This is a genomic window from Pseudomonas sp. FP2335 (assembly GCF_030687535.1).
In the GTDB taxonomy this organism is placed as follows: domain Bacteria; phylum Pseudomonadota; class Gammaproteobacteria; order Pseudomonadales; family Pseudomonadaceae; genus Aquipseudomonas.
Genome location: NZ_CP117437.1, coordinates 5,245,000 through 5,300,535, shown reverse-complemented (window position 1 = coordinate 5,300,535; position 55,536 = coordinate 5,245,000). Strand labels below are relative to the sequence as shown.

General features: G+C 61.7%; 53 protein-coding genes (2 of these 53 cut by a window edge). 29 read left to right on the top strand and 24 right to left on the bottom strand.

Annotated features, from left to right (window positions below):
* Together eat and PSH81_RS23810 are read right to left on the bottom strand one after the other, a co-directional pair.
* A protein-coding gene (gene eat, locus PSH81_RS23815) for an ethanolamine permease (protein ID WP_305391593.1) crosses the window boundary here: on the bottom strand, positions 1-1,242 show its 5' portion. 192 nt of this gene lie to the left of the window's left edge; only the first 1,242 of its 1,434 coding nucleotides appear in the window; the start codon lies at positions 1,240-1,242; its stop codon lies off the left edge, out of view.
* A 211-nt stretch (positions 1,243-1,453) separates the two neighbouring features.
* The gene (locus PSH81_RS23810; RefSeq protein WP_305391592.1) at positions 1,454-2,974 is read right to left on the bottom strand and encodes an aldehyde dehydrogenase family protein; all 1,521 of its coding nucleotides are present in this window, start codon (positions 2,972-2,974) and stop codon (positions 1,454-1,456) included.
* 271 nt (positions 2,975-3,245) lie between these two features.
* Between PSH81_RS23810 and PSH81_RS23805 the strand changes: the two genes are divergently transcribed.
* The 5 genes from PSH81_RS23805 to PSH81_RS23785 all read left to right on the top strand — a co-directional run bounded on the left by PSH81_RS23805 (position 3,246) and on the right by PSH81_RS23785 (position 8,727).
* Complete coding sequence (locus PSH81_RS23805) at positions 3,246-5,147, top strand: sigma-54-dependent Fis family transcriptional regulator (RefSeq protein WP_226455816.1); 1,902 nt, start codon at positions 3,246-3,248, stop codon at positions 5,145-5,147.
* 185 nt (positions 5,148-5,332) lie between these two features.
* A complete protein-coding gene (locus PSH81_RS23800; RefSeq protein ID WP_305391591.1) occupies positions 5,333-6,370 on the top strand; it encodes a hypothetical protein in 1,038 nt (345 codons plus the stop codon).
* 104 nt (positions 6,371-6,474) lie between these two features.
* Positions 6,475-7,824 (top strand): UDP-N-acetylmuramate:L-alanyl-gamma-D-glutamyl-meso-diaminopimelate ligase, encoded by a 1,350-nt coding sequence (mpl, locus tag PSH81_RS23795; protein ID WP_226455814.1) that lies wholly within the window; start codon positions 6,475-6,477, stop codon positions 7,822-7,824.
* Complete coding sequence (ubiX, locus tag PSH81_RS23790; RefSeq protein WP_017735613.1) at positions 7,821-8,450, top strand: flavin prenyltransferase UbiX; 630 nt, start codon at positions 7,821-7,823, stop codon at positions 8,448-8,450. Before mpl ends, ubiX begins: the two co-directional genes overlap by 4 nt.
* The gene (locus tag PSH81_RS23785) at positions 8,443-8,727 is read left to right on the top strand and encodes a YceK/YidQ family lipoprotein (RefSeq protein ID WP_226455813.1); all 285 of its coding nucleotides are present in this window, start codon (positions 8,443-8,445) and stop codon (positions 8,725-8,727) included. Before ubiX ends, PSH81_RS23785 begins: the two co-directional genes overlap by 8 nt.
* Before the next feature lie 123 nt (positions 8,728-8,850).
* Here PSH81_RS23785 and PSH81_RS23780 read toward each other — a convergent pair whose 3' ends face one another.
* The 3 genes from PSH81_RS23780 to PSH81_RS23770 all read right to left on the bottom strand — a co-directional run bounded on the left by PSH81_RS23780 (position 8,851) and on the right by PSH81_RS23770 (position 11,800).
* Positions 8,851-9,492, bottom strand: coding sequence for an oxidoreductase (locus tag PSH81_RS23780; protein WP_226455812.1), 642 nt, complete (start codon positions 9,490-9,492; stop codon positions 8,851-8,853).
* A gap of 28 nt (positions 9,493-9,520) precedes the next feature.
* Positions 9,521-11,239 carry a C13 family peptidase gene (locus tag PSH81_RS23775; protein ID WP_192299044.1) on the bottom strand — a complete coding sequence of 573 codons (1,719 nt, stop codon included), beginning with the start codon at positions 11,237-11,239 and terminating at the stop codon, positions 9,521-9,523.
* A gap of 105 nt (positions 11,240-11,344) precedes the next feature.
* Complete coding sequence (locus tag PSH81_RS23770) at positions 11,345-11,800, bottom strand: MaoC family dehydratase (protein ID WP_003194496.1); 456 nt, start codon at positions 11,798-11,800, stop codon at positions 11,345-11,347.
* A 160-nt stretch (positions 11,801-11,960) separates the two neighbouring features.
* On the opposite strand from PSH81_RS23770, the gene PSH81_RS23765 reads away from it, so the two are divergent.
* From PSH81_RS23765 to PSH81_RS23755, 3 genes are read left to right on the top strand one after another with little or no spacing between them, the layout of a single operon-like run.
* Complete coding sequence (locus PSH81_RS23765) at positions 11,961-12,314, top strand: CidA/LrgA family protein (protein WP_226455811.1); 354 nt, start codon at positions 11,961-11,963, stop codon at positions 12,312-12,314.
* Positions 12,311-13,027 carry an LrgB family protein gene (locus tag PSH81_RS23760; protein ID WP_226455810.1) on the top strand — a complete coding sequence of 239 codons (717 nt, stop codon included), beginning with the start codon at positions 12,311-12,313 and terminating at the stop codon, positions 13,025-13,027. Before PSH81_RS23765 ends, PSH81_RS23760 begins: the two co-directional genes overlap by 4 nt.
* 21 nt (positions 13,028-13,048) lie before the next feature.
* Positions 13,049-13,642 (top strand): LON peptidase substrate-binding domain-containing protein, encoded by a 594-nt coding sequence (locus PSH81_RS23755; protein ID WP_226455809.1) that lies wholly within the window; start codon positions 13,049-13,051, stop codon positions 13,640-13,642.
* On the opposite strand, the gene PSH81_RS23750 is transcribed toward PSH81_RS23755, so the two are convergent.
* Both PSH81_RS23750 and PSH81_RS23745 read right to left on the bottom strand, forming a co-directional pair.
* A complete protein-coding gene (locus PSH81_RS23750; protein ID WP_226455808.1) occupies positions 13,636-14,952 on the bottom strand; it encodes a bifunctional DedA family/phosphatase PAP2 family protein in 1,317 nt (438 codons plus the stop codon). The two genes, PSH81_RS23755 and PSH81_RS23750, sit on opposite strands and share 7 nt — an antisense overlap.
* Positions 14,953-15,170: 218 nt before the next feature.
* On the bottom strand, positions 15,171-15,854 hold the full coding sequence (locus PSH81_RS23745) for a DNA-3-methyladenine glycosylase (RefSeq protein ID WP_226455807.1): 684 nt from the start codon (positions 15,852-15,854) through the stop codon (positions 15,171-15,173).
* A gap of 175 nt (positions 15,855-16,029) precedes the next feature.
* On the opposite strand from PSH81_RS23745, the gene PSH81_RS23740 reads away from it, so the two are divergent.
* The 13 genes from PSH81_RS23740 to PSH81_RS23680 all read left to right on the top strand — a co-directional run bounded on the left by PSH81_RS23740 (position 16,030) and on the right by PSH81_RS23680 (position 28,494).
* Entirely contained in the window at positions 16,030-17,295 is a 1,266-nt protein-coding gene (locus tag PSH81_RS23740; RefSeq protein WP_192299038.1) for a glutamate-5-semialdehyde dehydrogenase, read from the top strand.
* Positions 17,295-17,939: a nicotinate-nucleotide adenylyltransferase gene (gene nadD, locus PSH81_RS23735; protein WP_120450098.1), complete on the top strand. Its 645-nt coding sequence runs from the start codon at positions 17,295-17,297 to the stop codon at positions 17,937-17,939. The genes PSH81_RS23740 and nadD overlap by 1 nt, the downstream gene beginning before the upstream one ends.
* Before the next feature lie 69 nt (positions 17,940-18,008).
* Positions 18,009-18,503 (top strand): ribosome silencing factor, encoded by a 495-nt coding sequence (gene rsfS / locus PSH81_RS23730; RefSeq protein WP_003176298.1) that lies wholly within the window; start codon positions 18,009-18,011, stop codon positions 18,501-18,503.
* 9 nt (positions 18,504-18,512) lie between these two features.
* On the top strand, positions 18,513-18,980 hold the full coding sequence (gene rlmH, locus PSH81_RS23725; RefSeq protein WP_003176297.1) for a 23S rRNA (pseudouridine(1915)-N(3))-methyltransferase RlmH: 468 nt from the start codon (positions 18,513-18,515) through the stop codon (positions 18,978-18,980).
* A 15-nt stretch (positions 18,981-18,995) separates the two neighbouring features.
* A complete protein-coding gene (gene mrdA, locus PSH81_RS23720) occupies positions 18,996-20,894 on the top strand; it encodes a penicillin-binding protein 2 (protein ID WP_192299036.1) in 1,899 nt (632 codons plus the stop codon).
* A gap of 31 nt (positions 20,895-20,925) precedes the next feature.
* Complete coding sequence (rodA, locus tag PSH81_RS23715; protein ID WP_305392803.1) at positions 20,926-22,029, top strand: rod shape-determining protein RodA; 1,104 nt, start codon at positions 20,926-20,928, stop codon at positions 22,027-22,029.
* A 17-nt stretch (positions 22,030-22,046) separates the two neighbouring features.
* Positions 22,047-23,057 carry a lytic murein transglycosylase B gene (gene mltB, locus PSH81_RS23710; RefSeq protein ID WP_192299035.1) on the top strand — a complete coding sequence of 337 codons (1,011 nt, stop codon included), beginning with the start codon at positions 22,047-22,049 and terminating at the stop codon, positions 23,055-23,057.
* Positions 23,057-24,055, top strand: a complete 999-nt coding sequence (locus PSH81_RS23705; RefSeq protein WP_192299034.1) for a septal ring lytic transglycosylase RlpA family protein — start codon at positions 23,057-23,059, stop codon at positions 24,053-24,055. The genes mltB and PSH81_RS23705 overlap by 1 nt, the downstream gene beginning before the upstream one ends.
* Positions 24,056-24,234: 179 nt before the next feature.
* Entirely contained in the window at positions 24,235-25,392 is a 1,158-nt protein-coding gene (locus PSH81_RS23700) for a D-alanyl-D-alanine carboxypeptidase family protein (RefSeq protein ID WP_192299033.1), read from the top strand.
* A gap of 83 nt (positions 25,393-25,475) precedes the next feature.
* On the top strand, positions 25,476-25,751 hold the full coding sequence (locus PSH81_RS23695) for a DUF493 domain-containing protein (RefSeq protein WP_192299032.1): 276 nt from the start codon (positions 25,476-25,478) through the stop codon (positions 25,749-25,751).
* Positions 25,751-26,398 (top strand): lipoyl(octanoyl) transferase LipB, encoded by a 648-nt coding sequence (gene lipB / locus PSH81_RS23690; RefSeq protein WP_226455805.1) that lies wholly within the window; start codon positions 25,751-25,753, stop codon positions 26,396-26,398. Before PSH81_RS23695 ends, lipB begins: the two co-directional genes overlap by 1 nt.
* Positions 26,399-26,424: 26 nt before the next feature.
* Positions 26,425-27,426 carry a lipoyl synthase gene (lipA, locus tag PSH81_RS23685; RefSeq protein WP_305392802.1) on the top strand — a complete coding sequence of 334 codons (1,002 nt, stop codon included), beginning with the start codon at positions 26,425-26,427 and terminating at the stop codon, positions 27,424-27,426.
* A gap of 150 nt (positions 27,427-27,576) precedes the next feature.
* Complete coding sequence (locus PSH81_RS23680) at positions 27,577-28,494, top strand: LD-carboxypeptidase (protein ID WP_305391590.1); 918 nt, start codon at positions 27,577-27,579, stop codon at positions 28,492-28,494.
* A 121-nt stretch (positions 28,495-28,615) separates the two neighbouring features.
* Here the strand turns inward: PSH81_RS23680 and PSH81_RS23675 are convergent, their stop codons facing one another.
* The 5 genes from PSH81_RS23675 to leuS all read right to left on the bottom strand — a co-directional run bounded on the left by PSH81_RS23675 (position 28,616) and on the right by leuS (position 34,765).
* The gene (locus PSH81_RS23675) at positions 28,616-29,941 is read right to left on the bottom strand and encodes a lytic murein transglycosylase (RefSeq protein ID WP_305391589.1); all 1,326 of its coding nucleotides are present in this window, start codon (positions 29,939-29,941) and stop codon (positions 28,616-28,618) included.
* A gap of 61 nt (positions 29,942-30,002) precedes the next feature.
* Positions 30,003-30,167, bottom strand: coding sequence for an alternative ribosome rescue factor ArfA (arfA, locus tag PSH81_RS23670; RefSeq protein WP_003176285.1), 165 nt, complete (start codon positions 30,165-30,167; stop codon positions 30,003-30,005).
* A gap of 220 nt (positions 30,168-30,387) precedes the next feature.
* Positions 30,388-31,425 carry a DNA polymerase III subunit delta gene (holA, locus tag PSH81_RS23665; protein ID WP_305391588.1) on the bottom strand — a complete coding sequence of 346 codons (1,038 nt, stop codon included), beginning with the start codon at positions 31,423-31,425 and terminating at the stop codon, positions 30,388-30,390.
* Positions 31,426-31,464: 39 nt separating this feature from the next.
* A complete protein-coding gene (gene lptE, locus PSH81_RS23660; protein ID WP_192299027.1) occupies positions 31,465-32,070 on the bottom strand; it encodes an LPS assembly lipoprotein LptE in 606 nt (201 codons plus the stop codon).
* An 88-nt stretch (positions 32,071-32,158) separates the two neighbouring features.
* Positions 32,159-34,765: a leucine--tRNA ligase gene (gene leuS, locus PSH81_RS23655; protein WP_305391587.1), complete on the bottom strand. Its 2,607-nt coding sequence runs from the start codon at positions 34,763-34,765 to the stop codon at positions 32,159-32,161.
* Positions 34,766-35,027: 262 nt separating this feature from the next.
* Here leuS and PSH81_RS23650 point away from each other — a divergent pair, with 262 nt between their 5' ends.
* On the top strand, positions 35,028-35,345 hold the full coding sequence (locus tag PSH81_RS23650) for a hypothetical protein (RefSeq protein ID WP_305391586.1): 318 nt from the start codon (positions 35,028-35,030) through the stop codon (positions 35,343-35,345).
* Between the two features lie 97 nt (positions 35,346-35,442).
* Positions 35,443-36,204, top strand: coding sequence for a YdcF family protein (locus PSH81_RS23645; protein ID WP_192299024.1), 762 nt, complete (start codon positions 35,443-35,445; stop codon positions 36,202-36,204).
* Positions 36,205-36,356: 152 nt separating this feature from the next.
* Here PSH81_RS23645 and lnt read toward each other — a convergent pair whose 3' ends face one another.
* The 5 genes from lnt to miaB form a co-directional block, all read right to left on the bottom strand.
* Positions 36,357-37,880, bottom strand: a complete 1,524-nt coding sequence (gene lnt, locus PSH81_RS23640) for an apolipoprotein N-acyltransferase (RefSeq protein ID WP_305391585.1) — start codon at positions 37,878-37,880, stop codon at positions 36,357-36,359.
* Between the two features lie 8 nt (positions 37,881-37,888).
* Positions 37,889-38,728, bottom strand: coding sequence for an HlyC/CorC family transporter (locus PSH81_RS23635; RefSeq protein ID WP_017528925.1), 840 nt, complete (start codon positions 38,726-38,728; stop codon positions 37,889-37,891).
* Positions 38,729-38,770: 42 nt separating this feature from the next.
* Positions 38,771-39,229 carry an rRNA maturation RNase YbeY gene (gene ybeY / locus PSH81_RS23630; protein WP_305391584.1) on the bottom strand — a complete coding sequence of 153 codons (459 nt, stop codon included), beginning with the start codon at positions 39,227-39,229 and terminating at the stop codon, positions 38,771-38,773.
* Complete coding sequence (locus tag PSH81_RS23625) at positions 39,222-40,226, bottom strand: PhoH family protein (protein WP_305391583.1); 1,005 nt, start codon at positions 40,224-40,226, stop codon at positions 39,222-39,224. The genes ybeY and PSH81_RS23625 overlap by 8 nt, the downstream gene beginning before the upstream one ends.
* A gap of 237 nt (positions 40,227-40,463) precedes the next feature.
* Positions 40,464-41,792, bottom strand: coding sequence for a tRNA (N6-isopentenyl adenosine(37)-C2)-methylthiotransferase MiaB (gene miaB / locus PSH81_RS23620; protein ID WP_192299021.1), 1,329 nt, complete (start codon positions 41,790-41,792; stop codon positions 40,464-40,466).
* A gap of 131 nt (positions 41,793-41,923) precedes the next feature.
* On the opposite strand from miaB, the gene PSH81_RS23615 reads away from it, so the two are divergent.
* Positions 41,924-42,250 (top strand): DUF1820 family protein, encoded by a 327-nt coding sequence (locus PSH81_RS23615; protein ID WP_017735645.1) that lies wholly within the window; start codon positions 41,924-41,926, stop codon positions 42,248-42,250.
* Between the two features lie 128 nt (positions 42,251-42,378).
* Here the strand turns inward: PSH81_RS23615 and PSH81_RS23610 are convergent, their stop codons facing one another.
* From PSH81_RS23610 to PSH81_RS23595, 4 genes are all read right to left on the bottom strand, one after another.
* Positions 42,379-42,933 carry a tetratricopeptide repeat protein gene (locus PSH81_RS23610; protein ID WP_305391582.1) on the bottom strand — a complete coding sequence of 185 codons (555 nt, stop codon included), beginning with the start codon at positions 42,931-42,933 and terminating at the stop codon, positions 42,379-42,381.
* Between the two features lie 225 nt (positions 42,934-43,158).
* Positions 43,159-44,442, bottom strand: a complete 1,284-nt coding sequence (gene hemL / locus PSH81_RS23605; protein WP_192299019.1) for a glutamate-1-semialdehyde 2,1-aminomutase — start codon at positions 44,440-44,442, stop codon at positions 43,159-43,161.
* A 29-nt stretch (positions 44,443-44,471) separates the two neighbouring features.
* Positions 44,472-45,098 carry a thiamine phosphate synthase gene (thiE, locus tag PSH81_RS23600; RefSeq protein WP_305391581.1) on the bottom strand — a complete coding sequence of 209 codons (627 nt, stop codon included), beginning with the start codon at positions 45,096-45,098 and terminating at the stop codon, positions 44,472-44,474.
* A gap of 18 nt (positions 45,099-45,116) precedes the next feature.
* Positions 45,117-45,914 carry a hydroxymethylpyrimidine/phosphomethylpyrimidine kinase gene (locus PSH81_RS23595; RefSeq protein ID WP_192299017.1) on the bottom strand — a complete coding sequence of 266 codons (798 nt, stop codon included), beginning with the start codon at positions 45,912-45,914 and terminating at the stop codon, positions 45,117-45,119.
* Positions 45,915-46,189: 275 nt separating this feature from the next.
* Between PSH81_RS23595 and PSH81_RS23590 the strand changes: the two genes are divergently transcribed.
* From PSH81_RS23590 to PSH81_RS23575, 4 genes are all read left to right on the top strand, one after another.
* On the top strand, positions 46,190-48,559 hold the full coding sequence (locus PSH81_RS23590; protein WP_305391580.1) for a hybrid sensor histidine kinase/response regulator: 2,370 nt from the start codon (positions 46,190-46,192) through the stop codon (positions 48,557-48,559).
* Between the two features lie 90 nt (positions 48,560-48,649).
* Positions 48,650-50,302: an acyl-CoA dehydrogenase family protein gene (locus tag PSH81_RS23585; protein WP_305391579.1), complete on the top strand. Its 1,653-nt coding sequence runs from the start codon at positions 48,650-48,652 to the stop codon at positions 50,300-50,302.
* A gap of 182 nt (positions 50,303-50,484) precedes the next feature.
* Positions 50,485-51,957: an AMP nucleosidase gene (amn, locus tag PSH81_RS23580; RefSeq protein ID WP_305391578.1), complete on the top strand. Its 1,473-nt coding sequence runs from the start codon at positions 50,485-50,487 to the stop codon at positions 51,955-51,957.
* Positions 51,958-52,027: 70 nt separating this feature from the next.
* Positions 52,028-52,663 carry a pseudouridine synthase gene (locus PSH81_RS23575; RefSeq protein ID WP_305391577.1) on the top strand — a complete coding sequence of 212 codons (636 nt, stop codon included), beginning with the start codon at positions 52,028-52,030 and terminating at the stop codon, positions 52,661-52,663.
* On the opposite strand, the gene PSH81_RS23570 is transcribed toward PSH81_RS23575, so the two are convergent.
* Together PSH81_RS23570 and PSH81_RS23565 are read right to left on the bottom strand one after the other, a co-directional pair.
* Entirely contained in the window at positions 52,658-52,867 is a 210-nt protein-coding gene (locus PSH81_RS23570) for a DUF2788 domain-containing protein (RefSeq protein ID WP_025999909.1), read from the bottom strand. The genes PSH81_RS23575 and PSH81_RS23570 overlap by 6 nt on opposite strands.
* Before the next feature lie 197 nt (positions 52,868-53,064).
* On the bottom strand, positions 53,065-53,544 hold the full coding sequence (locus tag PSH81_RS23565) for an Lrp/AsnC family transcriptional regulator (protein ID WP_017735654.1): 480 nt from the start codon (positions 53,542-53,544) through the stop codon (positions 53,065-53,067).
* Positions 53,545-53,959: 415 nt separating this feature from the next.
* On the opposite strand from PSH81_RS23565, the gene PSH81_RS23560 reads away from it, so the two are divergent.
* Positions 53,960-55,045: a DUF6515 family protein gene (locus PSH81_RS23560; RefSeq protein WP_305391576.1), complete on the top strand. Its 1,086-nt coding sequence runs from the start codon at positions 53,960-53,962 to the stop codon at positions 55,043-55,045.
* Here the strand turns inward: PSH81_RS23560 and PSH81_RS23555 are convergent.
* A protein-coding gene (locus tag PSH81_RS23555; protein WP_305391575.1) for a cation diffusion facilitator family transporter crosses the window boundary here: on the bottom strand, positions 55,042-55,536 show its 3' portion. It continues 399 nt past the right edge of the window; the window shows 495 of its 894 coding nt (coding positions 400-894); its start codon lies off the right edge, out of view; its stop codon occupies positions 55,042-55,044. The two genes, PSH81_RS23560 and PSH81_RS23555, sit on opposite strands and share 4 nt — an antisense overlap.

Below are 55,536 nucleotides of genomic sequence, written 5' to 3'. Positions count from 1 at the left end.
GCCGGAGGTGAAGATGCCCCCAGGTGTGCGGTACGGACGGTCCATTTTGGGGCGACGAATGCGCAGGGTGATGTGCGCGGCCATCATCAGCACGTAGGAAATCGTTGCGCCAAACACCGCCACCAGGATCAGCAAATCACCCTGGCCGGTCAAAGACAGGCCAAAACCGATGATGCCGGGGATGACCAATGCCAGCACCGGCGCTTTGCTTTTATTGGTCTGGGACAGTTTGCGCGGCAGGTAGCCCGCACGGGAAAGCGCGAAGATCTGCCGCGAATAGGCGTAGATGATCGAGAAAAAACTCGCAATCAAGCCGGCCAGGCCGACGAGGTTGACGAAGCTGCCCATCCACGTCGAACCACCGTAGGACAGCGCCAGCGCTTCAACCAATGGGTTGCCCGATTTGATCAGCGCATAGGTGCCCGCACCGCCCGGCGCAATCACCAGGATCAGCAGGGCAAAACTGGTCAGCACCACAATGGCGCCAATCAGGCCGCGAGGGAGGTCGCGTTTCGGATTCTTGGTTTCTTCGGCAGCCAGCGGTACGCCTTCGACGGCGAGGAAAAACCAGATCGCATAAGGAATCGCCGCCCACACACCGACGTAGCCGAACGGCAGGAACGTGCTGGCGCCCTTGGCTTCGGTCACGGGAATGTCGAGCAGGTTGGCGACGTTGAAGTGCGGCACCATCGACACCAGGAACACACTCAGGGCAATCGCGGCGATAGCGGTGATCACAAACATCAACTTCAGGGCTTCACCGACACCAAAGATGTGGATGCCGATAAAGATGATGTAGAACGCCAGGTAGATCATCCAGCCGCCAACCCCGAAGAGCGACTCGCAATAGGCGCCGATGAACACCGCGATGGCTGCCGGTGCAATGGCATATTCGATCAGGATCGCGGTGCCTGTGAGGAACCCGCCCCACGGGCCAAACGCACTGCGGGCAAACCCGTAGCCGCCGCCGGCGGTCGGGATCATCGAAGACAGTTCGGCCAGGGAAAAACACATGCACAGGTACATGGTGGCCATCAGCAAAGTGGCGAGGAACATGCCACCCCAGCCACCCTGGGCCAGGCCGAAGTTCCAGCCGGCGTAGTCGCCGGAAATAACATAGGCAACGCCAAGGCCAACCAACAGCACCCAGCCGGCGGCGCCTTTTTTGAGTTCGCGTTGTTGGAAGTATTGGGAGTCGACTTTTTCGAAGTCGACAGAAGATCCACTCGGTTCGCTAGGCATGAGGAAGTACCTTTCATTGTTATTGTTCTAATTCGGCATCTGTGTGCCGGATGAAGTTCGCAAGTACTTATGAAACTTCAAGTGTGGGAGCGGGCTTGCTCGCGAAAACGCTAGGTCAGTTGATAAGTCTGTAACTGATACACCGCTTTCGCGAGCAAGCCCGCTCCCACATTTTCAAGTGCATTTCAAATGTGGGGGGGGCAGTGGTTAGTTAGAAGAAGCCCAACGGATTAATGTCATAACTAACCAGCAAGTTCTTGGTTTGCTGGTAGTGATCCAACATCATCTTGTGCGTCTCACGCCCCACACCGGACTTCTTGTAACCGCCGAACGCGGCATGCGCCGGGTACAGGTGATAGCAGTTGGTCCACACGCGGCCCGCCTTGATTGCCCGGCCTACGCGATAGGCGCGGTTGATGTCGCGTGTCCACACGCCAGCACCCAGGCCGAACTCGGTGTCGTTGGCAATGGCCAAGGCCTCGGCTTCGTCCTTGAAGGTGGTGATGCTTACCACCGGGCCGAAGATTTCTTCCTGGAACACGCGCATTGCGTTGGTGCCCTTGAGCAGGGTCGGTTGGATGTAATAGCCGCCAGCCATGTCGCCGGTGAGCTTCTCGACCTTGCCGCCGGTGAGCAGTTGCGCGCCTTCACCCTTGGCGATTTCCAGGTAGGACAGGATCTTGTCGAACTGCTGCTCGGATGCCTGGGCGCCAACCATGGTGTCGGTGTCCAGCGGGTCGCCACGTTTGATCGATTCGATCTTCTTCATCACCACTTTCATGAAGTCGTCGTAGATCGACTCCTGCACCAGTGCGCGAGATGGGCAGGTGCACACTTCGCCTTGGTTGAAGAACGCCAGCACCAGGCCTTCGGCGGCCTTTTCGATAAAGGACGGCTCGGCCTTCATGATGTCTTCGAAGAAGATGTTCGGCGACTTGCCACCCAACTCAACGGTCGACGGAATGATGTTGGTAGCCGCCGCATGCATGATGTGCGAGCCCACCGGCGTCGAGCCGGTGAACGCAATCTTGGCGATGCGCTTGCTGGTGGCCAGGGCTTCACCGGCTTCTTTACCGAAACCGTGCACCATGTTGAGTACGCCCGGTGGCAGCAGGTCGCCGATCACTTCGAGCAGCACGTTGATGCCCAGTGGGGTTTGCTCGGCCGGCTTGAGTACCACGCAGTTGCCGGCGGCCAGGGCCGGGGCGAGTTTCCAGGCGGCCATCAGGATCGGGAAGTTCCACGGGATGATCTGGCCGACCACGCCCAGCGGTTCATGGAAGTGATAGGCGGCGGTGTGTTCGTTGATCTCGGCGCTGCTGCCTTCCTGGGCGCGGATGCAGCCGGCGTAGTAGCGGAAGTGGTCGGCGGCCAGCGGGATGTCGGCGTTGAGGGTTTCACGCACCGCCTTGCCGTTGTCCCAGGTTTCGGTGATGGCCAGCAGTTCGAGGTTCTGCTCGATACGGTCGGCGATTTTCAGCAGCACCAGCGAGCGGTCCTGCACTGAGGTTTTGCCCCAGGCGTCCGCAGCGGCGTGGGCGGCGTCCAGCGCCTTGTCGATGTCCTTGGCAGTGGAGCGCGGGAACTCGGCGATAGGCTTGCCGTTGACTGGCGAGGTGTTGGTGAAATAGTTGCCTTCGACCGGCGGCACAAACTCGCCGTTGATGTAGTTGCCGTACTTGGCCTTGAACGAAACGATCGCGCCTTCAGTACCGGGGTGTGCGTAACGCATGGTGGGTATCTCCTGGCTTTTATGTTTATTTGGAGTGCAGCGCTGCTGCGCTTGATAAGCGTAGAGCAAAGGTTGGGCCACCGCTGCGCAGGCTAGCTAAATCAAGGGCTTGGGCTTTGTTGCAAGGCGCTACTGTGGCAGCTTTGACACAGGTGATGTGACAGGTTGTGCCATAAACGGTACAGACCGTGACCCGTGAGTCTGCCCGGGATTGCATTGGTCGGATGGCTGGGGGATGCTGGGCGCTCTCACGCAGGGAGAATAATAAGAAATGCACAACGATCATTTCAGTCGCCATGCCCAGCAAGTCTTGACCGTGACACGCGGACAAGCACGTTCCCAAGGCCCCGCCAGTGATCCGTCGATCGCCCGGTCCTGGCTGCGTTGCCTGGAGGACTATCACCTCGACCCTGCGCAGACCCTCGCGCCCACCGTGCTTGAGCACGGCCGCTTGCTGGAAAGCCGCGAGCGCCTGCAACAGGTGCTGCACATTGCCGGCAGTGAGATGAACAGCCTGCACCAACAGCTCTCGGGCGCCGGTCATGCGGTGCTGCTGACCGATGCGCGCGGGGTGATCCTCAACTGTGTCACCGCGCCGTCCGAGCGCAAGATCTTCGAGCGTGCCGGGTTGTGGCTCGGTGCCGATTGGAGCGAAGCCTGCGAAGGTACCAACGGTATCGGCACCTGCCTGGTAGAGCGCCAGTCCCTGACCATTCATCGCGATGAGCATTTTCGCGGCCGCCACACCGGGCTGACGTGTTCGGCGAGCCCGGTGTTCGATCCTCATGGCGAATTGCTGGCGGTGCTGGATGTGTCTTCAGCCCGTGAGGCCGTATCGCGCCAGAGCCAGTTCCATACGATGGCGCTGGTCAACCTCTCGGCGAAGATGATCGAAAGTTGCTATTTCCTGCGCCACTTTGAACATCACTGGCTGCTGCGTTTTCATCTGCAGGCCGAGTCGGTAGGCCTGTTCAGCGAAGGACTGCTGGCGTTCGACGGCGATGGGCGGATTTGTGCGGTCAACCAGAGCGCCCTCAACCTGCTGGGGCAAATGCGCGGCAGTTTGCTGGGGCAGTCGGTAGACGCATGCTTCGACTGTTCCCTGGATCAACTGCTCGGACGCGCCAGTGCCAATGCCACCGCCAGCTGGCCTCTGCGCACACGTGACGGCCGGCACCTGTTCGCCGCGTTGCGCGGTCAGTCGCGCACTGTGCCGGTGTCGATGCCAGTGGCCAAGCCCGCGCCGGCGCGCTTGCCCGGTATCTGCCTGGGCGATCCGGCGCTGCAAAACGAGTTTCGCAAGGCGCTACGGGTGTTCGAGCGCGATGTGCCCTTGTTGATCAACGGCGAGACCGGCTCTGGTAAAGAAGCCTTCGCCAAGGCCGTGCACCAGGCCAGCCAGCGCGCAGACAAGGCGTTTGTTGCACTCAACTGTGCGGCCATCCCGGAAAACCTGATCGAAAGCGAACTGTTCGGCTATCGTGGCGGCAGCTTCACCGGCGCGCTTAAAGAAGGCATGCGCGGCAAGTTGCAGCAAGCGGACGGCGGCACCTTGTTCCTCGATGAAATCGGTGACATGCCGTTGGCGTTGCAGACCCGCTTGTTGAGGGTGTTGGAGGACCGCCAGGTGGTACCCATCGGCGGTGCGCCCCAGGCGGTGAATGTCAGAATTGTCAGCGCTACCCACCGCAATCTGCTGGCGCGCGTGCAGGACGGCAGCTTTCGCGAGGATTTGTACTACCGCCTCAACGGTCTGGAAGTGGCCTTGCCGGCATTGCGCGAGCGCAGTGACAAGCAGCAGTTGCTCGACTTCCTGTTGACCGAGGAGGCGCAAGGACAGTCGATCAGCTTGGAGCCGGCGGCGCGTCAAACGTTGCTGGGCTATGCCTGGCCCGGAAATGTGCGGCAATTGCGCACCGTGTTGCGCACCCTGGTGGCGCTGTGTGATCACGGACGCATCGGGCTGGCTGACCTGCCGGCGCTATTGCACCAGGCCCCGCTGAACCGGGCCAGCGAGTTGCCGCTCGACGATGCCGAGCGCCAGACTTTGTTGGCGGCGCTGGAGCGTCAGCATTGGCGCATGACGCAAACGGCGGAGCATCTGGGTGTCAGTCGCAATACCTTGTATCGCAAGTTGCGAAAACACGGGATTACCCGTTTTGCTTCGGTTTAATCGAAAGTTGTAGGAGGGTGTTCTTTTCAACGGTCAGCTGAATTGATTTTTTATTGTTAAGTGGGAAGTTCCACGCACATTGAGTTGGCCTATTCCTATAGGAACTGGTCAATGCCATTTATTCACTCAATTAGGGCAACTGCTCAAGGTGTTTTCATTTAATAAAAATCACTCGGGTGAACACGATGATAATTACAACTTCAACGTTTGCGTATATCCCCCAGCTGTCGGCAACTATCGATAAACCTGCGGCGCCGACGGTGGTACGCAACAGCGATACCACCGAACAGCCTTTGGCGCGCAGCAAGCGCGGTATAAAAGACAAAGGCATTTTTTCGTTGTTCGGCAGTAAGCTGTCGGCGCCACCCGTGGTCGTGCCGCCAAAACCACAGGTCACTCCCAAGCCTAGCGTGTCAGCACCCCCTAAGCCGAAGCCGTTGAACAAACCCTTGCCGACCCCGAACAACCGCTTCCAGAACGTGGCGAGCGCGGTGATTCATGCCAATAAAGTCAAACAAAATGACGCGTTGCTGTTGGCCAGCCTGTCCAAGCAAACGCCGAAAATCAGCGTTGCCGAGGCGGCCAAGCGGCTTATCGATGCGGACAGCCTGGTCAAGGCCGGCGTGATTTCCTCGGCGCCCAAAGCCAGCCAGGTTGCGCGGGATGCCTTTATCAGTGCCGGCATTACCGGCATCGTCAGTGCGCCGGTCAACGTGGGGGCCTATGCTGGCTCCGTGGCCGCCGGGGAGTCGATCAAGGCGACGTACGCTCCGGGCGTGCTGCCGCCGCCGTTTTTGCCGAGCGCCGCGACCGCGCCCAAAGCAATGCAGTCGCCTCCCCCAGCGGAAACGATCCTCGGCGCGCAACTGGAGGAAGCCGAGACCAAACTGTTAGGAATGGCTTCCACGGTGATGTTCATTCTTGGTGATACCAAGAGTGTGTTCACTAAAAATGAAAGTTGGCCAAAAGATGAGTCTGGGCGTCTGGGTAACCTGGAGAAACTGCTCGATGTATCAGAGCAGCAGCTTAAAAAGGCCACTCGTCAGAACGGCATTATTTTCAGACCCTATAAACCTGGCATGACACCTCCAGTCGATGCCAAGGGGCGTCTCGAGCTGATTGAAAAACGCTTTGAGCGGATGGCTGAGTCGTATGAAAAGTTGCGCGTGTTCGCGGCCATCAAACAAAGTGAAAATGAAGAACAGGCGCTAGCCAAGGTCTGAAGTGTTCGCCGCCGGTGGGAGCGCTTGCTGCGCTCCTACCCGTATAAAGAGTGCGATTTCCCCCCTCCTGCGCTAACCTGCCTCGATGTTTTACGAGGTCGACTATGCACATTCATATTCTCGGTATTTGCGGCACGTTCATGGGCTCGATGGCGGTTCTGGCCAAGGAACTGGGCCATCACGTCACAGGCTCCGATGCCAACGTTTACCCGCCCATGAGCACGCAACTGCAAGCCCAGGGCATTGAGTTGACCCAAGGTTACGACCCGGTGCAATTCGACCCGGTCCCGGACCTGGTGGTGATCGGCAATGCCATGTCCCGTGGCAACCCGGCGGTCGAATACGTACTCAACAAAGGCTTGCCATATGTGTCAGGCCCGCAATGGCTGGCGGATCATGTGTTGCAAGGTCGCTGGGTGCTGGCCGTCGCCGGTACTCATGGCAAGACCACTACCAGCAGCATGCTGGCCTGGGTGCTGGAACATGCCGGCATGAGCCCGGGGTTCCTGATCGGCGGCGTGCCCCAGAATTTCTCGGTGTCGGCGCGCCTGGGCGATACGCCGTTCTTCGTGATTGAAGCGGATGAATATGACAGCGCCTTCTTCGACAAGCGCTCCAAGTTCGTCCACTACCGTCCGCGCACGGCGATCCTGAACAATCTTGAGTTCGATCACGCGGACATCTTCCCGGATCTGCCAGCCATTGAGCGGCAATTCCACCATTTGGTGCGCACCATCCCGAGCGAAGGCCTGGTGATTCACCCCACCACCGAGCCCGCCTTGCAGCGCGTGATCGAAATGGGCTGCTGGACCCCGGTGCAAACCACCGGCGCGGGCGGGCAGTGGCAGGTCAAGTTGCTCAGCGAAGACGGTTCCAGATTTGAAGTGCTGTTCGAAGGCCAGGCCCAGGGCGTTGTCGAGTGGGACATGAGCGGCCAGCACAACGTTGCCAACGCCTTGGTCACGCTGGCAGCCGCACGGCACGTAGGCGTGGTGCCGTCGATGGGCATTGCGGCGTTGAGTGCATTCAAGAGCGTGAAGCGGCGCATGGAAAAAGTCGCCGACGTGAATGGGATTACCATCTACGACGACTTTGCCCACCACCCGACGGCGATAGCCACCACCTTGGACGGCCTGCGCAAGCGCGTGGGCGATGCGCCGATCATCGCGATTGTCGAGCCGCGTTCCAATTCCATGAAGCTTGGTGCGCACCGCGATGGCCTGCCGGAAAGCGTCAACGATGCCGACGAGGCCGTCTGGTACGCGCCGGCCAACCTCGGTTGGGACCTGCCGGCGATCGCTGCGTTGTGCACCGTGCCGTCGACGGTCTGCGATTCCATCGAAGGCATCATTGAACACGTCAAACAGCAAGCCAAGCCCGGCACCCACGTGGTGGTGATGAGCAACGGCGGCTTCGGCGGCCTGCACGGCAAACTGGCCGAGGCCCTGAAATGAGTGGCCCGGAACGCGTCACCCTGGCGATGACCGGTGCTTCCGGCGCGCCTTACGGCTTGCGCTTGCTTGATTGCCTGGTGCGCGAGGACCGTGAGGTGCACTTCCTGATCTCCAAGGCTGCGCAGTTGGTGATGGCGACCGAGACCGATGTCGCGCTGCCGCCGAAGGTGCAGATGATGCAGGCGTTCCTCACCGAGTACACCGGTGCGGCGGCGGGGCAGATCAAGGTTTACGGCAAGGAAGACTGGATGTCGCCGGTGGCCTCGGGCTCCGGCGCGCCGGCGGCGATGGTGGTGGTGCCGTGTTCCACCGGCACCTTGTCGGCGATTGCCACGGGCGCGTGCAACAACCTGATCGAGCGCGCGGCGGACGTGACCTTGAAGGAACGTCGCCAGTTGATCCTGGTGCCGCGCGAGGCGCCATATTCGAGCATTCACCTGGAGCACATGCTCAAGTTGTCGAACATGGGCGTGACCATCTTGCCCGCGTCGCCGGGTTTCTATCACCAGCCACAGACCATCGATGACCTGGTGGATTTCGTGGTGGCACGCATCCTCAACCTGCTGAACATTCCCCAGGACATGCTGCCGCGTTGGGGTGAGCATCATCTGAGCAGCGATGAATAAGGTGCTGATGTTGGTTGTCGCGTTGCACCTGACGGGGTGCGCCACGGCGCGCACGTTGGATGCGGCGCAACCCGGTGCGCCGGTGGTGTATGCCGGCACGCGCCTGGATCTGTATGCCATGAACGGCGGCTGTTGCGCCAAGGATCGGTTTGGCGCGCAAGCGCCGAGTTATCCCGGCGTGGATCTGCCGGCCAGTGCGTTGCTCGACACGCTGTTGTTGCCGCTGTCGGTGTTGACGGTGCTGGGGGTTGGCTTCAACGCCACGGGCGGTCTTTAAGAGAAGTGGGTGCCTGTGCTGGCCTCTTCGTAGGCAAGCCCGCTCCCACATTTGAACGGTGTGAACCTGATCCACTGTGGGAGCGGGCTTGCCCGCGAAGAGGCCCGCCCAGCCACCGCGAAATCACTTGCCGAGTTTGCGCAACTCATCCGACTCCACCACCCGCACACCATCCTGCTCTTCCAGCGCCAGGCGCCACATCGCCCGGGCCAGTTCGCATACTTCAATACCACGGTATTTGCCCGGAATCAGCCGCGACAACGGCCCCGCCAGTTGTTCGGCCAGGCGCGGTTCCAGGCGTTCACCCAGCAACAGCGAGGGCCGCACGATGGTCAACTGCGGCCAGCCTTGGGCTTTCAGCGCCTGCTCCATCTCGCCTTTGACACGGTTGTAGAAGATCGAGGATTTCGCGTCGGCGCCAATCGCGCTGATCACGATCAAGTGGCGCGCGCCCAATTCCCGTGCACGCTTGGCGAAAGCCACCACCAGGTCCAGGTCAACTGCGCGGAACGCTTCTTCGGAGCCCGCTCTCTTGATGGTGGTGCCCAGGCAGCAGAAGGCAATGTCCACGCGCCCGCTCAATTGCGGCAAAACCACCGCCGGGTCGCCCACCGGGTTTTCCAGGTGCGGGTGTTCGGCCAGTGGCTTGCGGCTGGGCGCCAGCACGCGGGTCACCGTGGGTTCGTTGAGCAGGCGATCCAACAGGTGTTCGCCGGTCAGGCCGGTAGCTCCGGCCAGCAGGATATGTTGAGGCGTCAGGTACATGGTGTTTCCCCCTGTTACACGTTACAGCTTAGTTGCCTTTGGCTTCCTTGCTATTCATTGAGACGCTTTCCAGCGCCTTTCGTGCCTGCTGTTTGCGTAATAACTGCCAGTGGGCGATCACGCCTTTCGGCGCCCAGATCTGCGGTTCCGAAGCTTCGAAGTTGTCTGCCTGTTCGCGTTCGCTGACATGCAGTTGCGCCAATTTGAAGGCTTGCTGCAGGTCGTCGGTCTGGTTGAAGGCCTGGGCGAAGAGGGCGTCGCCGAAATAGGTGAAGTCGGCTTCTTCGGAGCAACCGAAGGACACCCGGTCGGCGCGCGAGGCGGTCATGATCAGGGTGCGCTCATCCTTCAGCGTCGGAATAAACCCGCCGGAATAACACGCGGAAATCACGATGACCTTGTCGCGGTTTTTCAGCGGTGCGAGCACGGCGGCCAGTTCGTCGGCCGGCAAGTCAGCCAGCTCCATGCGCGGCTGGTCCAGCACCAGTTCGTGTTCATGGGTACCGTGGCTGGTCATGTAGATAAACACCAGGTCTTCCGGCCCGGTGCGTTCGGCCAGGGTCTGCACGGCGCGGCGCAGGCTTTCGCGGGTGGCCAGGGGGCGGTCGGCGATATGGTCACGGTGGTTGACCAGGCGGATCTGCCCGCGCGCGCCGAAGCGGGTGGCGAGCATGTTGCTGACGTAATCGGCCTCACGCAGGAACACGCTTTGTTTACCGTCGCCGGCCAGCACCAGGGTGTACAGCTCGACGGCGGGAGTGGAGGCGGGCACGGCGGCGAGGGCGGCATCGAGCAATTGGCCTTGGGCCAGTACGCCGATTTCCAGTGGGTCGGGGAGCAGTTTGCCGTCGGCGTCGCGCACGCGCATGCCGTTGACCCAGGTGCCGGCTTGCACGGTGCCGTCGGTCAGCACGAGAGTGCCGCGGCCCTGGTAGTTGTCGCTGTCGAAGCCGCCGATATAGAAACTGCCGTCGGTGAGGTTCAGGCGGCCCTCGCCGGTAAAGCGCCAATCGCTGAACTGGCCGACATAGTGGCTGCCGTCCACGCCGATCAACTCGCCTTTGCCACTCAGCGCGCCTTCCTTGAACTGGCCGATCCACACGTCGCCGTCGGCGTTTTCATAACGGCCCTTGCCGTTGAGCTGGTTTTGTTTGAACTGGCCCACATAGATGTCGCCGTCGGCGCTATTGAAAGTGCCATTGCCTTCGAGCTGGCCATCGACGAAGTGGCCGCTGAACTGGTTGCCGCTGTCGTCGTTGCGCTGGCCTTCGCCATTGGGCTTGCCGTGGGCGAACTGGCCCTGGTATTGGCTGCCATCGGCCAACTCCAGGCGCCCGAGGCCGGAGTACTGATCATCCTTGAATTCGCCGCGATAGGTCATCTGCCCCTCTTTGAGGGTGCCTTCGCCGTTGCGTCGGCCACGCTTGAAACCACCGACATAGCTGCTGCCCGGCGTGGTCAGGCTGCCCTGGCCGTCGAACAGGCCTTGCTGGAACTCGCCTTTGTAGACTTCGCCGTTGCTGCCGTGCCATTCACCCAGGCCGTGCCACTGGCCGTTGTCGAACTGGCCGGCGTACCAGCTGCCGTTGGGGTAGTCGACGCGGCCCTGGCCTTGCAGCAAACCATTGACCACATCACCCCGGTAGCGGCCGCCATCGGGCAGGCGCGCATCGGGCGGCAACAGCGATTCGCCGTCTCCGCAAGCGGTGAGCAACAGGGCAAGGGCAAGGGGAGCAAGTGGGCGCATAGCGGGATCCGGATAATTGAGCGCCGAGTATGCCGCAGCCGCGAGGTTCATACATAAATTTACATACCCTGTGATGAGTTTCAGTGCCTCATCACAGGGCCGGGCTTACACGAAGCAGAGTGACAGCGACTCGGCGATGTAAGCGGGTTTTTCCTGGCCTTCGATTTCCAGGGTCGCCGTGGCCTTGAACAGCCATTGTCCGGGTTTTTTCTCGGTGACGTCCGTCAGCGTCACGTTCAGGCGCACCTTGGAATTGACCTTGACCGGCTGGATAAAGCGCACGCTGTCCAGGCCATAATTGACGGCCATTTTCAGGCCTTCGGGCATGATCAGGATGTCTTCCATCAACTTGGGCATCAGCGACAGCGACAGGAAACCGTGGGCAATCGTGCTGCCAAACGGGGTTTGCGCGGCCTTGACCGGGTCGACATGGATGAACTGATGATCGCCGGTGGCCTCTGCGAACAGGTTGATCCGCGCCTGGTCGATGGTGAGCCATTCGGAACGTCCCAGTTCCTTGCCGACATAATCTTTGAGCTGCGCTACAGGTACATAGGGCATTGCGTCTCTCCTTGGTTCATCGGTTTTTATAGGTAGGCGAAATCCATCTTAGATCATCATGGGCAACAGGCTCGGTCAACCCACCATGCTTTTGGCGAATGCCGGAGCATAGGGCGGGCGTGCTTATAATGCGGGCGGGTTTTGACGGGGGAGAGAACGGATGCTGTTACGTGGGCTGACATGGCTGGTGCTGTTCCAATTGATCGGCACGGCGATCAACCATTTGCTGCTGCCGATATTGCCGGGGCCGATTATCGGCTTGTTGCTGCTGCTCGGCTTTCTGATCTGCAACGGTGAGGTCGGCGAGCCCCTGAGCCTGGCGGCCGGCAGCCTGCTGCGTTATCTGCCGCTGCTGCTGGTGCCGCCGGCGGTGGGGGTGATGGTCTATGCCAAGGACATCGCGGCGGACTTCTGGGCTATCGTCGGCGCGCTGGTGCTGTCGCTGGTGATCGCCATGGGGTTTGTCGGTGTGCTGATGCAGCGCATGGTCAAGCGCAAGGAGAAGGATCAATGATCTTCGACTGGTACGGCGCGTGGGCCGCAGTGATTCACCACCCCTTGTTCGGCATTGGTATTACCCTCGGCGCCTATCAGTTGGTGTTGGCCGGTTTCGAGAAAACCCGTTGGATCTTCCTGCAGCCGGTGCTGGTGTCCATGCTGCTGGTGATCGGCATCTTGCTCACCTGTGGCCTGAGTTACGCCGAGTACCGCAAGAGCACCGAGATCATGGGCACCTTGCTCGGCCCCGCGACCGTGGCGCTGGCGGTGCCGCTTTATCTGAACCTGCGGCGCATTCGTCAATTGTTCTGGCCGATTTTTACTACGCTGGTGATAGGCGGGGTGTTGGCCACCGGCCTGTGTGTGCTGCTGGGCTGGTGGTTTGGCGCCGAGCACATGATGCTGATGACCATGGCGCCCAAGTCGGTGACGTCGCCGATTGCCATGCTGGTGGCCGAGCAGATCGGCGGCGTGGCGGCCTTGGCCGCGGTGTTTGTGCTGATCACCGGCGTGGTCGGCGCAATGGTCGGCCCGGCGTTGTTGTCGCGCCTGGGGGTGCACAGTCCCGAGGCGCGCGGCATGGCACTGGGCATGACTGCCCACGCCGTCGGCACCTCGGTGGCATTGCAGGAAAGTGAAGAGTGCGGTGCCTTTGCGGCGCTGGCCATGAGTCTGATGGGCGTGGCTACGGCGGTGTTCCTGCCGCTGGCTGTGTCGGTGATCGTTTAAACCGGGTTTAAGGAAACCTTTATGAGTCTGGCGCTGTTTCCGCTCAATACCGTGTTGTTCCCTGGCTGCACCCTCGACTTGCAACTGTTCGAGGCGCGCTATCTGGACATGATCAGCCGCTGCATGAAAAAGGGCGAAAGCTTCGGCGTGGTGTGCATCCTCGACGGCAAGGAAGTGGGCCTGGCCCCGGATGGCTACGCGTTGATTGGCTGCGAAGCGTTGATCCGCGACTTCAAGCAACAGGACAACGGCCTGCTGGGGATTCGTGTCGAAGGCGGGCGGCGTTTCCGCGTGCGTGATGCCGGGGTGCAGAAGGACCAGTTGCTGCTGGCCGAGGTGCAATGGCTGGACGAGGCGCCGGACCAGCCGCTGGAAGAGGAGGATGCCGACCTGCTGGCGTTGCTCCAGGCGCTGGCCGAGCATCCGATGGTGGCCTCGCTGGACATGGACACCCACGCCGACGGCCAGCAAGCCCTGGGCAACCAGTTGGCCTATCTACTGCCGTTCACCGAGGCCGACAAGATCGACCTGCTGCAACTCGACGATCCGCAGCAGCGCCTGGATGCGATCCAGATGTTGCTCGACGAGTTGCAGGGCGAGCTCTTCACTCAATAGGCGTATCGCAGCAGCGCGTGAGGCGTGCCGGTGAGGGCGATAAAGCTCAGGACCGCGACGATGGCCGGCAACAGTAGCCACCAGGCTTTGCGCGACAAGGCTGGCAGTGGGCTGCGCTGCTGGCTGAGGCTCAGGCTGAAGGCGCAGACGCTCATCGCCAGCAGGGTACCGGCGAGGATGTCGGTCGGCCAGTGCACGCCCAGGTAGACCCGCGACAAGGCGATGAACGCGGCGGGAATGCAGCCCAGCAGGAGCCAGGTCATGCGCAGTCGTGTCGGTTGCCCAAGGCCGGCCAGCATCGCCAGCGCCAGGAAAAATGCGAAAGAGCCCGACGCATGGCCGCTGGGCATGCTGAAGCTGGTCAGCGGGTCGGTGAGGATCTCCGGGCGGCCACGGGCGAAAAACAACTTGGCGGCGGTGTTGATCACGGCGGCGCCGGCCAGCGTGGCGCCGACAAACACCGCATGGCGCCATTGCCGGGCCAGCAGCAGCAAGCCGGTGAAGATCGCACTGGCAACGAACATCTTCTTGAATTCACCCAGTTGGGTGATCCGCACCATCACTTCGTCCAGCCATGTGCTGCGGTGCTCTTGTACCAGCGCGATCAGGCCTTGGTCGAAGTCATTGAGGTGGGGGTAGCCGATAAACAGCGCGATCAACAGCGTCAGGCTGGCGCAACCCACCCACAGCGTGGCCCGCCGATGGCCGCGCAGGCTGCTGTTCAGGCTCAGTCCCAGCAATATGGCGATAGATGCCGCGACAACCGCCGCTTCCGGCCAGAATCCCTGCGGCAATGGCAGGCGCAACGCCGCACCGGTCGCCCAGCCGGGCAGCAGGTAGGCCACCGACCAGCCAGCGCCCGCCAGAATACTCACGGCGACGAAGCGGGGGAGCGGCATGTCGCACATGCCGGCAACCATCGGCAGCATAGGGCGCAAGGGGCCGATGAAACGTCCGACCAGCAGGCTAGCAATGCCGTACTTGTGGAAGTAACTCTCGGCAGCGTTCATCCATTCAGGATGATGGCGCAGGCCGGGCAGGCGCCGGATGTTCTGATGGAAGTATCGGCCAAGGAAGTAGGAAATTGCGTCGCCGAGCAAGCCGCCGAGAAAGCCCAGCAACAGGGTTTCACTCAATGACAGCGCGCCGCTGCCGGCGAGTGCGGCGATCGCAAACAGCATCACCGTGCCCGGCACGATCAACCCGGCGATGGCCAGGCACTCCACGCACGCGACGATAAGCAGTGCCACCGCCAGCCATTCGGGGTTGAGGGTCAGCCAGCCGGTGATGCTATCGAGCCATTGGCCCATACAAGTCCACTCCATCTATTCTATTCAGCTTGCGCGCTTGGTAATGCGTAGCCCGAAACACTGAAGATCAAACTGTGGGAGCGGGCTTGCTCGCGAAAGCGGTGTATCGGTTGATAAAATCGGTGACTGAGCCACCGCTTTCGCGAGCAAGCCCGCTCCAACATAGGGTCTGCTGTGCCTGCGAATTGATGTTCAGCAGGCATAACTGGCCAATCAGTTCACATCAAAAAATAATCGCGACCTTCGACCTGGCCCCTGCGCAGCGGGTTCCGTGTGCAGTAAGGCGCGTAGCCAGCATCGACGAAGCGATACATCAGGTGCTCGTCGCGGCCGCTGGGGATGCCCAGGCGGGTGGTCTGGATGGTCTGCGTCGGCACCTGGCCTACGTCTTCAACGTAGAGATTCTGCGGGTCGAAGCGCTTGGCATCCCACATCGGCACCTTCAATCCCAGCGCCTTGCACAACAGCGTCTGGCCCGCACACAGCTTTTGCGCGGCGCGCGGGCTGCCATTGGCATCGGGGTTGTTCAGCAGCATCTGCGCCAGGCTCGCTGGCCCGGACAGTTCATCGACCCATGGATAAGCCGACTTTATCAGCACGGCATTGCCCGGCCCCTGGGCGCTGAAGTTCAGCGAATCACCGCCACGGGCGTAGTACATGTAGATGTGCCCACCGTCCAGAAACAAAGCCTTACGCTTTTCTGTGTAGCCGAGTGAGGCGTGGCTGCCTTTTTCGGCCACGTAATAGGCTTCGGTTTCGATAATTCGCGCCGAAAGCCAGATTTCACCGACACGATGACGTATGACTTTTCCGAGCAATTCCCGCGCGAGAATCTGCGCGTCACGGTCGAAGAAGCTGTCGGGCAGGGCGCTGGCGGGGCGTTGGGTGGCTGAATTGGGCATGGCGGTCAGGGGTTGATACGGCTAAAAGTGATGGAATAGTAACAACTCCCGCCTTAATTACCGCTGAACCCCAGGTTTTTACAGTTCATTTCGACCATCCGCCCCTCACCGCTGTCAGTCGAGCGGCGTCACAGCTATAATCTGCCGCTTTCCTCCCTGCCAAGACTCCCTGACTATGACTGAGTCCGTTCTTGACTACATGACCCGCCTGGGTCGCGCTGCCCGTCAGGCCTCGCGGTTGATCGCCCGTGCGAGCACTGCGCAGAAGAATCGCGCCCTGCTGGCGGCCGCCGACGCTCTGGATGCCTCGCGCTCCGAGCTCAGCGCCGCCAACGAACTGGACCTGGCCAACGGCCGCGCCAATGGCCTGGAGCCGGCACTGCTGGACCGCCTGGCGCTGACCCCGGCACGTATCGACGACATGATCGAAGGCCTGCGTCAGGTGGCCAAGCTGCCTGACCCCATCGGTGAAATCCGCGATATGCGCTACCTGCCGTCCGGCATCCAGGTTGGCAAGATGCGCGTGCCCCTGGGCGTGATCGGCATCATCTATGAGTCGCGTCCGAATGTGACCATCGACGCCGCGAGCCTGTGCCTCAAGTCCGGCAACGCCACTATCCTGCGTGGCGGCTCCGAAGCCATCAACTCCAATCGCGCCATTGCTACGTGCATCCAGCAGGGCCTGGCCGTGGCCGAATTGCCGGCCGAAGTGGTGCAAGTGGTGGAAACCACCGACCGCGCCGCCGTTGGCGCGTTGATCACCATGCCGGAATTCGTCGACGTGATCGTGCCGCGCGGTGGCAAGAGCCTGATCGAGCGCGTCAGCCGTGATGCCAAGGTGCCGGTGATCAAGCACCTGGACGGAGTGTGCCACGTGTACATCGACATCGCTGCCGACATCGACAAGGCGATCCGCATCGCCGACAACGCCAAGACCCACCGCTACGCCCCGTGCAACACCATGGAAACCCTGCTGGTGCACGCCGGCATTGCCGAGCGCGTGCTGCCGCCGCTGGCTGCCATCTACCGGGATAAAGGTGTGGAATTGCGTGGTTGCGAGCGTACCCGCGCGCTGCTCGGCGCGGACGTGATCGAGGCGACCGAGCTGGACTGGTACACCGAATACACTGCGCCGATCCTGTCGATCAAGATCGTCGATGACCTGGACGAGGCCATCGAGCACATCAACACCTATGGCTCCAAGCACACCGACGCGATCGTCTCCGAGCATTTCAGCGATGCGCGGCGTTTCCTCAACGAAGTGGACTCCGCTTCGGTGATGATCAACGCCTCGACGCGTTTTGCCGACGGCTTCGAGTATGGCCTGGGCGCCGAGATCGGTATTTCCACCGACAAGCTCCACGCCCGCGGCCCGGTTGGCCTCGAAGGCCTGACCAGCGAGAAGTACGTGGTGTTCGGCGACGGTCATGTGCGCACTTGATGGCTAAACGCATCGGGCTGCTCGGCGGTACTTTCGACCCCGTGCACATCGGCCATTTGCGCAGTGCCCTGGAAGTCGCGGATGCCCTCGCGCTGGATGAGTTGCGCCTGATCCCCAATTTCCGGCCGCCGCACCGCGATACACCGCAGGTGTCGCCGCAGCAGCGCCTGGAAATGGTGCGCCTTGCCGTTGAAGGCATCGCGCCGCTGGTGGTGGACGACCGTGAGCTCAAGCGCGATAAACCGTCCTACACTGTTGACACCCTGGAGCTGATGCGCGCCGAACTGGCCGCCGATGACCAGTTGTTTTTGCTTCTGGGCTGGGACGCTTTTTGCGGCCTGCCCTCTTGGCATCGCTGGGAGGAACTCCTCCAGCATTGCCACATCCTGGTTCTGCAACGCCCGGATGCCGACAGCGAACCGCCGGATGCCTTGCGCAACCTGCTGGCCGCGCGGTCGGTAAGTGACCCCTTGGCCCTGACCGGGCCGAACGGGAATATTGCATTCGTCTGGCAGACCCCGCTTGCGGTGTCCGCCACCCAGATCCGTCAACTGCTGGCCAGCGGTAAGTCGGTACGTTTCCTGGTGCCTGACGCGGTCCTGGCCTACATCGATGCGCACGGGCTTTACCGTGCGTCGAACTGAAAAGGCGTGCTTGAACGTACGAACAGTCGTACAGCGAGCACCCGAACATACGAGCAAAACGAGTTTTATATGACGAACAAAGACGTAAGCAAAGTTAAGCGCAAAGGCACCTTCAAAAGCGCCCCGCTGCCGGTTGAAGCCCACGTTGGCCCAGAGCTGGCTGGCGAAGAGCTGGTCAAAGTCGCCGTGGCGGCCCTGGAAGACGTCAAGGCCCAGGACATCCAGGTGCTGGACGTGCGTGACAAGCAAAGCATCACCGACTTCATGATCATCGCCACCGGTACGTCGAACCGTCAGATCGGCGCGATGCTCGATAAAGTCCGCGAAGCCGTCAAAGCCCAAGGCGTCAAGCCGCTGGGTGAAGAAGGCAAGGGCGACAGCGACTGGGTCCTGCTGGACATGGACGACGTAATCGTTCACATGATGACTTCCAACGCCCGTCAGTTCTACGACCTCGAGCGTCTGTGGAAAGGCGCCGAGCAGAGCCGTGCCGCCGATGGCAAGCACCACAGCCCGGAAGTGGGCCACGCGCACTTCGACAAGCTGAACAAAGACCAGGAATAAGGAACGGCTGTGCGCCTGCGTCTGATTGCTGTCGGTTCACGCATGCCCAAGTGGGTAGAAGAAGGCTGGCACGAGTATGCCAAGCGTCTGCCCGCCGAGCTGTCGCTGGAACTGGTGGAGATACCGCTCAATACCCGGGGCAAGAATGCCGATGTGGCGCGCTTTATCCGTCAGGAAGGCGAAGCCATGTTGGCCAAGGTCGGCCCCAACGAGCGCATCGTCACCCTCGAGGTGCACGGCAAACCCTGGAGCACCGAGCAGTTGGCGGTGGAACTGGATCGCTGGCGCCTGGATTCGCGCACGGTCAACTTCATGGTCGGTGGCCCCGAGGGGCTGGCGCCGGAAGTCTGTGCGCGGGCGGACCAGCGCTGGTCGCTGTCGGCGCTCACGTTGCCGCACCCGTTGGTAAGGATTCTGATCGGTGAACAGCTGTATCGCGCCTGGACAGTCCTGTCCGGGCACCCTTATCACAAATAGCCTGCGCCCCTCCCGATGACCCAGCCGATCCGCATCAAGGACCACGAGAAAGACGCACGTCTGGTACGCGCTCGCGTGGTGTTTGGTGCGTTTCTGGTGGTGGGGTTGATCGGCGTGCTGATCGCGCGCCTGTATTTTTTGCAAGTGATCCAGTACGACTATCACTCCACGCTGTCGGAAAACAACCGGGTGCATGTGCAGCCGATTCCACCGACCCGCGGGCTGATCTTCGACCGCAATGGCGTGGTGGTCGCGGACAACCGGCCCAGCTTCAGCCTGAGCATGACCCGCGAGCGCTCCGGCGACTGGCAGCAGGTCCTCGATGTGATCGTCGAAGTGCTGCAACTGACCCCGGAAGACCGGGTGGTCTTCGAAAAGCGCATGAAGCAGGGGCGCCGGCCATTTGAGCCGGTGCCGATCCTGTTTGAGTTGACTGAAGAACAGATCGCCCGGATCGCGGTGAACCAGTTCCGTTTGCCAGGTGTGGAAGTGGTGGCGCAGTTGGTACGGCATTACCCGCAAGGGCCGCACTTTGCCCACTCCGTCGGCTACATGGGGCGGATCAACGAGAAAGAGCTGAAAAGCCTCGATCCGGTCAACTACAGCGGCACCCACCATATCGGCAAGACCGGCATCGAGCGTTTCTACGAGCCGGAACTGCACGGCCAGGTGGGTTACGAGGAAGTCGAGACCAATGCCCGTGGCCGTGTGCTGCGGGTGCTCAAGCGCACCGACCCGGTGCCGGGCAAGGACATCGTGCTGAGCCTGGACATCAAGCTGCAGGAAGCGGCGGAGATGGCCCTGGGCGGGCGGCGTGGTGCCGTCGTGGCGCTGGACCCGGCAACGGGCGAAGTGCTGGCGATGGTCAGCCAGCCGAGTTTCGACCCCAACCTGTTTGTCACTGGTATCAGCTTCAAGGCGTATGCCGAGTTGCGCGATTCGATCGACCGGCCGCTGTTCAACCGCGTGTTGCGCGGCCTGTATCCACCGGGCTCGACGATCAAGCCGGCAGTGGCGATTGCCGGGCTCGACGCGGGCGTGGTCACGGCCTCCAGCCGGGTGTTCGACCCGGGCTACTACATGCTGCCCAACTACGATCACAAATACCGCAACTGGAACCGTACCGGTGACGGCTATGTCGATTTGGACACCGCGATCATGCGCTCCAACGACACCTATTTTTACGACCTGGCCCACAAGCTGGGGATCGACCGCCTCTCTGCCTACATGGGCAAGTTCGGCCTTGGCCAGAAAGTCTCCCTGGACATGTTCGAAGAATCCCCTGGCCTGATGCCGTCGCGGGAATGGAAGCGCGCGACCCGCCGCCAGGCCTGGTTCCCCGGCGAAACCCTGATCCTCGGGATCGGCCAGGGCTACATGCAGGCCACGCCGTTGCAACTGGCCCAGGCCACCGCGCTGGTGGCCAACAAAGGCATCTGGAACCGTCCGCACCTGGCCAAGACCATCGAAGGCGAGAAACCGGTGGACGAAAACCCGATTGCCGACATCGTGCTGCGCGACCCGTCCGACTGGACCAAGGTCAACCACGGCATGCAGCAAGTGATGCACGGCGCCCGTGGCACCGCGCGCAAGGCGGCGATTGGCGCGCAATACCGCATCGCCGGCAAGAGTGGTACGGCCCAGGTGGTCGCGATCAAGCAGGGCGAGAAATATGACCGCTCCAAGGTCCAGGAGCGCCACCGTGACCACGCCTTGTTTGTCGGCTTCGCGCCGGCGGACGATCCGAAGATCGTGGTCGCGGTGATGGTCGAGAACGGCGAGTCCGGCTCCGGTGTCGCCGCCCCCGTGGTGCGCCAAGTGATGGACGCCTGGCTGTTGGCCGACGACGGCAGGCTCAAGCCCGAATATGGCGGCCCCCCTTCAAGCACCGAGGTTACGGCCAGTGAAGAGTAATTTTGACCGCATCCTCTCCAGCGAGGATGTGATGCGTCGCCGCGCGACGTTTTTGCAACGCATGCACATCGATGGCCCGTTGCTGATCCTGCTGCTGACCCTGGCGGCCGGCAGCCTGTTTGTCCTGTATTCGGCCAGCGGCAAGAACTGGGACCTGCTGATCAAGCAAGCGTCGTCGTTCGGCCTGGGCCTGTTGTCGATGGTGGTGATTGCCCAGCTGGAGCCGCGATTCATGGCGCGCTGGGTGCCGCTCGGTTACGTGGCCGGTGTGCTGCTGCTGGTGGTGGTGGATGTGATGGGGCACAACGCCATGGGCGCGACCCGCTGGATCAACATTCCGGGGGTGATTCGCTTCCAGCCGTCGGAATTCATGAAGATCCTGATGCCGGCGACCATCGCCTGGTACCTGTCCAAGCGCACCTTGCCGCCGCAGCTCAAACACGTGGGTATCAGCCTGATCCTGATCGGCATACCGTTCATCCTGATTGTGCGCCAGCCCGACCTCGGCACCTCGCTGCTGATTCTCGCGGGCGGTGCTTTCGTGCTGTTCATGGGTGGCTTGCGCTGGCGCTGGATCCTCAGCGTGCTGGCCGCCGCCGTGCCCGTGGCGATCGCCATGTGGTTCTTCTTTATGCACGACTATCAGAAGCAGCGGATTCTCACGTTCCTCGACCCGGAAAGCGATCCGCTGGGCACCGGCTGGAACATCATCCAGTCGAAGGCCGCCATCGGCTCCGGTGGCGTGTTCGGCAAGGGCTGGCTGCTCGGCACCCAGTCGCACCTGGACTTCCTGCCGGAAAGCCACACCGACTTCATTATTGCGGTGATGGGCGAAGAGTTCGGCCTGGTGGGCATTTGCGCGCTGTTGCTGATCTACCTGCTGTTGATTGGTCGCGGCCTGGTGATCACCGCCCAGGCGCAGACGCTGTTCGGCAAACTGCTGGCCGGCGCCTTGACCATGACTTTTTTTGTTTACGTTTTCGTCAACATCGGTATGGTCAGTGGCCTGCTGCCGGTGGTTGGGGTGCCGTTGCCGTTCATTAGCTACGGCGGAACTTCGCTGGTGACATTGCTGTCAGCGTTTGGGGTTTTGATGTCGATTCATACGCATCGCAAATGGATCGCACAGGTTTGAATAAGGTGAAGATGTCAATGCAAGTAATGCGCGGCTGGGCGACTCGGCACGCGTCCTGGATGGGCCTGATTGGCCTGCTGGGCGCAACGCAAGAGGCGCAGGCCGGTGACTACGATGGTTCACCCCAGGTCGCCGAATTTGTCGGTGAAATGACCCGCGACTACGGTTTTGCCGGCGAACAGCTGATGGGCGTGTTTCGCGAGGCCCAGAAAAAGCAGGCGATCCTCGACGCCATCTCCCGCCCGGCCGAACGCGTGAAGCAGTGGAAGGAATATCGCCCGATGTTCCTCACCGACGCCCGTGTGGCGCGGGGCGTGGACTTCTGGCGCCAGCACGAAGCGGTACTGGCCCGCGCCGAGCAGGAATACGGCGTGCCAGCCCAGGTCATCGTGGCGATCATTGGCATTGAAACCTTTTACGGGCGCAATACCGGCAGTTACCGGGTGATCGACGCGTTATCGACCCTGGGCTTCGACTACCCGCCGCGCGCCGAATTCTTCCGCAAGGAATTGCGCGAGTTCCTGCTGCTGGCCCGCGAAGAGCAGGTCGACCCGTTGACCCTCAAGGGCTCCTACGCCGGTGCGATGGGCTTGCCGCAGTTCATGCCGAGCAGTTTTCGCGCCTATGCAGTGGACTTTGACGGCGACGGGCATATCAATATCTGGAGCAACCCGGACGATGCCATCGGCAGCGTGGCCAGCTACTTCAAGCGCCATGGCTGGGTAGCCGGCGAACCTGTGGTGATCCGCGCGGATGTCAGTGGGGAGCGCGCCGATGAAGGCCTGACCCAGGGCATCGAGCCGGCCAAGACGGTCGGGGAGTTGCGGGCGCTGGGCTGGTCGAGTCAGAATGCGCTGCCTGACGATATGCCGGTCACGGCATTCCGTCTTGAGGGCGAAAACGGCCCGGAATACTGGATGGGCCTGAAGAATTTCTACGCAATCACGCGTTATAACCGCAGTGTGATGTACGCCATGGCCGTGCATCAGCTGTCAGACATGCTGGTCCAAGCACGGGGCAACAAGTAATGCGGGTATCGCCGATCAACAAACCGCTCAAGCTGGTGGCGTTTGCCGCGTTGTCCTTGCTGGTTGTCAGTTGCTCCACCAGCCGAGGTCCGGCGCAGAAGTCCGGGGGGGCGGTAGTCCGTTCCCAGCCGGGCCTGGACATCAACCGCGCGCACAAAGACGGCGCGCCGTGGTGGGACGTCGATGTCTCGAAAATCCCGGATGCCACGCCAACCCTGCACACCGGGCCCTACAAGGCCAACCCGTATACCGTGCTGGGCAAGAATTACTTCCCGTTGCAAGAATCCAAGACCTACGTGCAATCGGGCACGGCGTCCTGGTACGGCACCAAGTTCCATGGCCAGAACACCGCCAATGGCGAAGTGTATGACCTGTACGGCATGAGCGCGGCACACAAGACCTTGCCGCTGCCCAGCTATGTACGGGTGACCAACCTGGACAACAACCGCACGGTGATCCTGCGGGTCAACGACCGTGGGCCGTTCTATTCGGATCGCATCATCGACCTGTCCTACGCCGCCGCGAAGAAGCTCGGCTATGCCGAAACCGGCACGGCGCGGGTGAAGGTCGAAGGCATCGACCCGGCGCAATACTGGGCCCAGCGTGGCAAGCCGGCGCCGTTGATGCTCAATGAGCCGACCACCCAGCAACCGCAAGTCAACGCGTCGGCCGGCAAGATCGAACAATGGACGCCACCGCCGCAGCAACACGCACCGGACACCGTGGTTGTACCGCGGGCCGCGCCTGGCGCCTCGCTTGCGGGCGGGCAATACCTGCAGGTGGGCGCTTTCGCCAACCCGGATGCGGCAGAGCTGTTAAGGTCGAAACTCAGCGGCATGGTCAACGCGCCGGTTTTCATCAGCTCCATCGTGCGTAACCAGCAGACCCTGCACCGCGTGCGCATGGGCCCGATCAGCTCGCCAAGCGAAGTTGCGCAAGTACAGAACAGTGTGCGCCTGGCCAACCTGGGGCAACCCAGCGTGGTCACCGCCGAATAACAGAGGATTGATGGCTCGGGCATGCATGCGTGCCTGAGCCGTGGTTGTTGGCTCGTTGAACAATAAAACCCAGGGGCAAGGGGTGAGCGGGCAACCGAACACGCGACAGTCTGGTAGCGGGCTGTCTGAATAAGTTTTGCCCGAGAGGGCAAGTTTCCATAAGCAATTTCGAGAGACGGATGAACATCACCACCTTAGCCAAACGCACGTGCCTGCTTCTTTCGCTGATCATCACCCCGGCCGCCTGGGCGGTCGAAATGGTGCCGGCTTCCCCGCAACTGGCTGCCAAGGCCTGGGTCCTCATGGATGCCGCCAGCGGCAACGTGCTGGTCGAGAGCAACGGTGACCAGCGTCTGCCCCCAGCCAGCCTGACCAAGCTGATGACCGCCTACATCGCGACCCTGGAAATCCGTCGCGGCCAGATCGGCGAAAACGATCCAGTGACCGTCAGCGAAAACGCCTGGCGCACCGGCGGTTCGCGGATGTTCATCAAGGTTGGCTCGCAGGTGACTGTCAGCGACCTGCTGCACGGCATCATCATCCAGTCCGGCAACGATGCCAGCGTGGCCCTGGCCGAGCACATCGCCGGCAGCGAAGATGCGTTCGCCGACATGATGAACAAAACCGTCGCTGACCTGGGCATGACCAACAGCCACTTCATGAACCCGACCGGCCTGCCGAACCCGGAGCACTACTCGTCGGCTCACGACATGGCGATCTTGGCGCGCGCGATCATTCGTGTCGACCCGGTGCACTACGCGATCTACTCCCAGAAAGAATTCTTCTGGAACAACATCAAGCAACCTAACCGCAACCTGTTGCTGTGGCGTGACAAGACCGTCGATGGCCTGAAAACCGGTCACACCGACGAAGCCGGCTACTGCATGGTGTCGTCCGCCGTACGTGATGGCCAACGCCTGATCGCCGTGGTCTTCGGCACCAACAGCGAGCAGGCCCGTGCGGCCGAGACGCAAAAACTGCTGACCTACGGTTTCCGTTTCTTCGAAACCCAGACCTTCTACCAGAAGGGTGCCGAACTGGCACAGGCGCCGGTTTGGAAGGGCGCGACCCACCAAGTCAAGGCCGGCCTGGCTGAAGACCTGACCCTGACCATGCCAAAAGGCCAGCTGAAAAAGCTCGCCGCCAGCATGACCATGAACCCGCAATTGGTTGCTCCAATCGCCAAGGGTGATGTGATCGGTAAAGTCGAAGTGAAGCTGGACGACAAGGTGGTGCACAGCGCCGACCTGATCGCGCTGGACGCCGTCGACGAAGGTGGCATCTTCCGCCGCGTGTGGGATAGCATCCGTCTATTCTTCTACGGCTTGTTCAACTGACACTGAGCATCTGCAAAGCCCCGCGTTGATCCGACGCGGGGCTTTGTCGTCGCCAAGGCTTACGCTTACGAGGCCGTTACGCCATGACCGATACCGAAGTAAAGGCGCCAAAGATCGAATTCCCAGTGACGGACTATCCCGTCAAAGTGATCAGCGATACCGGCGTGGGCAACAAAGACAAGATTATCGAGATCGTGCGTAAACACGCGACGATCAACGACAACCGGGTGGACGAGCGTTCGAGCACCAACGGTAAATACACCACGATCCAGTTGCACATCGTTGCGACCGGTCAAGACCAGCTCTACGACATCAACAGCGAACTGCGGGCCACCGGCTTCGTGCACATGGTGCTTTGATGCCAGGCGTCCTGGGCTTTCGCGAGCTCGGCCAGATGGCCTACGAGCCGGTCTGGCATGCCATGCAGCGGTTCACCAACGAGCGCGGTACGTCGGCCCCGGACGAAATCTGGCTGGTCGAACACCCGCCGGTGTTTACCCAGGGCCAGGCCGGCAAGGCCGAGCACCTGCTGGTGCCGGGGGATATTCCGGTGGTGCAGGTCGACCGAGGTGGCCAAGTGACTTACCATGGCCCCGGACAACTTGTCGCATACCTCTTGCTGGATGTGCGCAAGCTGGGGTTTGGCGTGCGTGATCTGGTCAGCCGCATGGAGGCTTGCCTGATCGAGCTGCTGGCCAGTTACGGCGTGAGCGCCGCGGCCAAGCCCGATGCCCCTGGCGTGTATGTGGATGGCGCGAAAATCGCCTCCCTGGGCTTGAGGATTCGCCACGGTTGTTCGTTTCATGGCCTGGCCCTGAACGTGGACATGGACCTCGCACCGTTTCGCCGGATCAACCCGTGCGGCTATGCCGGGCTGGCGATGACCCAGCTGAGCGAACACGCCACACCGATTAAATTTGCCGAGGTAAGTGCCCGGCTGCGTGCGCAGCTCGTCAAACACCTCGACTATGCTGAGCAGACGACCCTTACGGGCGGAATCGACTGATTATGACTACTGATGCAGTGCAAACCATGATCCCGACGGTGGACGTTACCGAACGTCCGGCCCCGGCCCCGCGTGCCAAGGTGGAAGCCGGCGTCAAGCTGCGCGGCGCCGAGAAGGTTGCACGCATCCCGGTGAAGATCATTCCGACCACCGAACTGCCGAAGAAACCCGACTGGATTCGCGTGCGCATCCCGGTTTCGCCGGAAGTCGACCGTATCAAGGCCCTGCTGCGCAAGCACAAGCTGCACAGCGTGTGCGAAGAAGCCTCGTGCCCGAACCTGGGTGAGTGCTTCTCCGGCGGCACCGCCACCTTCATGATCATGGGTGACATCTGCACCCGTCGTTGCCCGTTCTGCGACGTGGGCCACGGCCGACCGAAGCCACTGGACGTCAACGAGCCGGAAAGCCTGGCCATCGCCATCGCCGACCTGCGCCTCAAGTACGTGGTGATTACCTCCGTTGACCGCGACGACCTGCGTGACGGCGGTGCCCAGCACTTTGCCGACTGTATCCGCGAGATCCGCAAGCTGTCGCCGAACGTGATGCTCGAAACCCTGGTTCCGGACTACCGTGGCCGTATGGACGTGGCGCTGGAAATCACCGCCGCCGAGCCGCCGGATGTGTTCAACCACAACCTGGAAACCGTGCCACGCCTGTACAAGGCTGCGCGTCCGGGGTCGGACTATCAGTGGTCGCTGACCCTGCTGCAGAAATTCAAGCAGATGATGCCGCACATCCCAACCAAATCCGGCCTGATGCTGGGCCTGGGCGAGACCGACGAAGAAGTCATCGAAGTCATGAAGCGCATGCGCGAACACGACATCGACATGCTCACCCTGGGCCAGTACCTGCAACCGTCCCGCAGCCACTTGCCGGTGCAACGTTTCGTGCACCCGGACACCTTCGCCTGGTTCGCCGAGGAAGGCTACAAGATGGGCTTCAAGAACGTCGCGTCGGGCCCGTTGGTGCGTTCTTCGTACCACGCTGACGAGCAGGCCAAACTGGTCAAGGCGAACCTGGTTTCGTAAATACCGCTGCTCAAATTTGGGAGCGGGCTTGTGTGGGAGCGGGCTTGCCTGCGATAGCATCACCTCGGTGCGACTGATACACCGAGGTGCCTGCATCGCAGGCAAGCCCGCTCCCACATTTCGTTCTGCGTTATTTAGGGAGAATTGTGGATGAGCATTGCCGTACCTGCGTTGCGACCAGAAGGCACCATCGCCCTGATCGCCCCCGCCGGCCCTGCCGCACTGGACGTCGAAAAAGCCGGCCAATGGATGCGCGCCCGAGGCTACGAGCTGCACATCTTCCCTGGCGTCTACGAGCGCGACGGCTACCTCGCCGGCAGCGATGAAGTGCGCCTGCGCGACCTCCACGCCGCCTTCGCCAGCCCCGAGATCGACGCCATCTTCTGCCTGCGCGGCGGCTACGGTACGCCACGTCTGCTCGATGGCTTGGATTTCAACCTGCTGCGCGCCAATCCCAAACCGTTCGTGGGCTACAGCGACATCACCGCCCTGCACCTGGCGATCAACCGCCACGCCGGCTTTGTGACCTTCCACGGGCCGATGCTCAATGCCGACCTGCTGGGCGGCAAGCAACCGCCCACCGAGTCTTCGCTACTGGGCCTGCTGCGCGGCGATCTCGGTGCCGGTAGCGTGCTGGCGCACCCGGTGGCCTACCCGTTGACCACGATTGCACCTGGCATCGCTTGTGGGCGCTTGCTGGGGGGGAACTTGTCGATGATCGCAGCGGTGATGGGGACGCCATACGAAATCGATGCCGAGGGCATCATCCTGCTGATCGAGGACGTCAACGAGCCGATTTACCGCATCGACCGCCTGCTCACACACCTGCGCCTGGCAGGCAAGCTGGCCCAGGTGGCGGGGGTGCTGGTGGGCGATGTGGCGGGTGTGGACGGCATGGCGCTGGAGCGGTTGCTCAAACAGACCTTTGAACCGCTGTGCATTCCAGTGTTGGCCGGTTGGCGCAGTGGGCATTGTGATCCGAACCTGACGCTGCCGATGGGCGCGTTGGTGCGGTTGGATGCGGGGGAGCAGCGGGTGGTGTTGGAGCAGGATGTAGTCTTTAAATAGTTGTTGCCTGTGGTGCCGTCATCGCTGGCAAGCCACCACATCCGACCGCATTCCAAAGGATGTACACGGTTGAATGTGGGAGCTGGCTTGCCTGCGATAGCGGCAGTAGCCATAAGCAGATCTAGCGGTTCTGCAAAGACTCCAGCAGTTTCACCGTCGGATACCCATCCGCCGGCCATCCCAGCGCCTGCTGCGCCGCACGGATCGCCTTGCGTGTATTGGCACCGATAATCCCATCCGGGTTGCCTGCGTCATACCCCTTGGCGCTCAGCGCCGTCTGCAGGTCGATGCGCTGGGAGCGGCTCAGTGGCAGCTCATCCTTTGGCCAATCGCCCCGAATCACGCCGCCGCCGCCAAAGCGTTCCGACAACAGGCCTACTGCCAACGCGTAGGACGACGAGTTGTTGTACTTGAGGATCGCGCGGAAGTTATCCAGCACCAGGAACGCCGGGCCACGGTAACCCGCCGGCAATAGCAGGGCGGCAGACAGTTGGTCGACGTTCGGCGGCATGCTTGCGCCAAACGGCAGCTGCACGCCGAGTTTCATCCATTCGGCCACGGTCTTACGCACACCGCCGTCGGCCAGGGCGTAATCGAAATTCGTCGGCAGTTGCTTGACCTCGAAGCCCCACGGCTGGCCTTTCTGCCAGCCGGAGCTTTGCAGGTAGTGGGCGGTGGAGGCGAGGGCGTCGGCCGGGCTGTTCCAGATGTCGCGGCGGCCGTCGCCATCGAAGTCGACGGCGTGGGTGTTGTAGGTGGTAGGAATAAACTGGGTCTGGCCCATCGCGCCGGCCCAGGAGCCTTTCATCTGGTCGGCCTGGATGTCGCCGTGCTGGATGATCTGCAATGCGGCCAGCAATTGCGCCTGGGCAAACGCCGGGCGACGACCTTCGTAGGCCAGGGTTGCCAGCGAGCGGATCACCGAGTTGTTGCCCTGGAACTGGCCGAAGTTGCTCTCCATGCCCCACACCGAGACCAGTGCCTGGCGGTCGACGCCGTAGCGTTCTTCGATGCGCTGCAGGATGTCGGCGTGCTTGATCAGCAGCGCCTGGCCGTTGCGCACGCGCAGAGCTGACAGGGCGCCGTCGAGGTATTCCCACACCGGACGGGAAAACTCCGGCTGGCTGCGGTCGGCACGGATCACCGACATGTCCGGCGTGACATTGGCGAAGGCGTTATCAAAGACGGCGGGGGTGATCCCGGCTTTCAACGCTTGCTCGCGGAAAGCGGCCTGCCATTCGGCAAAGGTCTGGGTCGGCTGGATGTCGAGGTTGTCGACGGCCAGGGGCGCCACGACGGCAGGTGCCGCGACCGGTGCGGCCTGGAGTTTGGGCAGGGGTTGAGCGTCCGCGGCGGTGGGTTTCTCCGCGCAGGCGACGAGCAGAATGAGGCTGGAGGCAGCGATCAGCTGGCGAAGGTGCCAACGACGGGAAAGACAAGAGGGCATGCACAGGTCCAGGGATTACAAATCAGGTGCAGACCTTATCATGCCGAAGGGGCGCTTGCCTTCAGGCAGCCAGAAAGTAAGAAGCCTCCCAGCTATTAGACTGGAAGGCTTCGCGGCGGTAGCTGCCTTTGCCCTTGCCGGCGCGTTCCTGACGGCTGCGGAACAGTGGCTGGGCGATGATGGATTTGGCCTTGTTGGGGCCATGCTTGGATGGCTTTTTGCTCATGCTTGATACTCTCTGGGTGGGTTGGAGCGGTGCAAATCATCTGCCGAAGTTACGCTACTGTAAAGCCCGGCGAAATGTAGGAAAGGTAGACACGGTCAAAACTGTGGGAGCGGGCTTGCTCGCGAATGCGGAGTGTCAGTTTATAGACCAAGTGACTGACCCAACGCATTCGCGAGCAAGCCCGCTCCCACATTGGACTGTGGTGTTTTTGAGGGAGGGATTATTCGGCAGGCAATGTCAGGCGCTGTCCGGCCATCAGCAGCGACAACCGGCTCAAGCTCATCCACGGCGAACCCGCCGCCTGGCCCTTGATCTGTGCATCGATGCGCTGGGCCTCCAGCAACAGTTGTGCCCAGCGTTGCGCCGAGTGCCGTTGCAGGGCTTTGCTCATCAGGGGCTTGCGCTTGTCCCACACGGGCGGTCGGGCCTGGCTGAAGCACTTGTCCAGCGGCGTGCCCTGGCTGTATTGCAGGGCAATATTGGCCAATACCCGCAGCTCCCGGGCCAGGGCCCAGAGAATCACCGGCGGCTCCACGCCTTCGCCGCGCAGGCCTTCGAGCATGCGCAAGGCGTGGGCGGGTTCGCCATTGAGGATCGCATCCACCAGCCCGAATACGTCAAACCGGGCACTGTCAGCCACCGCACCCTGTACGGTTTCGACGGTGATCTGCCCGTCTTCGGCCATCAGCTTGAGCTTTTCGATCTCCTGGGCGGCGGCCAGCAAGTTGCCCTCGACCCGTGCGGCAATCAGCTCCACGGCGTCTTGCGTCGCCGATAGCCCCGACTGGGTCAGGCGCTGACGAATCCACTGCGGCAATTGATTGCTGTCCACCGGCCAGATCTGGATGAACTGGGTCTGCGGACCCTCCACCAGCGCCTTGCCCCACTTGGTTTTCTGCGCACTGCCGTCGAGCTTGGGCAGGCTGATCAGCAGCACCGTGTCTTCGGCGGGGCGTGAGCAGTATTCCATCAAGGCTGCCGCGCCTTTGTCACCCGGCTTGCCCGAAGGCAGGCGCAGTTCCAGCAGGCGCTTTTCGGCAAACAGCGACATGCTCGCACCGGCCTGCAGCAACGTGCCCCAGTCGAAACTGGCGTCGGCGGCAAACACCTGGCGTTCGTCGAAACCTTGCTGGCGCGCAGCGGTGCGGATGGCGTCGGCGGCTTCCTGGCACAGCAACGGGTCATCACCGCTGACGATGTAGACAGGCGCAAGGCCACCTTGCAGGTGTTTGGCGAGTTGGGCGGGGGCGAGTTTCATAGGCGGGGCGAACGGGGCGCTTGGGGCGCCCCGTCTGGCTTACTCGACAGGGACTTCAACAGGCGATTGTTTCGGCGTGTTGTCTTCGTATTCCTGCGCCGCTTTCAGGGCGTCGGCTTCAGCCTTGGCCTTGTTGTCAGCGGCTTGCTGCAAGGTTTCGAGTTTTTCCGGGGTCAGCATCTGCAGACGCAGGACGACACGCTGTACCAGCTCGCGACGGATTTCCTTGCGTACCTGGATGGTCTCGGAGTCCGAACCGACCAGGTTGTTGCCGTCGTGGCTGACGATTTTCTGTACCACGATCTTGTCGCCCATCAATGGCAAGTGATCGCGGCCCTGGACTTCGATGTTCAGCTCGGTGGCCAGTTCGATGTCCGACGCGCGGCCAGCGCTGGCGTAGCTCAGGTTACGCTGGGTTTCTTTCTCGTTGACCAGGACCAGCTTGTACGTCGCGCCGGTGTAGACGTGCACGCCGCTGTTTTCCAGTACCTGGCGCAGCTGGGTGACGGTATCGCCGTAGGCATCGCGTGCGCTGACGTCCAGTTCCTTGATTGCCAGCTCGTTGGTGCCGGTGCCGCGCAGCTGGAAGCCGCAAGCGCTCAGCAGTACGGCCAGGCCCATCACCAGCAGATTGCGTTTGATCATTGTGTTGCTCCCCTTGAAACCAGATGGGCCTTATCGAGGCCCTGAAGGTTTAGTTCGGCGCGGGCTCGAGCTCCGCGCCTGATCCGATTTAGCTGGCGACGATGTTGACCAGTTTGCCGGGCACCACGATCACTTTGCGGATCGTCAGGCCTTCGGTGAAGCGCAGCACGTTTTCGTTGACCCGTGCGGCGGCTTCGACGTCTTCGCGGCTGGCGCTGGCCGGCATGTCGATCTGGCCACGCAGTTTGCCGTTGACCTGGATCACCAGTTGCAGCGTGTCCTGTACCAGGGCGCTGTCATCCTGCTTTGGCCAGCCGGCATCGATGACTGCACCGCTGTGGCCCAGACGGCTCCACAGCTCATGGCTGATGTGCGGTGTGATCGGCGCCAGCAGTAGGGTGACCGTTTCCAGGCCTTCCTGAACCAGCGCGCGGTCCTGTTCGGTTGCCTGTGGTGCTTTTTCCAGCACGTTCATCAGCGTCATCACCTGGGCGATGGCGGTGTTGAACTTGTGGTTCTGGCCCACGTCCTGGCTCGCTTGGCGGATGGCCAGGTGAGTGCTGCGGCGAACGGCTTTCTGCTCTTCGCTCAGGCTCGCCACGTCCAGTTTGCCCGGCAGACCCTGGCTCACATGGGCGTGTGCCAGGCGCCAGACGCGCTTGAGGAAACGATGCGAACCTTCGACGCCGGAGTCGGACCATTCGGCGCTCATGTCAGGCGGCGACGCGAACATCATGAACAGGCGGCAGGTGTCGGCGCCGAACTGGTCGATCATCGACTGTGGGTCGACGCCGTTGTTCTTCGACTTGGCCATCTTCTCGGTGCCGCCGATTTCTACCGGCAGGCCGTCCGAGATCAGCTTGGCGCTGATGACCTTGGCTTTGCTGTCACGCTCCAGCTCGACGTCCGCCGGGTTGAACCAGGTGTAGGCACCATTGGCTTCGCGACGGTAGTAGGTCTCGGCGATCACCATGCCTTGGGTCAGCAGGTTCTTGAATGGCTCGTCGGAGCTCACCAGGCCTTCGTCACGCATCAGCTTGTGGAAGAAGCGCGCGTAGAGCAGGTGGAGGATGGCGTGTTCGATACCGCCGATGTACTGGTCCACTGGCAACCAATGGTCGGCTGCGGATTTTTCCACCAGGCCACCCTCGTAGTGCGGCGAGGCGTAGCGGGCGTAGTACCACGAGGACTCTACGAAAGTGTCCATGGTGTCGGTTTCACGCTTGGCAGGCTGGCCGCATTTCGGGCAGTTGCACTCGTAGAACTCAGGCATGCGCGCCAACGGCGAACCGGCGCCGTCCGGCACCACGTCTTCGGGCAGGACGACCGGCAGTTGGTCTTCCGGCACCGGCACGTCACCGCAGGTTTGGCAGTGGATGATCGGGATCGGGCAGCCCCAGTAGCGCTGACGGCTGATGCCCCAGTCGCGCAGGCGGAACTGGGTGCGCGAGGCGCCCAGGTTCTTTTTGATCAGCGCAACTTCGATGGCGTCGAACGCGCCCTGGAAGTCCAGGCCGTCGAACTCGCCGGAATTGATCAGGGTGCCGTGTTCGCCGTAGGCGTCTTGCCACGGGGCCGGGTTGGTGTCACCGGAGCTGGTGCGCACCACGGATTTGATCGGCAGGTCGTACTTGGTGGCGAATTCGAAGTCGCGTTCGTCGTGAGCCGGCACTGCCATTACGGCGCCATCGCCGTAGTGCATCAGCACGTAGTTGGCGACCCATACCGGCAGCTTTTCGCCAGTCAGCGGGTGCTCGACGAACAGGCCGGTCGGCAGGCCTTTTTTCTCCTGGGTAGCGACGTCGGCTTCCGCCACGCTGCCGCCTTTGCATTCGGCGATGAACGCCTGCAGCTCAGGGTTGTTCTGTGCCGCCTGGGTGGCCAGCGGGTGCTCGGCGGCCACGGCGACGTAGGTCGCGCCCATCAGGGTGTCCGGGCGGGTGGTGAATACTTTCAGTGCGCCAGCAACGCCGATCGAATCAACGTTGTACGGGAACTGCACTTCCATGCCCTTGGACTTGCCGATCCAGTTGCGCTGCATGGTCTTGACCTGTTCAGGCCAGCCCGGCAGATCGTCGAGGCTCGACAACAGTTCATCCGCGTAGGCGGTGATCTTGAAGTAGTACATCGGGATTTCGCGCTTTTCGATCAGCGCGCCGGAACGCCAGCCGCGACCATCGATCACCTGTTCGTTGGCGAGTACGGTCTGGTCGATCGGGTCCCAGTTCACGGTACCGCTCTTTTTGTAGATCACCCCTTTTTCGAACAGGCGAGTGAACAGCCATTGTTCCCAGCGGTAGTAGTCCGGCTTGCAGGTGGTCACTTCGCGGGACCAGTCCACCGCCAGGCCCAGGCTGCGCAGCTGGGTCTTCATGTAGGCGATGTTTTCGTAGGTCCACTTGGCGGGGGCCACGTTGTTTTTCATCGCGGCATTTTCCGCCGGCATGCCGAAAGCGTCCCAACCCATGGGTTGCAGAACGTTTTTACCGAGCATGCGCTGGTAGCGGGAAATCACGTCACCGATGGTGTAGTTGCGCACGTGCCCCATGTGTAGCTTGCCGCTGGGGTAAGGGAACATCGATAGGCAGTAGTAAGTCTCCTTGCCTGGCTGTTCACTGACTTCAAAGGACTTTTGCTCGTCCCAGAAGGTTTGGGCGGCATTTTCGATTTCACGGGGCTGATATTGTTCGTGCATGGCTACTTTTGAACTGAATAGGGGTGGCCTAATCCTCTTCGGTGCATGGCCGGGGTTGATCGACACCAAAAAGCGGCGCGTCCGTGCCCAAACCCTGCGGGAAGTGGAGTTACAGGAAGCGCCGTAGCATACATGACCCCACTCTATCGAGGGAAACCCTGATTGCGCAGGCCTGGCCGTCTGTCGCGGCACCAGGCAGGCGCAGCCACGGGGGCTACGCTGTTTATTGGGGAGCAAGAACTTTCTTCAATGAGGTGAGGGGATGGCTGAATCGCAGCGAACTTTAACGAAACCGCAGTTGTACGAAGGACTGATCGACCGTTTGGGTCGTGCATTGGATGCAGCAGATACCGCAGGCCGTTTGTGTGATGAGCGGCCTCAGGAGCTGGAGTTGCGTGGCTTGAGCCAGGCAGAGCTTGAATTGATCAAGGTTTACCTGGAGTCCAATCACCACCGCGCAGCACTTGGGCAGGCCTCCCCGCCAGCCCAGGAGCCCTCGAGCTCGGCTAAGGTGATTTGGCTGAAAGACTTGCCCACCGCCCGCGGCCCGGAAAAGCGCCGGGCCGTACGGTGCAAGTGAAGCACAGCGTTATCCGTTAACCTTCTCAAAATGTGCTGGTAAAGATTGTCGCTAAATCCCGTTGCATCTAGGCTTCGGGCATCTTTGGAGATGCCCGATGCCTTTTCGTTATTTCATTAAACAATTGTTGTTGCCGCCCGGCATTTTCTTGCTGCTGCTCGCACTTGCCTGGTGGTTTCGCCGCAGCCGCCCGCGCCTGGCTGGCGTGTGCTTTGCCCTTGGGTTTGGCGGGATGTGGCTGATCAGCCTGCCGGTGATGGTGGAGTGGGGCGCCCGGGCCCTGGAGACGGAGCCGCCTTTGGCGCAGGAAGACTGGTCGACCCTGGCCCAGCGTGCGGATGCCATTGTGGTGCTGGGTTCGGGGCGTGAGCGCGGCGATCCGGCGTGGGGCACCGACCAGCCGACCGGCGTCGGGCTTGAGCGCCAGCGCTATGCGGCGCGCCTGGCCAAGGCGTCAGGGTTGCCGGTGCTGACCAGCGGCGGGCTGCACTACGGCACGCCGCCCAGTGAGGCCGAGTTGATGGCGGTGTCGATGCGTGACGACTTCGGTGTGACGGTGCGTTGGAAGGAAGAGCGCAGCCGCACCACCTGGGAGAATGCGCAGATGAGTGCCGAGATTCTATTGCCCCAAGGCATCAAGCGCGTGGTGGTGGTGACTCAGGCGTGGCACATGCCGCGTTCGGTGTGGAGCTTTGAGAAGGCCGGTTTCACCGTGGTGCCCGGGCCGGTCGGCTTTCTGGGGGTGGACAACTCCCGGCCGCTCGGTGGCTGGATGCCGGAGTTCGTGTCGGTATGGCGCAGCGGGCAGTTGATCAACGAGGCGGTGGGGCAGGTAGGTTATCGATTGTTTTATAAGTAGCACCGCAGGACAAATGCGGGAGCGGGCTTGCTCGCGAATGCGGTGCATCAGTATCAGATGTGTTCACTGACACGCCGCCTTCGCGAGCAAGTCGAATCGTCGCACCGCCGCTCCTACACAAGCCCGTTCCCACATGGGTTTTGTGTTGTCCTTTAGACCGTCTTGGCCATTCTTGCGGCCAGCAGTGCCCAGCCAAACAGCAGTACACACACAATGATCAACGGCCACGACCGCCATTGCAGGTACGGCGTGAGGTTGTGCATCGGCACCACTTCACCATAAAGAATGCCGCGCTCGAACTGTGGGATCTGCTCGGTGATCTGCCCGTAGGGGTTGATCAGGCCGGTCACGCCGTTGTTGGTGGCGCGGATCATCCAGCGGCCGGCTTCCAGGGCACGCATCTGCGCCATTTGCAGGTGTTGCAAGGGGCCGATGGACGTGCCGAACCACGTGTCATTGCTGATTGTCAGGAGCAAATCGCTCTGTGCCGAGAGGCCGGCGGCAAACTCCGGGTACACCACTTCGTAGCAAATGAACGGTGCGATCTGATAACCCTTGGCCTGCAACATTGCCTGATCGGCCGGGCCACGGGCGAAGTCCGACATCGGCAAGTCGAAGAAAGCGATCAGCCCGCGCAGCATGTCTTGCAGCGGCACGTATTCGCCGAACGGCACGAGTTTTTGTTTCAGGTAGGTGCCATCACCTTCGCCCACCACAGTGATGCCGTTGAAGTAGCGCTTCTGGTGATGCACTTCCTGGCGGATCGGCACGCCGGTGATCAGCGCGGTATGCCGGTCGGCGGCAAACTTGCCCATCATCCCCAGATAGCCTTCAACCGACTCCTTGAGCACTGGCACTGCGGTTTCCGGCCAGATCAGCAAGTCGACGCGCTTGGAGGCGAAGCTCATGTCGCGGTACAGCGCCAGCTGTGCGTTGAGCTGTTCCGGGTCCCATTTCATGCTCTGTGCGACGTTGCCCTGGATCGCGGCGACGCTCAACGGTGCGCCGGACGGCGAGGTCCAGGCGTGATGCTTGAGGGCCAGGCCGATGGCCCACGGCGCAACCAGCAAGACCAGGCCCGCGCCGATAAAGGCGTTGCGCTTGCTCGCCAACAGGCGCGGCAAGTTGCACAGCACGGCGGCAGTCAGCGCCAGGGCGAAGGAGATCAGCCACATCCCGCCCAACGGCGCGAGGCCGGTCAGCGGGCCGTCGAGTTGACTGTAGCCGGAGTACAACCACGGGAAACCGGTGAGGAACCAGCCACGAAACGCTTCCTGGCCGACCCACAATGCAGCAAAGGTCAGGGCATCGGCCAGCGGTGCTTCATTGCGGCGCAGCCAGCGGGCCCACAGCCAGGCGGGCAGGGCGAAGAACAGGGCGATGGCGGCGGTGAACAGCAGCATCAGGAAGCCAGCCAGCAGCACCGAGGCGCCGCCGAAATGGTGGATGCTGTAGTAGATCCAGCTGGTGCCGGCACCAAACAGGCCGAAACCGAAACACCAGCCACGGCCCAAGGCCTGGCGTGGGCTCAGTTCCCGCAGGCCGATATAGAACAATCCGACGGCGATCAGCGCAAACGGCCACAGATCGAACGGCGCCAACGCCAGGGTAGTGGTGGCGCCGGCCACCACGGCCAGCAGGTTACCGGGCCAGCCGGGTGCGGTGAGACGGCGCATGTCAGTCCTTAGCGGGCAATAGGGGTCAAGCGGATCAAGTGGATACGACGACTGTCCGCATTAAGGATGCGGAAGCGGTACGCGCCGATCTCGGTGGTCTCGTTGCGTTTTGGCAGGTGGCCAAACGCATTCATCACCAGGCCGCCAACGGTGTCGAACTCATCGTCGGAGAATTCGCTGTCGAAGAACTCGTTGAAGTTTTCGATCGGTGTCAGCGCCTTGATCAGGAAATCACCGCTGGGCAGCGGCTTGATGTAGCTGTCTTCTTCGACGTCGTGTTCGTCTTCGATGTCGCCGACGATCTGTTCCAGCACGTCTTCGATGGTCACCAGGCCCGCCACGCCACCGTATTCGTCGATCACGATGGCCATGTGGTTATGGTTGGCGCGGAACTCACGCAGCAACACGTTCAGGCGCTTGGATTCCGGCACGAAGGTGGCCGGGCGCAGCAGGTCCTTGATGTTGAAGCTGTCGCCGTTCTCCTTGAGGATCAGCGGCAGCAGGTCCTTGGCCAGCAGGACGCCCATGACGTCGTCATGGCTTTCACCGATCACCGGGTAGCGCGAGTGCGCCGAGTCGATCACGGCCGGGAGGAATTCCCGTGGGGTCTGGGTCGCCTTGATGCTGATCATCTGCGAGCGCGGCACCATGATGTCGCGTACTTGCAGGTCAGCCACCTGGATGGCGCCTTCGACGATGGCCAGCGCTTCGCTGTCCAGCAACTTGTTCTGGTGGGCCTCGCGCAGCAGCTCCAGCAGCTCCTGGCGGTTTTTCGGCTCGTGGGCAAAAGCCTGGGTCAGTTTACCCAGCCATGACTTCTGCCCGTTGCTCGATCGGTCTTCGCTCATAGCGATTACTCTAAATCCTTTGTTGTTTCAGTTAGGTGTCGATCAGTTTTCGTCGTCTGCGTAGGGGTCAGGGTGACCCAATTCAGCAAGCAACGTTTTTTCCAGTGTTTCCATTTCCTCGGCTTCGTCATCGTCTATATGGTCGTAACCCAAGAGATGCAAGCAGCCGTGGATGACCAGATGAGCCCAGTGGGCTTCAAGGGCCTTGCCTTGTTCCTTGGCCTCGCGCTCGACGACTTCGACGCAGATCACCAGGTCGCCCAGCAGGGGGATGTCCAGCAACTCGTCGGGTACGTCGGCGGGGAAGGACAGCACGTTGGTCGCGTAGTCCTTCTGGCGCCAGGTGTGGTTCAGTTCGCGGCCTTCGGGCTCGTCCACCAGGCGGATGGTCAGTTCCGAGTCAGCGGTGCGCTGGCGCAGGGCCAGGGCACACCATTGACGGAACTGCTCTTCGCTGGGGGCGGGCGCTTCGGTGGCCAGCTGCAGGTCTAGCTCAAGCATCGCGGCGAACGTCCCTGGACAAGCCATCGTCACGGTGTTCGAAACGCTCGTAGGCTTCGACAATGCGCTGTACCAACGGGTGGCGGACCACGTCCTTGGGCATGAAGTGGGTGAAACTGATGCCCGGCACGTCCTTGAGCACCTCGATCACCTGGCTCAGGCCCGACTTGGTGCCTTTCGGCAGGTCGACCTGGGTGATGTCGCCAGTGATCACGGCGGTGGAGCCGAAACCGATCCGGGTCAGGAACATCTTCATCTGCTCGACGGTGGTGTTCTGGCTTTCGTCGAGGATGATGAAGCTGTTGTTCAGGGTGCGACCGCGCATGTACGCGAGCGGAGCGATCTCGATGACTTGGCGTTCGATCAGCTTGGCCACGTATTCAAAGCCAAGCATCTCGTACAGCGCGTCGTAGAGCGGGCGCAGGTACGGGTCGATCTTTTGTGCGAGGTCGCCAGGCAGGAAACCGAGCTTCTCGCCGGCTTCGACCGCCGGGCGTACCAGCAGGATGCGGCGCACTTGCTCGCGCTCCAGGGCGTCGACCGCACACGCCACGGCGAGGTAGGTCTTGCCCGTACCGGCGGGTCCGATGCCGAAGTTGATGTCGTTGCCGAGGATTTCCTTGACGTACTTCTGCTGATTCAAGCCGCGCGGGCGAATCATGCCTTTTTTGGTACGCAGGGCCACGCTGGCTTCGGCCACAGGGTTGTTGGCCAGGTCTTGCACGGCCGATTCCTGCAGGTACAGGTGCACGGTTTCCGGCGACAGCTCGCTACCCTTGGTTTCGCGGTAGAGGCGGCGCAGCAGGTTTTCCGCAGACGTGGTGTGCTGGGTTTCACCAATGAGTTCGAATTGATTGCCGCGGTTGCGGATCTCGATGCTCAGGCGTTGTTCGATCAGGCGCAGGTGCTCGTCGAACTGTCCGCACAGATTGGCGAAACGACGAGCCTCAAACGGCTCGAGGATAAAACGATGGGGTTCTACTATGGGTGCGTTCAAGGTCGCTTTTAGCCGCCCTTTGGCTGTTGAGTTGAAAGAGAGAATAACGCCAGCTGCCTGTGTGCGAAAGCACTTAAATGGACTGACCTCACTCTCCAGAACAATGAAGAACCTTTGTGGGAGCTGGCTTGCCTGCGATGAGGCCGGCACATCCAAAATAGAGGCTGGCTGTTGCATCGCTATCGCAGGCAAGCCAGCTCCCACATTTGAGCTTCATTTGTTTTCAGGTTTTTGCGATCAGTTGATCAACGAGCCCCGCAGCGAGTGCGGTTGCGCCGCGTCGATATGCACATCGGCGAACTGGCCGATCAAGGTCGGGTTGTCGCAGCGGAAGTTGACGATCCGGTTGTTCTCGGTGCGGCCTTGCAGCTCGCCCGGATCTTTCTTCGAATAGTCGGTAACCAGGATGCGCTGGACCGACCCGACCATTTGTCGGCTGATCTCGAACCCTTGCTGGTTCAAACGGTGCTGCAATGCATTCAAGCGTTCTTTTTTCAGCGCTTCCGGGGTCTCGTCCAGCAAGTCGGCCGCCGGTGTGCCGGGGCGCTGGCTGTAGACGAAGGAGTAGGAAAAGTCGAAACCGACGTCTTCGATCAGCTTCATGGTCTGCTGGAAGTCTTTCTCGGTCTCGCCGGGGAAGCCGACGATAAAGTCCGAACTGATGCAGATACCCGGTACCGCCGCACGCAATTTGCGCAGTTTGGATTTGTACTCCAGCGCGGTGTGGTTGCGTTTCATCGCCGCGAGAATGCGGTCCGAGCCCGATTGCACCGGCAAATGCAGGTGTTTGACCAGCTCCGGCACTTCGGCGTGGGCCTGGATCAGGCTGTCGGAAAACTCCAGCGGGTGCGAGGTGGTGTAGCGAATGCGCTCGATACCGTCCACGGCGGCGACCACGCGGATCAACTCCGCCAGGTCCGCCAGGCGGCCGTCGTCGGTCAGGCCGCGATAGCCGTTGACGTTCTGGCCGAGCAGGGTCACTTCACGCACGCCGTTTTCGGCGAGGTGGATGATTTCCGACAGCACATCGTCAAACGGCCGGCTGACTTCTTCACCTCGGGTGTAAGGCACCACGCAGAAGGTGCAGTACTTGCTGCAACCTTCCATCACCGACACATAGGCGCTCGGCCCGTCGATACGCGGCTCGGGCAAGTGGTCGAATTTTTCGATTTCAGGGAACGACACGTCCACCTGCGGCAGCTTGGTGAAGCGCGCGGCGTCGATCATTTCCGGCAGGCGGTGCAGGGTTTGCGGGCCGAAGACCACATCGACATAGGGCGCGCGATCGCGAATCGCCGCGCCTTCCTGGCTGGCCACGCAACCGCCGACGGCGATCACCATGTCCGGGTTGGCCAGTTTCAATTCGCGCCAGCGGCCCAGCTGGGAGTACACACGGTCCTGGGCCCGCTCTCGGATCGAGCAGGTATTGAGCAGGATCACGTCGGCATCTTCGGCGCGGGCGGTGACTTCCAGGGCCTGGTGTTCGCCCAGCAGATCGACCATGCGCGAGCTGTCGTACTCGTTCATCTGGCAACCGTGGGTTTCGATGTAAAGCTTCTTGGCCATGGGAATCGTCAACTGGTGGTAAAGAACCGCGCATTATAGGGGGCATGCCCATTGGTTCCTAGCGTTGTGCATCGGGTGCCATGCTATAGTTCGCGCCCTCTTTTATATCCCCGATGTGTTGTTCGCCCACCATGACCAAACGTGAAGCTCCAATCTATAAGGTGATTTTCCTCAATCAGGGCCAGGTGTTCGAAATGTACGCCAAGCAGATCTATCAGAGCGATCTGTGGGGGTTCCTGGAGGTGGAAGAGTTCGTCTTTGGCGAGCGCACCCAGTTGGTCGTCGATCCGGGCGAAGAGAAGCTCAAGGCGCAATTCGAAGGCGTGGTGCGCAGCTTTGTGCCGATGCATTCGATTGTGCGCATCGATGAAGTCGAGCGTTTGGGTACGCCGAAGATCAGTGAGGCGCGGGGGATGGGCAATGTGATGCCGTTTCCGATGCCGATGCCTGAGAAGTAGGGCGTTAGACCGCGTCGCTCCCTTCGCGAGCAAGCCCGCTCCCACATTCGACCGAGTTCCAAATTTGGAATGCAATTAAATGTGGGAGCGGGCTTGCTCGCGAAGAGGCCTTCAAAAGCACTGAAGATTCAGGGGAGGGGTGAGAAAGGCGAACGCCCATCCGCACTCTGCAATTCCTGCAGATAATTGCGGAAGATCTGCCCCAGCACCTGGGTCGCTACTTCCAATTCATCACGCTGCATGTGCTCGGCCACTTCGTCGGCCGTGTCCAGCGCATCCTCGGCACCGTTGACCGCGGCCATCTTCAGCACGATATACGCCTGGACGTTGTTGGCCGGTACGCCTTCGCCGTGGAAGAACATGGTGCCCAGCTTGAATTGGGCTTCGGCATGGCCCTGCAACGAGGCTTTCTCGAAGTAGCTCAAGGCTTTGTTGAGGTCGCGGGCGGGGTTCTTGCTGTCATGGTAATACTCGCCCAACTCGTATTGCGCCTGCGCATCCCCGCCGTCGGCCTGTTTCTGGCACGCGCTCAGGGCTTCGGCCTGGCTGTCTGGCTGGGTATTGAGGGTGCAACGACCCATCGCTGGGATTAACAACGAGTTGCCGCCTGCTTGTGCATATGCCAGCAGCGGCTGAAGGAGCAACAGGCAGCCCAGAACCAGGGTGCGGCCGGTGCGTTTCATGGGAATCGACTTACCTCTGACGGGGCACGCGGACCCTCGCGGGATCCAATAAGCGCGCATTATGAAATAAGCAGGCCTCTGCTTACAAAGTCTTTACTCGTTTTTCTGCTGGTTGGGCAAGTTATCTGCCGGATTGCAGGTGATTTCTCGAAAAAACAAGGAAATGTCTGTAAGCAAAGTAGCAAATCTGACGCCACCGGGGGCGGCGTCAGGCGATGCATCGGCTTATTTCAAGGCAGCGAAGGCGCGCTCGGCGGCATCCAGGGTCAGTTTCAGCTCGGCTTCGCCATGGGCGATCGAAGTGAAGCCGGCTTCGAAGGCACTCGGCGCCAGGTATACGCCGCCTTCCAGCATCAGGTGGAAGAAGCGCTTGAACAGGCCGGCGTCGCTGCCCATCACATCGTCAAAGGTGACGATGTCGTCGGCACCGCTGAAGTACAGGCCGAACATGCCGCCTGCCTGTGTGGTAACGAACGGGATACCGGCAGCGTCGGCGCGTTGTTGCAGGCCGTCGAGCAGGCGGGTGGTGTAGTCGGTCAGCTCGGCGTGGAAGCCCGGGCGGCTGATCAGGCGCAAGGTGGTCAGGCCGGCGGCCATCGCCAGGGGGTTACCGGACAATGTGCCCGCCTGGTACACCGGGCCCAGCGGTGCGATGTGCTGCATGATTTCGCGCTTGCCACCGAAGCAGCCGACAGGCATGCCGCCGCCAATGATCTTGCCGAAGGTGCTCAGGTCTGGTGTGACGCCGTAGTACGCCTGTGCGCCGCCGAGGGCCACGCGGAAACCAGTCATCACTTCGTCGAAGATCAGCACGACGCCGTGCTTGTCGCACTGCTCGCGCAGGCCTTCGAGGAAGCCCGGCGCCGGCGGTACGCAGTTCATGTTGCCGGCGACCGGCTCAACGATGATGCACGCCACGTCCTGGCCCACTTCACTGAGCATCTGCTCGACCGCAGCGATGTCGTTGAACGGCAAGGTCAGGGTGTGTTTGGCGAACGCCGCCGGCACGCCGGCCGAGCTTGGCACGCCTTGGGTCAACAGGCCGGAACCGGCCTTGACCAGCAGGCTGTCGGAGTGGCCGTGGTAGCAGCCTTCGAACTTGATGATGCTGTCGCGGCCGGTGAAACCACGGGCCAGGCGGATTGCGCTCATGGTCGCTTCGGTGCCGGAGCTGACCATACGCACCATTTCCATCGACGGCACGATCGAGCAGACCAGGTCGGCCATCTCGGTTTCCATCGCCGTCGGCGCGCCGTAGGACAGGCCGTGTTGCAGTTGCTGGCGCACTGCGTCGAGCACGTCCGGGTGGCTGTGGCCGAGGATCATCGGCCCCCAGGAACCGACGTAGTCCACATAGCGCTTGTCATCTTCGTCGGTGACGTAGGCGCCTTCGGCATGCTTGAAGAACAACGGCGTGCCGCCCACGCTCTTGAACGCACGCACGGGGGAGTTCACACCGCCGGGGATGTGCTTCTGGGCATTGGCAAACAGCGTTTCGGAACGGGACATGATGGGCTCTCTGAAGTCAGACTTGCTTTCTATTTAAGGCGCAGAAGGGCGTTGAAGGCGCGGGCGCGGCGTGTCACTTCCTGGGTGCTGTCGGCACCGAACAGGCCGTGGACCACCGCCAGCAGGTCGGCACCGTGGGCCACCAGCGGTTCGGCGTTCTCCAGGGTAATGCCGCCGATCACGCAGATCGGCACCTGCAACCGCGCGCGGGCCTGGGCCAGCATTTCAACGGTGGCCGCCGGGGCGCCGGGCTTGGTGTTGGAATTGAAGAAGCGGCCGAAGGCGACATAACTCGCGCCTTCTTTGGCGGCCTGCTCGGCCAGTTCGATCTGGCCGTGGCAGGTGGCGCCGATGATCGCCTTGGAACCGAGCAGCGCACGGGCCGGAGTCAGCGGGCCGTCGGTCTGGCCCAGGTGCACGCCGACGCCCAGGCGCGCGGCCAGTTCGGCGTCGTCGTTGATGATCAACTGGGTCTTGTAGCGCGAGCACAGTTCGCGCAGCTTTTCCGCTTCACGCAGGCGGCGGGCTTCGTCGCTGCTTTTGTCGCGGTACTGCAGCAGGGTCACGCCACCGTCCAACGCCGCTTCGACGTAGGCGAGGAATTTGCCGGCCAACAGTTGGCTGTCGGTAATGGCATAAAGGCCACGTAGTTTCATCGGGCAGGTTCCTTGGGCTTACGAGCAGAAATCCAGCGGCAATCGGCGCGGTACGAACTGGCCCTGGCCGAGTTGTTCGGCGTCACGCAGGGTGCGCCAAGTGTAGTTGAGGGCCGATTGCACGGCACTGACCAAACCTTCGCCCTGGGCAATCCGCCCACTCAGTGCACTCGCAAGCGTACAGCCCGAACCGTGATAACTGCCCGGCAGACGCTGGCAGGTAAAGGTCTGCTGCGTGCCATCACGGCTATATAGGCGGTTGTGTACTTCATGCTCATCGCCATGGCCGCCGGTGATCAGCAGGTGCTTGATAAACGGCAATAGCTTCGCGGCGCATTCATCCGCCGTACCTTCGGGCAACTCGGCGAGGATGCGGGCTTCAGGCAGGTTCGGCGTGGCGATCAGCGACAGCGGGAACAAACGCTCGCGCATCGCATAACCGACCTCGTCCTTGCCCAGGCTGCCGCCGCCACCGGCGCGCAGCACCGGGTCGCACACCACTGGCAGGTGCGGGTGCGCCTGGAGCAGCTCGACCACGGTGTCGACCATCGCGGTGGAGCCGAGCATGCCCAGCTTGACCGCCGCGACTTCGGAATCGCCAAGCACGGCATTGGCCTGGGCCAACACCCACTCGCGGTCGAGTACGCGGAAGTCGCTGACATTGACCGTGTTCTGCACGGTCAGGGCGGTGACGGCCGGAGCCGCATGGCAACCCTGGGCGAGCAGGGCTTCGATATCTGCCTGCAGGCCGGCGCCACCACTGGGGTCATGGCCGGAGAGACAGAGGACAACGGGGCGAGAGCTGTAGATATTCATGGTGCGCGAGCTTACCACCAAACGCTTTTTGCGTGGCTGTCTGGCGATGGCTGAATTTTGCTGCGCTAATGACGCTTTTCTGGCGCTGGCCTTGCCGGATAAAACGTGCCGAAAGGCCCGTGCTAGAGCCTCCGTAAAAATTAATTACATGGTGTCCAATGGCCTTTAGCGGCTATGCTAGAGTGGATCCAAATTACTAACAGTATCGCCGGTATACGTCTTCTCAAAAGGAATGGGGGGCTTTTGACTAACCGGACAGGCCACGCTGGGGCTCTATGCGCTATTTTTTCATTCTACTGTTGTGCGGGCTGCCGCTGTTCGCCAACGCCATCGGGTTCAACCAGGACACGCGAAGCCTGCCCCTGGGCCGAGTGATGCAAGTCCTTGAAGACCCCACCGATGCCCTCACTATCGCCGAGGTCAGCTCCCCCGCCTACGCCGCACAGTTCAAGCCCCATGACAAAGCCACCCTGAATGCCGGTTACTCGCGCTCGGTGTTCTGGCTCAAGGTCGACCTGCATTATCAAGCCAAGGACCCGCGCGCGCCGCGTACGTGGTTTCTGGAGTTGGCCTACCCGCCGCTCAACCACCTGGACCTGTACCAGCGCGACAGCACCGGCGCCTACCGCCTGAGCACCCGCACCGGTAGCGCGCTGCCGTTTTCCAGCCGTGAAGTGCGCCAGAGCAACTACCTGTTCAAGCTCAACTTCGTGCCCGACCAGCAGGAAACCCTCTACCTGCGCCTGCAAAGTGAAGGTTCGATCCAGGCCCCCCTGACTCTCTGGGCCGGCACCGCCTACCTGGAAGAACAACCGCTGCGCCTCTATATCCTCGGCGCGATCTACGGCGTGCTGCTGGGGATGCTGATCTACAACCTGTTCATCTACCTGAGCGTGCGCGACACCAGCTACCTCTATTACATCCTCTATATCGCCTCGTTCGGCCTGTACCAGTTGTCGGTCAATGGCGTGGCCGTGGAGTACTTCTGGCCGGACAGCCCGTGGTGGACGAATGCCGCGGTGCCGTTTCTGATCGGGTCGGCCGCGCTGTTCGGCAGCTTGTTTGCGCGCAGCTTCCTGCATACCGCTCAGCACAGTCGCTGGCTTGACCGGATCTTACTGGCGCTGGCCGCCTGTGGCGCGCTGGTGATGGCGCTGGCCCTGCTGACCAGCTACGCCGTGGCCCTGCGTCTGGCCACCGGCTTGGCGCTGGTGTTCACCGTGACCATCTTTATTGCCGCGATCAAGGCCTGGCTGTGTGGCCAACGCATGGCGCGCTATTTCATCATCGCCTGGTCGGCGTTCCTGCTCGGCGGGGTGGTCAACACGATGATGGTGCTGGGTTACCTGCCCAACATCTTCCTGACCATGTACGCCAGCCAGATCGGCTCGGCCATCGAAGTGGCGCTGCTGTCCCTGGCCCTGGCGGATCGCATCAACGGCATGCGTGAGCAGCAAGCGCAGATCCTGTTCGATGCCAGCCAGAAACTCGAAGTGCTCAACCAGCAACTGGCCCGCAGCAACCGGCTCAAGGACGAATTCCTCGCCACCCTGACCCACGAATTGCGCACCCCCATGAATGGCGTGATCGGCTCCCTCGAACTGATGCAGACCGTGCCCCTAGGCGCCGACCTCGCGCATTACCAGCAAACCGCCGCCGGTTCTGCGCGGGACATGATGCGCATGGTCAACGGCATCCTCACCCTCACCGAACTGCAAGCCGGGCGCCTGAGCGCCCAGCCGCAGGTGTTCAGCCTGCGCGGTGTACTCGATACCCTGCGCCAGCAATTCAACGCCAGCGCCCAGGGCAAGGGCCTGGAGTTTTCGATTGATGTGGCGGATGAACTGCCGGACCGAGTGCTCGGCGATGCCGACAAACTGACCCAGTGCCTGGGTTGCCTGCTGGACAACGCCTTCAAGTTCACCCATCAGGGCGCCGTGCGTCTGCGCGTGGTCGGCGTGCCGGATAGCAGCGGTGCGTTGCGCTTGAGCTTTATCGTCACCGACACCGGCATCGGTTTTGCCTTTCTTGACGAGGCCACGCTGTACCAGCGCTTCTTCCAGCTCGACGGTTCGACCACCCGTGAGTACGGCGGCCTGGGCATTGGCCTGGCGATCTGCCGACAGTTGACTGAGTTGCTGGGCGGGCGCCTGACCCATCATTCCGAGCCGCGCAAGGGTAGCCGCTTCCAGTTGGAGGTGGAGGTCAGCCCGGTGCCGTCCGAACCGAAAAAAGCGCCCGACCGACAGCGCTGCCCGCAGGACTGCACGGTACTGCTGGTGGACGACAACAGTGTCGGCCAACTGGCGGTGCGCGGCATGCTGCTCAAGCTCGGCTACCGGGTCAAAACCGTGGACACCGGCGCGGCGGCATTGGCGGCCTTGCAGGCGGACAGCTTTGATGCGGTATTGTTGGATGTGCCTGAAGGCGGTTTCTCGTTGTGCTGTCAGATTCGTGCACTGCCCGGTTGCGGTGAATTGCCGGTGATTGCGCTGAGCACGTCGTTGAATGTGTCGGACCGTGAGCGGTGCCATGGCATCGGCATCACCGACCAGCTGGGCAAGCCGGTGCGTTTCGACGCGTTGCAAGCGGTGCTGGAGCGTCGTGTGCTGTGCCAGGTCGAGGGCGAAAGCGCCGGACATTAGGCGCCTATGCCACTTTTTTAAGCGCAGAGCCGGTGCTTAACTGAAATTCAGGCCGCTGATGACCGTGGCCTTTTTTCCAGGAGGCCCGTCATGAACCTGCATCAATTCGCCGAAACCCACGACGTCACCAACCAGCCGCCCTCCCTGGACGGCACCAACCTGTATCGCATCGACCTGCCCCTGCAAGACTGGTCGCGCCGTTTCGGCGCCGGCTGGGCAGAGACGCGCCTGGATGCCTACGGCGCGCTGGCCGGTGGACCACTGATGGCGGCCGGTTTCCTGTCGAATCAGCACAAGCCGGAGTTCAGCAGCCATGACCGTTATGGCCATCGCATCGACACTGTGACGTTTCATCCGGCGTACCACGAACTGATGCGCACCGCCGTCGAGCATGGCCTGCCGTCGCTGCCTTGGGCACACCCGCAGCCCGGCGCCCATGTGGCCCGCGCTGGCTTGACCTACCTGCATAGCCAGGCCGAAGCGGGCACCGGTTGCCCACTGACCATGACCTTCGCCTGCGTCCCGGCCCTGCGCTTGCAGCCGGACTTGGCTGACATCTGGTTACCGAAAATCCTCAACACCGAATACGACCCGCGCAACGTCGGTATCGCCCACAAAGGCGGTGCCACCATCGGCATGGCCATGACCGAGAAACAGGGGGGCACCGATGTGCGCGCCAATACGACCCGCGCTTACCCGGTGGGCGCCGGTGGTCCTGGCCAGGCGTATGAACTGGTGGGTCATAAGTGGTTCTGCTCGGCGCCGATGTGCGATGGGTTCCTGACCTTGGCCCAGACCGACAAGGGGCTTACCTGTTTCCTACTGCCCCGGCACCGTCCGGATGACACGCGCAACGAGTTTTACATCCAACGCCTGAAGAACAAACTCGGTAACTGCTCCAACGCCTCCAGCGAAGTGGAGTTTCGCGGCGCCCTGGCCTGGATGGTCGGCGAAGAAGGTCGTGGCGTACCGACCATCATCGAAATGGTCGCCATGACCCGTTTCGATTGCATGGTCGGTTCCAGCGCTCTGATGCGCCAGGCGCTGACCCAGGCCAGCCATCATTGCGCCCATCGTACGGTGGGTGGCCGCCTGCTCAGCGAGCAACCGCTGATGCAAAACGTGCTCGCCGACCTGGCCCTGGAAAGCGAAGCCGCGCTGGCGTTGAGCATGCGCATGGGCGGCGCGCTGGATCATCTGGATGATGCGCGGGAAGCCAAGTTCGCCCGGCTGGTGACGGCGGTGGGCAAGTATTGGATCTGCAAGCGTGCGCCGGCGATGATCAACGAAGCAGCCGAATGCATGGGCGGTGCGGGGTATGTCGAGGACAGTATCCTGCCGCGTCTGTACCGTGAGGCGCCGGTGAATTCAACGTGGGAAGGTTCCGGCAACGTGCAGTGCCTGGACGTGTTGCGTGCGTTGTCGAAGGAGCCGGGAGTGTTGGAGGCGCTGTTCGTCGAACTGGGGGATGGGCATGGCGATAAATTGTTGGCGCGGCATGTTGAACAATTGAAAGCGGCGTTCATGGACACCCAGGACATTCAGTACCGTGCGCGGCAACTGACCGAGGACATCGCCGTGGCGTTGCAGGCCAAGTTGTTGCTGGAGGCGGGAAATGCGGCGGTCAGTGATGGGTTTATTGCCAGCCGGTTGGGTGAGTCGTCCGGGCGGGTGTATGGCACCTTGCCGCGTGGGGTGGATGTGGAAGCCATCGTCGCCCGCTCCACCCCCCAATCTCTCTGACAGCATTGGGCCAAAATGTGGGAGCCGGCTTGCCTGCGATAGCGGTCTGTCAGTCAAATCACTGCTGACTGACCCACGGTAATCGCAGGCAAGCCAGCTCCCACATTGAGTGCATTCCAACTCCGCTGTTTCAGTGGCGCTGGGATACAGGCAAGATAAAGGCCTGCACGTCAGAACACAGGATGCTTACCGTGACCGAAGCTTTTGTTGTCGTTCAATCCGCCGAAGAAGCCGTGGACCGGCTGGCGGCCCTGCATGAGCGTGCTACCGGCGCACTCAACAGAGCCCTCAAGCAATACCTCAAGGACCGCGTCGAACCCGACGCCGAACAACGCGCGCTGTTTCGCTACCCGGAACTGCGCCTGACCTACCACTGCCACGGCGAAGTCCCACAGACGACCCGGGCGTACGCCAAGGTCCAGTTGCCTGGAACCTACAGCGTCACCGTGACCCATCCCGCCGCGTTCCGTAAGTACCTGCTGGAGCAACTGGTGCCGCTGATGCACGACTTCACCGTGACGGTGGAAGTGGGCGTCAGTGAGCAGAACATCCCGTACCCGTACGTGGTGGAGCAGGGCGACGAACTGGCCGGCTCCGGCGTGACTGCCGCGACCCTGGCCCGCGTGTTCCCGAGCACCGACCTGTCGGCCGCCACCGATGGCATCGCCGATGGCCTCTACGACTGGGAAAACACCGACCCGCTGCCGTTGGCACTGTTCGATGCGGCCCGCGTGGACTTCTCCCTGCGCCGGCTGGTGCACTACACCGGCAGCGACTGGCGCCATGTGCAGCCGTGGATCCTGCTGACCAACTACCACCGCTACGTTGACCAGTTCATCCTGCATGGCCTGGAACAATTGCGCAGCGACCCGCGTTTTATCCGCATGGTGCTACCGGGCAACGTGGTGATCGACAAGGCCATGGACCATGGCGAAGCGTCGGCGATTGCCGCAGGCGTGGTCTGGCACCGCTATCAGATGCCGGCCTATCACCTGCAGGCCAGCGACGGCCACGGGGTGACCCTGGTGAACATCGGCGTCGGCCCGTCCAACGCCAAGAACATCACCGACCACCTTGCCGTGCTGCGTCCGCATTGCTGGCTGATGATCGGCCACTGCGGCGGCCTGCGCCAATCCCAGACCATCGGCGACTACGTATTGGCCCACGCCTATATGCGCCGCGACGGGATTCTCGATCGTGTGGTGCCGCCGAACATTCCGATCCCGGCCCTGGCCGAGGTGCAAATGGCGCTGCAACAAGCGGCCGCCAATATCACTGGCGAAAAAGGCGAAGAGCTGAAAAAACGCCTGCGCACCGGCACCGTACTGACCTACGACGACCGCAACTGGGAACTGCGCTGGGCCCAGGAACGGCCGCTGATCAACCTGTCCCGCGCCGTTGCCGTGGACATGGAAAGCGGCACGATTGCCGCCCAGGGTTATCGCTTGCGGGTTCCGTACGGCACCCTGCTGTGCGTATCGGACAAACCGCTGCACAGCGAAATCAAGCTGCCGGGTTCGGCCAACGCGTTTTATGAGCGTGCAGTCAGCCAGCACTTGAAGATCGGCATCGCCGCGGTGGATTTGCTGCGCACCGAACTCAACTCACTGCACTCGCGCAAACTGCGCAGCTTTGACGAGCCGCCGTTCCGCTAAGCGGTTGGGATGGTCATTTAACGGTCAGGCCACTAGCATTGTCGGTCCTGACCGTTAGATGTTCCTTGCCATGTCCCGTCCCACCCGTCCCGATTCGCGTCGCCCAGGCGTGAAACCCCCGTATTGCGCCGCACGGCGTGTCGCCAAGGCGCCACCGGCCGAGCCGAAGCTGATCCTGTTCAATAAGCCCTTCGACGTGCTGACCCAGTTCAGCGACGAAGGCGGGCGCGCGACCCTCAAGGATTTTATCGACATCCCCGGCATCTACCCGGCGGGTCGCCTCGACCGTGACAGTGAAGGTTTGCTGCTGCTGACCAATGACGGCCAGTTGCAGGCGCGCATTGCCGACCCCAAGCACAAACTGGCGAAAACCTATTGGGTGCAAGTGGAAGGCGAGCCGACCACCGAGCAACTGCAACGCCTGCGCGACGGCGTGGAACTCAATGACGGCATGACCTTGCCTGCCCAAGCCCGGCAGTTGGACGAGCCCGAATTATGGCCGCGCAACCCGCCGGTACGCTTTCGCAAAAGCGTGCCCACGACGTGGCTGGAATTGGTGATTCGTGAAGGGAGAAATCGTCAGGTTCGGCGTATGACCGCAGCGGTGGGCTTGCCCACGTTGCGTCTGGTGCGTGTACGAATTGGCGATTGGTCGATCGACGGCCTGGATCAAGGCCAATGGAAGGAAGTGCCGGCGCGCCTATAGGGCGCCGGACTCGATCAGGCCGATCACCACGCTCTTGATGATGAACGCGGCCACGCCCAGGCCCAGTACGAAAAACAGGATGAACGAGCCAAAGCGTCCGGCCTTGGATTTCTTCGCCAAGTCCCAGACGATAAAACCCATGAAAATGATCAGGATCGTGACCAGGCCGGTCATCATCCATTCTTCAAACAGGGCGGGGTCGATGTTGTTCATGGGGGCATTTCCGACAAAGGCAGGCGGGGGAGTATAAGGCAGGGGCGCAGGCACTACATTGATCTGCGTCGAGCGCGGTCAAAATGTGGGAGCTGGCTTGCCTGCGATAGCATCACCTCGGTTTTGCTGACACACCGAGTTGCCTGCATCGCAGGCAAGCCAGCTCCCACATTTGTTTAGTGGTGATCTCAGGTTCTCAGGTGAGTCAGCGGCAACTCAGTGCTATTGAGCACTTGGTTCAGCACAAAGCTGGAACGCACGCTGGTCACGCCGTCGATGCGGGTGAGATGCCCCAGCAGCAGTTTCTGATAGTGATCCATGTCCGGCACCACCACCTTCAACTGATAGTCGGCATCCATCCCGGTGACCAAGCTGCATTCCAGCACCTGGGGCAGGGTGCGGATCGCCGCCTCGAAGTTCTCGAAACGCTCCGGTGTATGTCGGTCCATGCCGATCAGAACGTAGGCCGTAAGGCTAAGGCCAAGCATCTTGCGGTCGAGCAGGGCGACCTGGCGGGCGATGTAGCCGTCGTCTTCCAACTGCTTGACCCGGCGCGAGCACGGCGAAGGCGACAAGCCGATGCGTTCGGCCAACTCCTGGTTGGAGATCCTCGCGTCGCGCTGCAATTCCGCCAAAATACTCAGGTCGTATCGGTCAAGCTTGCTCATTGGGTTGGCCTTTGTCGTAACTATTGCGGTGAATTATCCATGAAGGGTTAAAAATTGCGCAAGCACTGTTTATTGACGCAATCTTCGCAATCATCTGCCGGGCGCTAGCAGGTATCTTTATCAACAGAATCACCGCCTGGACAACAGTCCAAAGCAGCTCGCCCAATCAGGCCTGCTGCGGCCGCCACCCCAGCAGGGTTGAGTTGGCCTCCAGGCTGCACACTGTCCACAAGACGGCGTGAGGTGAGCCAACGTCAAAAGCGTTGAGCACGGACGAAGTTCTCAAGGGGTGGCCGACGGGTCACCCCTTTTCTTTTGCCCACGAAAATAGTTCTCGTGACTGATAACCTGTCTCAGAACCGGGCCGCGCTTTTCCAGTCTCATGGACAGGCCCCAATCCGCAGTGAGGAATAGCATGAAGCGCATCTGGCGTTTGACAGGTGTAGGTTTGCTGATGGTCGCCGTGGGCGCCCACGTGATGGCCGACGAGCGTGATAACACACCGCGTCCTGAAGGCGGTGGCCAGCATGAGCGCGGCCAGGGCGGCGGCCGACAGCAGGGCAATGAACCGCCACGCCCGCAGAACAATGCGCCACGGCCGGAGAATAACCAGCCACGGCCAGAGAACAATCAGCCGCGCCAACAGAATCCGCATTTTGAACAGCACAGTGGCCAGAACGACCACTGGCAAGGTCGTCAGCCGGGCAATGAACCGAGCCGGCCGGTGCAACAGCCGCAGCCACAGCCGTCGAACAACCTGCCGATCCAGAGCCGTCCCGATACCGTGCGCCAGACCCAGGAGCCGCGTCAGGGCAATTACCGCGACATCCCTCGCCGCAACGACGGCAACCCACACTGGGAGGCCGGCGGCCCCGGGTCGCGTCCGGGTTACAACGGCGGTGGTTACAACAATAACCGGCCTGGCGATAACCATTGGCCCGGCCGCCCCGATGGCCACGGCAATGGCTGGGGCCCAGGCCCGCAGCATCGCCCGGGGTATGTCATCGACCGCTTCCCCGACCGCCACTACCGCGTGCCTTACCGTGGCCAGGACTATTTCTTCTCCGGGGGTTACTGGTATCGCCCGCAAGGCCCGCGCTACGTGGTGGTGACGCCGCCTTACGGCATCCGCGTGCAATATCTGCCGGACTACGCGCGGGAAGTGTGGGTGGGCAGCGCGTTGTTCTTCCTCGCGGCCGGTGCCTATTACACCTATGAAAGCAGCACCCAGCAGTATGTGGTGGTGCAACCGCCGACCGAAGTCCCGGTCGCCCAGCCGGCGCCCCAGGGCAACGGGTATGACGTGGTGGCGTATCCCGCCAACGGCCAGTCACCGGCCCAGGTGCAGCAGGACGGCTACGACTGTTACCGCTGGGCCGTGCAGCAAAGCGGCTTTGATCCACAGCAAGTCACCTATGCCCCCGACCCGGCGGTGGTGCAAACCTACCGCCAGGCCCAGGGCAACTGCCTGAGCAGTCGCGGCTATCAGGTGCAGTACTAGGCCTTGTTGCCGGTGACCACTTCCCGCGGGTCGGCGTGCACCAGCACTTCGGCACGCGGGTAGGCGTCGTGAATGGCATCGGCGGCCCTGTCGCTGATGGCGTGGGCCACGGACAAGGTCAACTCCCCCGGCAACTCCAGGTGCAACTGCACAAACCAGTGGTTGCCCGAAATGCGCGTGCGCAAGTCATGCGCGCCCAACACCCCCGGCACGCCACGGGCCAGTTCCAGCATGTGCTGGCTGACGTCCGGCGGCAGCTCTTCATCCATCAACACCGCAAAACTTTCCCGGGCGATATGGATGGCGCTCCACAGGATATAAACAGCGATGCCCAAGCCAAACCAGGCATCCACCTGGTGGTAGCCAAATGCCGCGAGCCCCAGGGCTACCAGGATGCTGCCATTGAGCAACAAGTCCGAGCGATAGTGCAGCGAGTCGGCGCGCACCGCGTTGGAGCCGGTTTCGCGCACGACCCGGTGTTGCAGCATCAG

What these genes read in the sequence shown, in the direction of transcription:
- PSH81_RS23810 (WP_305391592.1), bottom strand. Translation starts at nt 2,974, where the DNA reads ATGCGTTACGCACACCCCGGTACTGAAGGCGCGATCGTTTCGTTCAAG.
- PSH81_RS23805 (WP_226455816.1), top strand. Translation starts at nt 3,246, where the DNA reads ATGCACAACGATCATTTCAGTCGCCATGCCCAGCAAGTCTTGACCGTG.
- PSH81_RS23800 (WP_305391591.1), top strand. Translation starts at nt 5,333, where the DNA reads ATGATAATTACAACTTCAACGTTTGCGTATATCCCCCAGCTGTCGGCA.
- mpl (WP_226455814.1), top strand. Translation starts at nt 6,475, where the DNA reads ATGCACATTCATATTCTCGGTATTTGCGGCACGTTCATGGGCTCGATG.
- ubiX (WP_017735613.1), top strand. Translation starts at nt 7,821, where the DNA reads ATGAGTGGCCCGGAACGCGTCACCCTGGCGATGACCGGTGCTTCCGGC.
- PSH81_RS23785 (WP_226455813.1), top strand. Translation starts at nt 8,443, where the DNA reads ATGAATAAGGTGCTGATGTTGGTTGTCGCGTTGCACCTGACGGGGTGC.
- PSH81_RS23780 (WP_226455812.1), bottom strand. Translation starts at nt 9,492, where the DNA reads ATGTACCTGACGCCTCAACATATCCTGCTGGCCGGAGCTACCGGCCTG.
- PSH81_RS23775 (WP_192299044.1), bottom strand. Translation starts at nt 11,239, where the DNA reads ATGCGCCCACTTGCTCCCCTTGCCCTTGCCCTGTTGCTCACCGCTTGC.
- PSH81_RS23770 (WP_003194496.1), bottom strand. Translation starts at nt 11,800, where the DNA reads ATGCCCTATGTACCTGTAGCGCAGCTCAAAGATTATGTCGGCAAGGAA.
- PSH81_RS23765 (WP_226455811.1), top strand. Translation starts at nt 11,961, where the DNA reads ATGCTGTTACGTGGGCTGACATGGCTGGTGCTGTTCCAATTGATCGGC.
- PSH81_RS23760 (WP_226455810.1), top strand. Translation starts at nt 12,311, where the DNA reads ATGATCTTCGACTGGTACGGCGCGTGGGCCGCAGTGATTCACCACCCC.
- PSH81_RS23755 (WP_226455809.1), top strand. Translation starts at nt 13,049, where the DNA reads ATGAGTCTGGCGCTGTTTCCGCTCAATACCGTGTTGTTCCCTGGCTGC.
- PSH81_RS23750 (WP_226455808.1), bottom strand. Translation starts at nt 14,952, where the DNA reads ATGGGCCAATGGCTCGATAGCATCACCGGCTGGCTGACCCTCAACCCC.
- PSH81_RS23745 (WP_226455807.1), bottom strand. Translation starts at nt 15,854, where the DNA reads ATGCCCAATTCAGCCACCCAACGCCCCGCCAGCGCCCTGCCCGACAGC.
- PSH81_RS23740 (WP_192299038.1), top strand. Translation starts at nt 16,030, where the DNA reads ATGACTGAGTCCGTTCTTGACTACATGACCCGCCTGGGTCGCGCTGCC.
- nadD (WP_120450098.1), top strand. Translation starts at nt 17,295, where the DNA reads ATGGCTAAACGCATCGGGCTGCTCGGCGGTACTTTCGACCCCGTGCAC.
- rsfS (WP_003176298.1), top strand. Translation starts at nt 18,009, where the DNA reads ATGACGAACAAAGACGTAAGCAAAGTTAAGCGCAAAGGCACCTTCAAA.
- mrdA (WP_192299036.1), top strand. Translation starts at nt 18,996, where the DNA reads ATGACCCAGCCGATCCGCATCAAGGACCACGAGAAAGACGCACGTCTG.
- rodA (WP_305392803.1), top strand. Translation starts at nt 20,926, where the DNA reads ATGCGTCGCCGCGCGACGTTTTTGCAACGCATGCACATCGATGGCCCG.
- mltB (WP_192299035.1), top strand. Translation starts at nt 22,047, where the DNA reads ATGCAAGTAATGCGCGGCTGGGCGACTCGGCACGCGTCCTGGATGGGC.
- PSH81_RS23705 (WP_192299034.1), top strand. Translation starts at nt 23,057, where the DNA reads ATGCGGGTATCGCCGATCAACAAACCGCTCAAGCTGGTGGCGTTTGCC.
- PSH81_RS23700 (WP_192299033.1), top strand. Translation starts at nt 24,235, where the DNA reads ATGAACATCACCACCTTAGCCAAACGCACGTGCCTGCTTCTTTCGCTG.
- PSH81_RS23695 (WP_192299032.1), top strand. Translation starts at nt 25,476, where the DNA reads ATGACCGATACCGAAGTAAAGGCGCCAAAGATCGAATTCCCAGTGACG.
- lipB (WP_226455805.1), top strand. Translation starts at nt 25,751, where the DNA reads ATGCCAGGCGTCCTGGGCTTTCGCGAGCTCGGCCAGATGGCCTACGAG.
- lipA (WP_305392802.1), top strand. Translation starts at nt 26,425, where the DNA reads ATGATCCCGACGGTGGACGTTACCGAACGTCCGGCCCCGGCCCCGCGT.
- PSH81_RS23680 (WP_305391590.1), top strand. Translation starts at nt 27,577, where the DNA reads ATGAGCATTGCCGTACCTGCGTTGCGACCAGAAGGCACCATCGCCCTG.
- PSH81_RS23675 (WP_305391589.1), bottom strand. Translation starts at nt 29,941, where the DNA reads ATGCCCTCTTGTCTTTCCCGTCGTTGGCACCTTCGCCAGCTGATCGCT.
- arfA (WP_003176285.1), bottom strand. Translation starts at nt 30,167, where the DNA reads ATGAGCAAAAAGCCATCCAAGCATGGCCCCAACAAGGCCAAATCCATC.
- holA (WP_305391588.1), bottom strand. Translation starts at nt 31,425, where the DNA reads ATGAAACTCGCCCCCGCCCAACTCGCCAAACACCTGCAAGGTGGCCTT.
- lptE (WP_192299027.1), bottom strand. Translation starts at nt 32,070, where the DNA reads ATGATCAAACGCAATCTGCTGGTGATGGGCCTGGCCGTACTGCTGAGC.
- leuS (WP_305391587.1), bottom strand. Translation starts at nt 34,765, where the DNA reads ATGCACGAACAATATCAGCCCCGTGAAATCGAAAATGCCGCCCAAACC.
- PSH81_RS23650 (WP_305391586.1), top strand. Translation starts at nt 35,028, where the DNA reads ATGGCTGAATCGCAGCGAACTTTAACGAAACCGCAGTTGTACGAAGGA.
- PSH81_RS23645 (WP_192299024.1), top strand. Translation starts at nt 35,443, where the DNA reads ATGCCTTTTCGTTATTTCATTAAACAATTGTTGTTGCCGCCCGGCATT.
- lnt (WP_305391585.1), bottom strand. Translation starts at nt 37,880, where the DNA reads ATGCGCCGTCTCACCGCACCCGGCTGGCCCGGTAACCTGCTGGCCGTG.
- PSH81_RS23635 (WP_017528925.1), bottom strand. Translation starts at nt 38,728, where the DNA reads ATGAGCGAAGACCGATCGAGCAACGGGCAGAAGTCATGGCTGGGTAAA.
- ybeY (WP_305391584.1), bottom strand. Translation starts at nt 39,229, where the DNA reads ATGCTTGAGCTAGACCTGCAGCTGGCCACCGAAGCGCCCGCCCCCAGC.
- miaB (WP_192299021.1), bottom strand. Translation starts at nt 41,792, where the DNA reads ATGGCCAAGAAGCTTTACATCGAAACCCACGGTTGCCAGATGAACGAG.
- PSH81_RS23615 (WP_017735645.1), top strand. Translation starts at nt 41,924, where the DNA reads ATGACCAAACGTGAAGCTCCAATCTATAAGGTGATTTTCCTCAATCAG.
- PSH81_RS23610 (WP_305391582.1), bottom strand. Translation starts at nt 42,933, where the DNA reads ATGAAACGCACCGGCCGCACCCTGGTTCTGGGCTGCCTGTTGCTCCTT.
- hemL (WP_192299019.1), bottom strand. Translation starts at nt 44,442, where the DNA reads ATGTCCCGTTCCGAAACGCTGTTTGCCAATGCCCAGAAGCACATCCCC.
- thiE (WP_305391581.1), bottom strand. Translation starts at nt 45,098, where the DNA reads ATGAAACTACGTGGCCTTTATGCCATTACCGACAGCCAACTGTTGGCC.
- PSH81_RS23595 (WP_192299017.1), bottom strand. Translation starts at nt 45,914, where the DNA reads ATGAATATCTACAGCTCTCGCCCCGTTGTCCTCTGTCTCTCCGGCCAT.
- PSH81_RS23590 (WP_305391580.1), top strand. Translation starts at nt 46,190, where the DNA reads ATGCGCTATTTTTTCATTCTACTGTTGTGCGGGCTGCCGCTGTTCGCC.
- PSH81_RS23585 (WP_305391579.1), top strand. Translation starts at nt 48,650, where the DNA reads ATGAACCTGCATCAATTCGCCGAAACCCACGACGTCACCAACCAGCCG.
- amn (WP_305391578.1), top strand. Translation starts at nt 50,485, where the DNA reads ATGCTTACCGTGACCGAAGCTTTTGTTGTCGTTCAATCCGCCGAAGAA.
- PSH81_RS23575 (WP_305391577.1), top strand. Translation starts at nt 52,028, where the DNA reads ATGTCCCGTCCCACCCGTCCCGATTCGCGTCGCCCAGGCGTGAAACCC.
- PSH81_RS23565 (WP_017735654.1), bottom strand. Translation starts at nt 53,544, where the DNA reads ATGAGCAAGCTTGACCGATACGACCTGAGTATTTTGGCGGAATTGCAG.
- PSH81_RS23560 (WP_305391576.1), top strand. Translation starts at nt 53,960, where the DNA reads ATGAAGCGCATCTGGCGTTTGACAGGTGTAGGTTTGCTGATGGTCGCC.